General features: G+C 38.5%; 61 protein-coding genes and 1 pseudogene (1 of these 62 running past the window's edge). 53 read left to right on the top strand and 9 right to left on the bottom strand.

Going from position 1 to position 57,383, the window contains the following annotated elements:
- The 6 genes from ltrA to ACVWXS_RS08790 all read left to right on the top strand — a co-directional run.
- Positions 1-966: group II intron reverse transcriptase/maturase (gene ltrA, locus ACVWXS_RS08765; RefSeq protein WP_456957666.1), on the top strand; the 966-nt coding region annotated here is incomplete at its 5' end.
- A 512-nt stretch (positions 967-1,478) separates the two neighbouring features.
- Entirely contained in the window at positions 1,479-1,661 is a 183-nt protein-coding gene (locus tag ACVWXS_RS08770; protein WP_456957668.1) for a hypothetical protein, read from the top strand.
- A gap of 333 nt (positions 1,662-1,994) precedes the next feature.
- A complete protein-coding gene (locus ACVWXS_RS08775; RefSeq protein ID WP_456957670.1) occupies positions 1,995-2,156 on the top strand; it encodes a hypothetical protein in 162 nt (53 codons plus the stop codon).
- 247 nt (positions 2,157-2,403) lie between these two features.
- The gene (locus ACVWXS_RS08780; protein WP_456957901.1) at positions 2,404-2,913 is read left to right on the top strand and encodes an NUDIX domain-containing protein; all 510 of its coding nucleotides are present in this window, start codon (positions 2,404-2,406) and stop codon (positions 2,911-2,913) included.
- A 659-nt stretch (positions 2,914-3,572) separates the two neighbouring features.
- Entirely contained in the window at positions 3,573-3,809 is a 237-nt protein-coding gene (gene tlp, locus ACVWXS_RS08785; RefSeq protein WP_053595505.1) for a small acid-soluble spore protein Tlp, read from the top strand.
- Between the two features lie 508 nt (positions 3,810-4,317).
- Positions 4,318-5,757, top strand: coding sequence for an MDR family MFS transporter (locus tag ACVWXS_RS08790; protein ID WP_456957673.1), 1,440 nt, complete (start codon positions 4,318-4,320; stop codon positions 5,755-5,757).
- 53 nt (positions 5,758-5,810) lie between these two features.
- Here the strand turns inward: ACVWXS_RS08790 and ACVWXS_RS08795 are convergent, their stop codons facing one another.
- Entirely contained in the window at positions 5,811-5,948 is a 138-nt protein-coding gene (locus tag ACVWXS_RS08795) for a hypothetical protein (protein ID WP_456957675.1), read from the bottom strand.
- A gap of 384 nt (positions 5,949-6,332) precedes the next feature.
- Here ACVWXS_RS08795 and ACVWXS_RS08800 point away from each other — a divergent pair, with 384 nt between their 5' ends.
- Positions 6,333-6,743, top strand: coding sequence for an Asp23/Gls24 family envelope stress response protein (locus ACVWXS_RS08800; protein WP_068984769.1), 411 nt, complete (start codon positions 6,333-6,335; stop codon positions 6,741-6,743).
- A gap of 89 nt (positions 6,744-6,832) precedes the next feature.
- Here the strand turns inward: ACVWXS_RS08800 and ACVWXS_RS08805 are convergent, their stop codons facing one another.
- Both ACVWXS_RS08805 and ACVWXS_RS08810 read right to left on the bottom strand, forming a co-directional pair.
- Positions 6,833-8,002 (bottom strand): MFS transporter, encoded by a 1,170-nt coding sequence (locus ACVWXS_RS08805; protein WP_456957677.1) that lies wholly within the window; start codon positions 8,000-8,002, stop codon positions 6,833-6,835.
- Positions 8,003-8,184: 182 nt separating this feature from the next.
- On the bottom strand, positions 8,185-9,024 hold the full coding sequence (locus ACVWXS_RS08810) for a MerR family transcriptional regulator (protein ID WP_456957679.1): 840 nt from the start codon (positions 9,022-9,024) through the stop codon (positions 8,185-8,187).
- A gap of 421 nt (positions 9,025-9,445) precedes the next feature.
- Between ACVWXS_RS08810 and nusB the strand changes: the two genes are divergently transcribed.
- The 12 genes from nusB to ACVWXS_RS08870 all read left to right on the top strand — a co-directional run bounded on the left by nusB (position 9,446) and on the right by ACVWXS_RS08870 (position 22,146).
- Entirely contained in the window at positions 9,446-9,826 is a 381-nt protein-coding gene (gene nusB, locus ACVWXS_RS08815; protein ID WP_068984766.1) for a transcription antitermination factor NusB, read from the top strand.
- A gap of 34 nt (positions 9,827-9,860) precedes the next feature.
- On the top strand, positions 9,861-10,727 hold the full coding sequence (gene folD, locus ACVWXS_RS08820; protein ID WP_456957681.1) for a bifunctional methylenetetrahydrofolate dehydrogenase/methenyltetrahydrofolate cyclohydrolase FolD: 867 nt from the start codon (positions 9,861-9,863) through the stop codon (positions 10,725-10,727).
- Between the two features lie 455 nt (positions 10,728-11,182).
- Positions 11,183-12,535 carry an exodeoxyribonuclease VII large subunit gene (gene xseA, locus ACVWXS_RS08825; RefSeq protein WP_456957683.1) on the top strand — a complete coding sequence of 451 codons (1,353 nt, stop codon included), beginning with the start codon at positions 11,183-11,185 and terminating at the stop codon, positions 12,533-12,535.
- A 2-nt stretch (positions 12,536-12,537) separates the two neighbouring features.
- Entirely contained in the window at positions 12,538-12,771 is a 234-nt protein-coding gene (gene xseB, locus ACVWXS_RS08830) for an exodeoxyribonuclease VII small subunit (RefSeq protein ID WP_053597070.1), read from the top strand.
- Between the two features lie 3 nt (positions 12,772-12,774).
- On the top strand, positions 12,775-13,656 hold the full coding sequence (locus ACVWXS_RS08835) for a polyprenyl synthetase family protein (protein ID WP_374966148.1): 882 nt from the start codon (positions 12,775-12,777) through the stop codon (positions 13,654-13,656).
- A 164-nt stretch (positions 13,657-13,820) separates the two neighbouring features.
- On the top strand, positions 13,821-15,722 hold the full coding sequence (gene dxs, locus ACVWXS_RS08840; RefSeq protein WP_368636662.1) for a 1-deoxy-D-xylulose-5-phosphate synthase: 1,902 nt from the start codon (positions 13,821-13,823) through the stop codon (positions 15,720-15,722).
- Positions 15,722-16,540: a TlyA family RNA methyltransferase gene (locus ACVWXS_RS08845; RefSeq protein ID WP_402988779.1), complete on the top strand. Its 819-nt coding sequence runs from the start codon at positions 15,722-15,724 to the stop codon at positions 16,538-16,540. The genes dxs and ACVWXS_RS08845 overlap by 1 nt, the downstream gene beginning before the upstream one ends.
- A 100-nt stretch (positions 16,541-16,640) precedes the next feature.
- Complete coding sequence (ahrC, locus tag ACVWXS_RS08850) at positions 16,641-17,090, top strand: transcriptional regulator AhrC/ArgR (protein WP_054612951.1); 450 nt, start codon at positions 16,641-16,643, stop codon at positions 17,088-17,090.
- Positions 17,091-17,125: 35 nt separating this feature from the next.
- Positions 17,126-18,817: a DNA repair protein RecN gene (gene recN / locus ACVWXS_RS08855; protein ID WP_456957688.1), complete on the top strand. Its 1,692-nt coding sequence runs from the start codon at positions 17,126-17,128 to the stop codon at positions 18,815-18,817.
- A gap of 122 nt (positions 18,818-18,939) precedes the next feature.
- A complete protein-coding gene (locus tag ACVWXS_RS08860) occupies positions 18,940-19,887 on the top strand; it encodes a SpoIVB peptidase S55 domain-containing protein (protein WP_402988785.1) in 948 nt (315 codons plus the stop codon).
- Positions 19,888-20,243: 356 nt separating this feature from the next.
- Positions 20,244-21,035, top strand: coding sequence for a sporulation transcription factor Spo0A (spo0A, locus tag ACVWXS_RS08865; RefSeq protein WP_068984758.1), 792 nt, complete (start codon positions 20,244-20,246; stop codon positions 21,033-21,035).
- Between the two features lie 139 nt (positions 21,036-21,174).
- Positions 21,175-22,146: a tyrosine-type recombinase/integrase gene (locus tag ACVWXS_RS08870; protein ID WP_456957691.1), complete on the top strand. Its 972-nt coding sequence runs from the start codon at positions 21,175-21,177 to the stop codon at positions 22,144-22,146.
- A 737-nt stretch (positions 22,147-22,883) separates the two neighbouring features.
- Here the strand turns inward: ACVWXS_RS08870 and ACVWXS_RS08875 are convergent.
- Positions 22,884-23,435 carry a hypothetical protein gene (locus tag ACVWXS_RS08875; protein ID WP_456957693.1) on the bottom strand — a complete coding sequence of 184 codons (552 nt, stop codon included), beginning with the start codon at positions 23,433-23,435 and terminating at the stop codon, positions 22,884-22,886.
- Between the two features lie 294 nt (positions 23,436-23,729).
- Positions 23,730-23,975 (bottom strand): helix-turn-helix domain-containing protein, encoded by a 246-nt coding sequence (locus ACVWXS_RS08880; protein ID WP_456957695.1) that lies wholly within the window; start codon positions 23,973-23,975, stop codon positions 23,730-23,732.
- 140 nt (positions 23,976-24,115) lie between these two features.
- Between ACVWXS_RS08880 and ACVWXS_RS08885 the strand changes: the two genes are divergently transcribed.
- From ACVWXS_RS08885 to ACVWXS_RS08980, 20 genes and pseudogenes are all read left to right on the top strand, one after another.
- Complete coding sequence (locus ACVWXS_RS08885; RefSeq protein WP_456957697.1) at positions 24,116-24,364, top strand: hypothetical protein; 249 nt, start codon at positions 24,116-24,118, stop codon at positions 24,362-24,364.
- An 89-nt stretch (positions 24,365-24,453) separates the two neighbouring features.
- Complete coding sequence (locus ACVWXS_RS08890; protein WP_456957699.1) at positions 24,454-24,867, top strand: hypothetical protein; 414 nt, start codon at positions 24,454-24,456, stop codon at positions 24,865-24,867.
- Between the two features lie 323 nt (positions 24,868-25,190).
- Positions 25,191-25,736 (top strand): BclA C-terminal domain-containing protein, encoded by a 546-nt coding sequence (locus ACVWXS_RS08895; protein ID WP_456957701.1) that lies wholly within the window; start codon positions 25,191-25,193, stop codon positions 25,734-25,736.
- A 631-nt stretch (positions 25,737-26,367) separates the two neighbouring features.
- Entirely contained in the window at positions 26,368-27,339 is a 972-nt protein-coding gene (locus ACVWXS_RS08900) for a hypothetical protein (RefSeq protein ID WP_456957703.1), read from the top strand.
- Between the two features lie 196 nt (positions 27,340-27,535).
- Entirely contained in the window at positions 27,536-27,775 is a 240-nt protein-coding gene (locus ACVWXS_RS08905) for a helix-turn-helix transcriptional regulator (RefSeq protein WP_456957705.1), read from the top strand.
- 29 nt (positions 27,776-27,804) lie between these two features.
- Positions 27,805-28,758, top strand: a complete 954-nt coding sequence (locus ACVWXS_RS08910) for a hypothetical protein (protein ID WP_456957707.1) — start codon at positions 27,805-27,807, stop codon at positions 28,756-28,758.
- Between the two features lie 2 nt (positions 28,759-28,760).
- Positions 28,761-29,066 carry a hypothetical protein gene (locus ACVWXS_RS08915; RefSeq protein ID WP_456957709.1) on the top strand — a complete coding sequence of 102 codons (306 nt, stop codon included), beginning with the start codon at positions 28,761-28,763 and terminating at the stop codon, positions 29,064-29,066.
- Positions 29,067-29,187: 121 nt separating this feature from the next.
- Positions 29,188-29,775 carry an HNH endonuclease gene (locus ACVWXS_RS08920; RefSeq protein WP_456957711.1) on the top strand — a complete coding sequence of 196 codons (588 nt, stop codon included), beginning with the start codon at positions 29,188-29,190 and terminating at the stop codon, positions 29,773-29,775.
- Between the two features lie 328 nt (positions 29,776-30,103).
- Positions 30,104-30,529, top strand: coding sequence for a hypothetical protein (locus tag ACVWXS_RS08925; RefSeq protein ID WP_456957713.1), 426 nt, complete (start codon positions 30,104-30,106; stop codon positions 30,527-30,529).
- The gene (locus tag ACVWXS_RS08930; RefSeq protein WP_456957715.1) at positions 30,519-31,196 is read left to right on the top strand and encodes a hypothetical protein; all 678 of its coding nucleotides are present in this window, start codon (positions 30,519-30,521) and stop codon (positions 31,194-31,196) included. The genes ACVWXS_RS08925 and ACVWXS_RS08930 overlap by 11 nt, the downstream gene beginning before the upstream one ends.
- Before the next feature lie 2 nt (positions 31,197-31,198).
- Positions 31,199-31,441 (top strand): hypothetical protein, encoded by a 243-nt coding sequence (locus ACVWXS_RS08935; RefSeq protein WP_456957717.1) that lies wholly within the window; start codon positions 31,199-31,201, stop codon positions 31,439-31,441.
- Positions 31,442-31,510: 69 nt separating this feature from the next.
- Positions 31,511-32,653 (top strand): phage tail protein, encoded by a 1,143-nt coding sequence (locus ACVWXS_RS08940; RefSeq protein WP_456957719.1) that lies wholly within the window; start codon positions 31,511-31,513, stop codon positions 32,651-32,653.
- A gap of 89 nt (positions 32,654-32,742) precedes the next feature.
- Positions 32,743-33,060 (top strand): hypothetical protein, encoded by a 318-nt coding sequence (locus ACVWXS_RS08945; protein WP_456957721.1) that lies wholly within the window; start codon positions 32,743-32,745, stop codon positions 33,058-33,060.
- Positions 33,060-35,222 (top strand): phage tail protein, encoded by a 2,163-nt coding sequence (locus ACVWXS_RS08950; RefSeq protein ID WP_456957723.1) that lies wholly within the window; start codon positions 33,060-33,062, stop codon positions 35,220-35,222. Before ACVWXS_RS08945 ends, ACVWXS_RS08950 begins: the two co-directional genes overlap by 1 nt.
- Positions 35,219-35,563, top strand: a complete 345-nt coding sequence (locus ACVWXS_RS08955) for a DUF2577 family protein (RefSeq protein ID WP_456957725.1) — start codon at positions 35,219-35,221, stop codon at positions 35,561-35,563. Before ACVWXS_RS08950 ends, ACVWXS_RS08955 begins: the two co-directional genes overlap by 4 nt.
- A gap of 72 nt (positions 35,564-35,635) precedes the next feature.
- On the top strand, positions 35,636-36,148 hold the full coding sequence (locus ACVWXS_RS08960; RefSeq protein ID WP_456957727.1) for a hypothetical protein: 513 nt from the start codon (positions 35,636-35,638) through the stop codon (positions 36,146-36,148).
- A complete protein-coding gene (locus tag ACVWXS_RS08965) occupies positions 36,133-36,537 on the top strand; it encodes a phBC6A51 family helix-turn-helix protein (protein WP_456957729.1) in 405 nt (134 codons plus the stop codon). Before ACVWXS_RS08960 ends, ACVWXS_RS08965 begins: the two co-directional genes overlap by 16 nt.
- Positions 36,538-37,265: 728 nt before the next feature.
- Complete coding sequence (locus tag ACVWXS_RS08970; protein ID WP_456957731.1) at positions 37,266-37,610, top strand: hypothetical protein; 345 nt, start codon at positions 37,266-37,268, stop codon at positions 37,608-37,610.
- Positions 37,611-37,730: 120 nt separating this feature from the next.
- Positions 37,731-37,886, top strand: a pseudogene (locus ACVWXS_RS08975) (sporulation initiation factor Spo0A C-terminal domain-containing protein); the annotation flags it as partial.
- Positions 37,887-38,107: 221 nt separating this feature from the next.
- Positions 38,108-38,530, top strand: a complete 423-nt coding sequence (locus ACVWXS_RS08980; RefSeq protein WP_456957733.1) for a hypothetical protein — start codon at positions 38,108-38,110, stop codon at positions 38,528-38,530.
- A gap of 358 nt (positions 38,531-38,888) precedes the next feature.
- Here the strand turns inward: ACVWXS_RS08980 and ACVWXS_RS08985 are convergent, their stop codons facing one another.
- Entirely contained in the window at positions 38,889-39,746 is an 858-nt protein-coding gene (locus tag ACVWXS_RS08985) for a DUF2935 domain-containing protein (protein ID WP_456957735.1), read from the bottom strand.
- A 227-nt stretch (positions 39,747-39,973) separates the two neighbouring features.
- Between ACVWXS_RS08985 and ACVWXS_RS08990 the strand changes: the two genes are divergently transcribed.
- The 4 genes from ACVWXS_RS08990 to ACVWXS_RS09005 all read left to right on the top strand — a co-directional run bounded on the left by ACVWXS_RS08990 (position 39,974) and on the right by ACVWXS_RS09005 (position 43,353).
- Positions 39,974-40,351, top strand: coding sequence for a PH domain-containing protein (locus ACVWXS_RS08990; protein ID WP_368636668.1), 378 nt, complete (start codon positions 39,974-39,976; stop codon positions 40,349-40,351).
- 91 nt (positions 40,352-40,442) lie between these two features.
- Positions 40,443-40,637: a hypothetical protein gene (locus ACVWXS_RS08995; protein WP_368636669.1), complete on the top strand. Its 195-nt coding sequence runs from the start codon at positions 40,443-40,445 to the stop codon at positions 40,635-40,637.
- 426 nt (positions 40,638-41,063) lie between these two features.
- Complete coding sequence (locus tag ACVWXS_RS09000; protein ID WP_456957737.1) at positions 41,064-42,635, top strand: DUF342 domain-containing protein; 1,572 nt, start codon at positions 41,064-41,066, stop codon at positions 42,633-42,635.
- Positions 42,628-43,353 (top strand): glycerophosphodiester phosphodiesterase, encoded by a 726-nt coding sequence (locus tag ACVWXS_RS09005; protein ID WP_456957739.1) that lies wholly within the window; start codon positions 42,628-42,630, stop codon positions 43,351-43,353. Before ACVWXS_RS09000 ends, ACVWXS_RS09005 begins: the two co-directional genes overlap by 8 nt.
- On the opposite strand, the gene ACVWXS_RS09010 is transcribed toward ACVWXS_RS09005, so the two are convergent.
- Together ACVWXS_RS09010 and ACVWXS_RS09015 are read right to left on the bottom strand one after the other, a co-directional pair.
- A complete protein-coding gene (locus tag ACVWXS_RS09010; protein WP_456957741.1) occupies positions 43,310-43,444 on the bottom strand; it encodes a hypothetical protein in 135 nt (44 codons plus the stop codon). The two genes, ACVWXS_RS09005 and ACVWXS_RS09010, sit on opposite strands and share 44 nt — an antisense overlap.
- Before the next feature lie 92 nt (positions 43,445-43,536).
- On the bottom strand, positions 43,537-43,773 hold the full coding sequence (locus ACVWXS_RS09015; RefSeq protein WP_068984752.1) for a DUF2627 domain-containing protein: 237 nt from the start codon (positions 43,771-43,773) through the stop codon (positions 43,537-43,539).
- Positions 43,774-44,083: 310 nt separating this feature from the next.
- Between ACVWXS_RS09015 and ACVWXS_RS09020 the strand changes: the two genes are divergently transcribed.
- From ACVWXS_RS09020 to ACVWXS_RS09065, 10 genes are all read left to right on the top strand, one after another.
- Positions 44,084-45,178 carry a Leu/Phe/Val dehydrogenase gene (locus ACVWXS_RS09020; protein WP_368636672.1) on the top strand — a complete coding sequence of 365 codons (1,095 nt, stop codon included), beginning with the start codon at positions 44,084-44,086 and terminating at the stop codon, positions 45,176-45,178.
- A 167-nt stretch (positions 45,179-45,345) separates the two neighbouring features.
- On the top strand, positions 45,346-46,773 hold the full coding sequence (gene lpdA / locus ACVWXS_RS09025; protein WP_456957744.1) for a dihydrolipoyl dehydrogenase: 1,428 nt from the start codon (positions 45,346-45,348) through the stop codon (positions 46,771-46,773).
- Positions 46,774-46,856: 83 nt separating this feature from the next.
- Positions 46,857-47,873: a thiamine pyrophosphate-dependent dehydrogenase E1 component subunit alpha gene (locus ACVWXS_RS09030; RefSeq protein WP_368636674.1), complete on the top strand. Its 1,017-nt coding sequence runs from the start codon at positions 46,857-46,859 to the stop codon at positions 47,871-47,873.
- On the top strand, positions 47,873-48,856 hold the full coding sequence (locus tag ACVWXS_RS09035; protein WP_368636675.1) for an alpha-ketoacid dehydrogenase subunit beta: 984 nt from the start codon (positions 47,873-47,875) through the stop codon (positions 48,854-48,856). The genes ACVWXS_RS09030 and ACVWXS_RS09035 overlap by 1 nt, the downstream gene beginning before the upstream one ends.
- A gap of 300 nt (positions 48,857-49,156) precedes the next feature.
- Positions 49,157-50,500 (top strand): dihydrolipoamide acetyltransferase family protein, encoded by a 1,344-nt coding sequence (locus tag ACVWXS_RS09040; protein WP_456957747.1) that lies wholly within the window; start codon positions 49,157-49,159, stop codon positions 50,498-50,500.
- Positions 50,501-50,620: 120 nt separating this feature from the next.
- Positions 50,621-52,324: a methylmalonyl-CoA mutase family protein gene (locus tag ACVWXS_RS09045; protein ID WP_427419378.1), complete on the top strand. Its 1,704-nt coding sequence runs from the start codon at positions 50,621-50,623 to the stop codon at positions 52,322-52,324.
- Positions 52,321-54,474 (top strand): methylmalonyl-CoA mutase, encoded by a 2,154-nt coding sequence (gene scpA, locus ACVWXS_RS09050; RefSeq protein WP_374966174.1) that lies wholly within the window; start codon positions 52,321-52,323, stop codon positions 54,472-54,474. Before ACVWXS_RS09045 ends, scpA begins: the two co-directional genes overlap by 4 nt.
- Positions 54,474-55,571: a methylmalonyl Co-A mutase-associated GTPase MeaB gene (meaB, locus tag ACVWXS_RS09055; RefSeq protein ID WP_456957750.1), complete on the top strand. Its 1,098-nt coding sequence runs from the start codon at positions 54,474-54,476 to the stop codon at positions 55,569-55,571. Before scpA ends, meaB begins: the two co-directional genes overlap by 1 nt.
- A 127-nt stretch (positions 55,572-55,698) precedes the next feature.
- Positions 55,699-56,139, top strand: coding sequence for a BrxA/BrxB family bacilliredoxin (locus ACVWXS_RS09060; RefSeq protein WP_049664240.1), 441 nt, complete (start codon positions 55,699-55,701; stop codon positions 56,137-56,139).
- A gap of 228 nt (positions 56,140-56,367) precedes the next feature.
- Positions 56,368-57,345 (top strand): aromatic acid exporter family protein, encoded by a 978-nt coding sequence (locus tag ACVWXS_RS09065; protein WP_374966176.1) that lies wholly within the window; start codon positions 56,368-56,370, stop codon positions 57,343-57,345.
- 20 nt (positions 57,346-57,365) lie between these two features.
- On the opposite strand, the gene prli42 is transcribed toward ACVWXS_RS09065, so the two are convergent.
- Positions 57,366-57,383: the 3' portion of a stressosome-associated protein Prli42 gene (prli42, locus tag ACVWXS_RS09070; protein WP_175401735.1), read on the bottom strand. Its footprint extends 78 nt past the window's final position; only the last 18 of its 96 coding nucleotides appear in the window; the start codon falls outside the window, past its right edge; its stop codon occupies positions 57,366-57,368.

Consider the following 57,383-nt stretch of genomic DNA (forward strand, 5'->3'; position numbering starts at 1 on the left):
AGCACTTTTTCGGACAATAGTTATGGATTCCGACCAAATCGGAGTGCTCATGACGCAGTCCGAAAAGCAAAGGGTTATATGAAGGAAGGATATCGCTGGGTTGTGGATATGGATTTAGAGAAATTCTTTGATAAGGTCAACCATGACCGACTAATGGCAACATTAGCGAAAAGAATTCGCGATAAATCATTATTAAAACTTATCCGTAAATATCTCCAAGCAGGCGTCATGATAAATGGAGTTGTTTCAAGTACAGAAGAAGGAACACCGCAAGGTGGGCCACTAAGTCCACTTCTTTCTAATATCGTGTTAGATGAACTCGATAAAGAATTAGAGATGCGTGGTCATAAATTCGTTCGATACGCAGACGACTGTAACATTTATGTGAAAAGTAAACGTGCAGGGAAACGTACGATGGCAAGTGTGCAGCAATTTATTGAAGGGAAACTGCGACTTAAAGTAAATGAACAAAAGTCAGCAGTAGACCGACCGTGGAATCGGAAGTTTTTAGGGTTTAGTTTTACCCGTCATAAAGAACCAAAGGTCCGTATTGCGAAAACAAGCCTACATCGAATGAAGAAGAAAATACGAGAAATTACCTCAAGAAAGATGCCCTATCCAATGGAATACCGCATTGAAAAACTCAACCAATATCTAATTGGTTGGTGTGGATACTTTGCGCTCGCAGATACCGCGTCCATATTTAAACTACTAGATAGTTGGATTAAGAGAAGATTGCGAATGTGTCTTTGGAAGAATTGGAAGAAACCCCGAACAAGAGTCAGAAATCTCATTCGTTTAAAAGTTCCATATGGAAAGGCATACGAATGGGGAAATACCCGGAAAGGGTACTGGCGCATCTCAAAAAGCCCCATATTACACAGAACCCTCGGCAATTCCTATTGGGAAAGCCAAGGGCTGAAAAGTCTGCAAGTTCGTTACGAAACTTTGCGTTATTCATCTTAATTGAACCGCCGTATACGGAACCGTACGTACGGTGGTGTGAGAGGTCGGGAGTTAATCACTCCCTCCTACTCGATTTGTCTAAAATTAATCAGCGTTCAGGCTTATTTGATTTAAAAGATATGAAAGGTGAAATTACTCTTAATTTTGACGCTCAGCTATCGCAATTAAAGATCCATTGCCAAGAGTTAAACGCTCAACTAGTAGAGTCATATACAATGCTGATCCTTCGCCAACAGAATCGGCAAATATTCGCTAGAGCTTGCGCCAACAAGCGACTAGTATCATAATCGTAGCGCCAACTGCGATTATAAAACGGTTACTTTGCAGAGTAGCCGTTTTTCTTTATCTCCTTATCAAAAGTTCTCGTCGGGTTTCGGATGAGTAAAGCATAGCGCCTTCATTTCACCTCTATAGCCGTTGCTAAAAACGGTTTTAAATCATAAGTTGGTGTAATTACCATCTAAAGCGTTTTGACGCTAAACCAAACGGAATTATAAGGAGGATTGAACGAAGTGAACATCACAATAGGCATCTTAGATATTCAACGGAAGATACTCGAGCAGACTGGACGTAAAACTGATGTATATTACAGCGAAGGTCAAGGCGCTTTGTACGTATTCATGGGAGACGCATTAACGGTGCAGAACGTTATTTATGCAGTGTCTGAAATGGAATTAATAACGAACGCAATTTAATGAGGAGGAATAAATTTTTCCTAAAAGTTGTCCCAAAATCTATCGTTTTAGTGTGCAGTATATAGTAGAACGAAAATTTTATAAAAAGCGATATCGATTTCTAATTTTACTCCCCTATGTATTGTAAAGGAATAAATTTTCCGAAACATGTCCGAAACTGGTTTTTCGTTCGGGTATACAAAGTAGGAGGCAAATTTTTTACTGGAAGTGTTAACGAAATTAAATTTTACTGAGGAGTATGTAGTATGAGGCAATTCCGTCGAGCAATCGGCGTTCACGTATAACAAAATAATAACCCAAAGGAGACGATACTATATTATCGAGGGAGACATTATGAAAGGGAGAGATGTTTTAAAACTACCATTCGATGATGAATTAGAAATGTATTTGAAAAGGTTAATTAAACAAAACGATATTATCCGAAATCACTATAAAAAACGTAATAAATATATTTTTATCAGTAAATTTGGAGACTCGTTAGACGTTGAATCTTAGCCTTGCGCAATTACAAAACGTTTGTCTTATTATTCTAGTAAATATCGACTAAAAGATATTAATCCACATGCTATTAGACGGCTTAAAGTGCGTGATCCCAAAGCCCTCGGTTCTGGCAGGCGCTTTCTGTTGTTCAGGCATTACATACAACTTTTTTATTTAGGGAAATAATGGATGTTTTTGAAGGAAATTGTTACTATTTAACTAACGGTATAGGTTAATAAAATACGTGGAAATTATAGAGGAGATGGAATTATTGGAAGTCCGACAAATGGCAACTGCATTTCTGATTCATCAAGGAAGTGTATTAATGATGAAAAAGGAAAATAGTAAAATCTTTAATTTTGAATTTTGGGGTGGAATTGGAGGTCATATGGAATCCAATGAAATTAATTCACCAATGAAGGCTAGTTATAGGGAGATCGAAGAAGAGACAGGCTTTAAAAAAGACGAAATCAAAAACTTTAGGCTTAAATATATTCTGCTTGAAAAAAATAGCGGAGAAATACGTCAACAATATGTTTACTTCGGAGAAACAAAACATATGAACTTTATTCCATCTGAAGAAGGAGAGTTATTTTGGGTTCCTAAGAATGAATTATCAGATTTATATACCTCGAAAATTATCAATTTAACTATTGAACACTATTTGAATAATAAAAATAGTGATGACATTTTTGTTGGAACGATGATGACTAACAATGAATCTAAATCTGAAATACAATGGTCAGCTATCAAAGAGACTGTTGGTTTTTAGTTATTTATCATCTTAATTGTGATTTGAAACTTCAAACAAAGGGGGGGACTTTAGTTTAATATTTAAGCTATTTTTTGTCCGTTTAATATGTTTAGCAACAACTTTGAGAAAACAACCGAAATAGTAATCTCATTAAAAATCACTTTGACTTCGGAAAATTTCGCTATAATTTTTTAAACGCGGGCGGTCAATCGAAAACTGCGATATTCAACGCTGTCAGAAGCATCGAGAATCGTTGAATCGGTTAGTTGGCCCTCTAAAAGAGAGTGATGTTCTAGGGACAAGCAAGTAATTGTTTTCGGGGACTTAGGGAGTAGAACATCGATCAAAGCAGCTCGTAATTTTATTATCTTCTAACTTTTATTGGTTAGGAGTTTTTTTGTATAAAAATAAGTAGAGAACAGGGGTATTTGATTTAAAGTAAAAAAGCTTTTAAGGGATTACTACCCTCTTTAGGGCTTTTTAGGTAAGAGAGTTATAATTTTCATGATGTATAGGTATTCGCTTCAGCGGCTGGTTACACTAGCGTCTCTTCACGTGGCAAGCACACCGTCCAGTGCTTAAAAGGGCAAAAGCACTTTTCTTAGTAAAAATTAGTGTACATATAAACATAAAAAAAATACAAACTAATTTTAACGTCGAAATTTTAGGAGGTTACCATGGCTAATTCAAGACATTCGAAACCAGATGATAGATCCAATAACGTTGAACGAATTCGTGATATCGTTAAGAACACTGAAGAAAAACTCCATGAAGCGGAAATTAGTTTGGAATTTGCAGACCCTATGCAAAGTGAAATGATTAAAGAAAAAAATAAGCGACGTCAAAAGTCAATTGAAGGATTAAAAGAAGAAATGAAAGATGAAATGGCAGCACGTAAAAAAGGAGAAGTGTAGAACTTGACTTTCAAAAGATGGAGATTTATGCAGAGATAAATATCTATCCTTAAGGTTCAATAAGTATTAGTACAACTGTTAAACCACTAGCTTCTTTTTCGCGAATGTTTTTGCATAACGTAAGAATGCGGGTTTCAAAAAATTGTAGTACCAGACTTTTTGTCACTAAACATTTGTGATGTGGCCTTTGTAAAAAAGATTGATCGTTTATAATAAAGAATGATAATTTGTAATAAAGTTTGATAAAAGCCACCTCTTTAATTATTTTTGAGGTGGTTTTTTAATGGATATTTGTGTTAAAATTTATGTTTGTCTTGTGGAGTACTATATTGAACGCTTATCAAGAGGGTTATTTATGTAAATATGCGGTCGTATCATGGTGAACTTCCAATGGGGGATGGATGGCTTGTTCCTCGTATTAGAAGATACACAGTTAATAGTTGTTAGATAATAAAAAATACATAGTTATAAATTATAATTTTAACTAGATAAACGTGAAGGGGAAAATATGAGAAAAAAAGTTATTTTATCATTAATGTTAATGACATTTCTTTCTGCTGTAGAAGGAACAATTGTTAGTACAGCAATCCCCCGTATAACGAGTGATTTGTCAGGCGTCGAACTTGTTAGTTGGGTATATGCAATTTATATGCTTGCCACAGCTGTTTCGACTCCAATATACGGGAAATTGGCTGATTTATTCGGTCGTAAAAAAGTTTTACTGATCGGAGCTACAATATTTTTAGTCGGTTCTGCACTTTGCGGTTTCGTTACATCGATGGAACAGCTCATTGTCTTTCGTGCCCTTCAAGGTCTAGGTGCTGGCGCTATTATGCCAATAACAATGACAATCATCGGTGACTTATATAGCGAAGTGAAAGACCGTGCAAAAGCACAGGGCTTGATTAGTGCTGTTTGGGGCGTCTCTGGTGTTATCGGACCATTAGTTGGCGGATTTTTAGTTGATTCTCTTTCTTGGCGCTACATCTTCTTCTTAAACATTCCATTTGGAATTATCGCTTGTTTAATGATTGTAATTTATTATAAAGAATCTATTAAGCCTGCTAAGCATCATATCGACTATCTTGGTGCAACAGTATTCTCATTAAGTACAATCGCTTTACTTTATGCGTTATTAACAGGTAGCAGTAAGCACAACTGGGGGGACATTACAATTATAGGCCTCTTCATCTTTGCAGCTGTTTCATTCATTATTTTCTTATTCATTGAGAAAAAATCGCCGGAACCATTAATTCCGCTAGCACTTTTCTCTAACCGTACATTATCTATTATAAATATACTAACTCTTATTTCTGGTGCAATGCTTATTAGTATTACAATGTATCTTCCAATTTGGAGCCAAGGTGTATTAGGAAAAAATGCGACAGACGCCGGACTCATTTTAATGCCACTTCCTGTTATGTGGACATTCGGCACTATTTTTTCTGGTAAATTAGTTGGTAACTTAAATACGAAACAAATCATTCTACTTGGAACTAGTGTTAATTCAGTTGCTGCCTTTTTATTATTTACATTGTCAATAGATTCACCAGCATTCCTTATTTATGTTGCAGTTGGATTATTAGGCTTAGGAATGGGGCTTGTTACACCTATCTACATGGTAACAATTCAAGCAGCTGTTCCTACTCATACGCGCGGGACAGCAATTGGCTTAAACACATTTATCAATACGTTTAGTCAAACATTAGGAGCGGCAGTTTTCGGGGCGATTTTCAACACGATGATTCATGCACATGGTATTAAAAACCTTGATCTTGTATCTTCTGGTGGACATGAAGCAACTACAGCAAACGTAGTAACCGAATCACAAGAGGCATTAGCTTCAAGTGTACATTTCATTTATATGAGTACTTTTATATTAGCATTAGTAACTTTAGTAATTGTTTGGTTCTTATTAAAGCCATCCACACAAACTAGTGAACAATAAAAATAATTAATATAAAAATAAGCTGTGAAGAGATTTTTCTTTATAGCTTATTTTTATTTCAAACATAATTTGATTTCATATGTTGCTTTAGATATTTTATCTTTACCCAAAAGTAAATCATCTGATAAACGATTCGAGCATCTTTTTTTTAGTGTACTAAGATAATAGTTACTCCCCAATTGAACATTCATGCTACTGTCCCTCCTTTGGAATTATTATATTTTTACATTTATATTAGTTGTATATAGTAACTATTTACTCTTTTTTAATTAACTTGTGGATGACATTTGTTAAAACGTATGCCATGTATATAAGTCGGAACGGAAATCAACCACACGTTATGTGATCATCCAATTTTATCTACAATTTTACTTCGCTTTTTATTTGTATCGATAAACTTTGATAATGTAACGAATAAAATTTTGGATTTATCGCCCAACTTTTTATATTTATCGACATAAACCTGTCCTAAATAAATTAAAGCGGCTTTACGAAGCCAAACTTTCCTTTTTATAGTATAATAAGCGTAAGTACAGCATTTGTTTGTGATGTGTAAGGGAAAGGATGATATTTGTATGGCAGAGAAAGTAGGACAATCTTTCGTACAACCAACACCTTCTGGAAAAGAAGAACTTGGGAAAATTGAAGTAGCAGCAGAAGTAATTGAAGTTGTTGCGGGAATCGCAGTGAACGAAGTGGAAGGAATTGCTGCAACTCGTGGTAATATTGCAACGGGCGTAGTAGAACGCTTCGGTAAAAAGGTACACAATAAAGGCATTAAATCTGGTGTCACTGAAACTGGTGAAATTTCGATTGATGTATTTTGCTCTGTGAAATATGGCTTTGCTATTCCAAAAGTAGCGAAGGAAGTGCAAACTCAAATCCGCCAAGCTATTTTTAATATGTCAGCTCTTGAAACAGCAGAGGTGAATGTCCACATTACAGGTATTCACTTTGAAAAAGATGAAGTAGCAGTACAAGAATAAAAAAAGGGGTTGCCTGTATGATGATGTATTCATCGAAAGGCAATCCCTGTTTTTTTATTTTATCAGTAGTGAATAGTATCGCTACTTTATTATATTTCAATATGCTTTGGCTTTTTCCAGAACAAAGCAAGTATCACGCCAAGTGCTAAAACAATTGTCGCAAAGTAGTAAGGATAGTTTAAATTAATATCGAACAATATCCCACCTAAAATAGGCCCAAATATATTACCAAGACTTGTGAACATAGAGTTCATACCACCAACGAATCCTTGTTCATTACCAGCGATTTTTGATAAATAAGAGGTAACGGCTGGACGTATTAAATCGAAGCCGACGAAAATAAAGAATGTGACAAATAATATCGCGAAATAGTGGCTAACGAATGTCATAGCAAAGGTTAGAACAGCAGATAGGACGAGAGATACACGGATCAGATTGATTTCGCCCATTTTCTTAATAAGCCCATCGAATAGCAATAGTTGAGCAAGGGCCCCGACTATTCCACTTCCAGTAATAATAATTGCGATATCTGAAGGCGTAAAGGCAAATTTATGATCTACAAATAGACTAAATAACGATTCAAATGCAGCTAAACCAAACGACAGTACGAAAATAAGTACGAATGGAATAAGGTATAGTGGGCTGAAAATACGCTTCATACTGCCTAACATTGATGGTGCAGACTCTTCATCATCTGAAGCACGTGTCGGTTCTTTTAACAATACAATTGAAAAGATAGCTGCAAAAAATCCAAGTATACCAGCGGAGTAAAATGGTATGCGTGTTCCGAATTCTGCTAAAAATCCACCGATTCCAGGGCCGATAATAAAACCAGTACTAATCGCTGCACTCATATAGCCCAGTGCTTTTGGACGTTGTGACAAAGTAGTAATATCAGCAATATATGCAGTCACTGCTGGCATGATAAAGGCAGCACTCACACCGCCTAGCATACGTGAAATAAAAAGTACTTCAACAGAGCCACCAAAACCAAATAACAGTTCTGAAAGGCCAAAAATAAAAAGACCAACAACAATCATAATTTTGCGGCCGATTTTATCTACGAGCTTACCTGCAATTGGGGATACGATAAGTTGTGTGATGGCAAATGCTGCAACCATATAACCAACAACAGAGCCTGAAATATTTAGCTCATTCATAATAGTTGGTAACACAGGGATCACTAATCCAATACCTAAAAAAGCAATGAAAAGATTAGATAATAAAATAGCTAATGTTAAATTTTGTTTCTTACTCATACATTTCTCCTTCAAACTTCACTTAAATCTACTAGAATATTTCCACGTAATACAATAAACCCTATAGTAACTATAGGGTCAAAAGATTTGTTTTAATTTTATTCGTTTTTTATCAGTTTGGAAGGTTCGATGAACAGTTATACAAGTTAATACAATTAATTTTATGCGAGGGCACGGTTAGATTAGAGAGTTTGTTGTCTAACTTTTAATTCAACAATAAACTTCTTTTCATGCTCAGAAGTTAATGTCGCTGGCATGTAGAGTTCATATACTTTTGACTCAAAGGTTTTTTGTTGTACCTCTACGTGTTTTCTTAGTTTTTCATAAAATGAAAAATATGTATCAGGATGATAGATAAAGGCAATACATGCATATTTGCCTGCCGGTTTAATGGTTTGCTTAACATTTGGAGAAAGCTGAGAAAATGTACGCTCAGTTAGTAGCGGTGTAAAGATAGCATCATAAATAATGTCACTAACATCTGAATACGGGGCTATTGGATAAATACAACCGTAACGACTATTTAAGACACTTCCTTCGTTTTCAATGATTTTTATTAGTGTAGCATAGTGAGTATTCGTGTTAGAAATAGGTGTAAGTTCTGTAGTAGTCACTTGTAGAATGGACATTTCTTCTTCTACTTGAACGTAAACCTCTCCGAAGACAGGGATATCAATCTGCTCTTGTAGTTGATTTTTTGTTTTATGCAAAGTATATTTTGCTTCATTTAAACGTGAAATTTTTTCCTCTATACGTTGTTCCTGTTGCTCTAAAAAACTTAGCAATTCTCCCGAAGTTAATCCGAGTGCCTTTTTTATATCTTCAAGGGCTATCCCAATATACTTAAGAGATTTTATAATATCTAAATAAAAGATTTGGTTATCATGATAATAACGATAATTCGTTAAAGTATCGATATATGCTGGTTTAAATAAATCAATTTGGTCATAGTATCGCAAGGTCTGCACTGATAAATTAGAGAGCTTGGCAACTTCACCAATTGTATAATAATGTTCTTTCATAAATTGCCTCCACTAGTAATGGCTAAAGAAATTTCGTATGGCATCCAAGCGTATTTTATGTTTACGATTCTCGTAATAAAATAGACGGGATTTACGCTCTTTCAATTGCTTGTATTGCTCCTCGCCTTCATATAATTTGAATGCTCTTTTACAGCTTGTGCATTGAACTTCAAAATGCATCATGAACACCTCAGAAGATGAAATTTTATTTCCTCCATTATAACATTTTTGGCATTTAAACAATATTGGTGGAAGATCATTTTCAACATTAAACCTAATAAAGTTGATTGTTGGGTGTTAAAATAAGCACAAAGTTGCTTGAAAAAGGTTTCAGATTATTGAAAACTTGCTTGAATTCGTGTTTCTTGTACGAATTTATGCTATTATAAACCTTAATGCCACTTAAGAAGGAGAGCTTTACATGAAACGACATGAGGCACGCGAAAAAGCGTTGCAAGTTTTGTTTCAGCTAGACAATACCGATCTAACAGTCGAAGAAGCAATGGGGCATATTAAAGGTCAACCGACAAATGTCTTCTACGAAAAGATTGTTACTGGAACAGCTGAACATTTGGAGGAAATCGATGCTACTTTAGAGCAGCATCTTGAAAAGTGGTCACTTGCCCGTCTACCCAAAATTGAAAGAACGGTTTTACGCCTAGCTGTATACGAGCTATTATACATGCCAGAAACACCAAAAAGAGTAGTACTTAATGAAGCAATCGAGTTATGCAAAACATTTGGAGACGAAAGTTCGTCAAAATTTGTTAATGGCGTACTTTCTAAATTTACAGAACAATAAAAATGTGTGGAATTGGAAGGAGTAACTAAGGTTTATGTCAAGTGCAATTATTAATGGTAAAGAAATTGGTCAAGAAATTCGTAATTCAGTAGCAGAGCGAGTATCGCGTTTAAAAGAGCAAGGCTTAACACCAGGCTTAGCGGTTGTTTTAGTAGGAGACAACCAAGCCTCAGCTACATATGTGAGAAATAAACAAAAATCTTGTGAAGCCATTGGTATGTTTTCAGAGCTGATCAAACTAGCAGAAGAAACGACACAGGAAGAATTATTAGCACAAATTGAATTATTAAATAATCGCGAAGATATTCATGGTATTTTAGTACAATTACCACTCCCAAAACATATTGATGAGGATACTGTTATTGCTACAATCGCTGTTGAAAAAGATGTAGATGGCTTCTCACCAGTAAGTGTTGGGAAAATGATGCTTGGTCAAGAAACATTTTTACCTTGTACGCCGTTTGGAGTGATGAAGCTTCTTGAGTATTCAGGGATTGATATCTCGGGAAAACATGCTGTCATTGTAGGACGTAGTCATATCGTTGGCAAACCAATGGGACAACTTCTACTGCAAAAGGATGCAACTGTTACATATACGCATTCGAGAACACCAGATTTACCATCATTCACAAAACAAGCGGATCTATTAATTGTAGCAATTGGACGTGCAAAATTTATTACGAAAGAGCATGTTAAAGAAGGAGCAGTTGTTATTGATGTCGGCATGAATCGCGACGAAAACAACAAGCTTTGCGGTGACGTAAACTATAGTGAGGTTGATGGAATTGCGTCTCATATTACACCTGTACCAGGCGGTGTGGGACCAATGACAATTACTATGTTACTTTTCAACACAGTTCAAGCAGCAGAAAATAAGCTTGCGAGTAAAGTTAAGCAATAATTTGAAAGACTCATAAGTTTGCTAATAGCCATCTCAATTTTTATTGAGATGGTTTTTTTATTTGTCTATTTGTGAATTTTTGCATCATGTCAGAAGATACATGTTAAGTAAAATCAACCCCTCATTTTGCCGGAGATATCTATATTTTATTTAATATGACATCTTAATTTCATTGACATAATAGTATTAATAACAATATGAAGGTCTCATAACTTTGTCCCAGGAAAACGCCCAGTCGGAACGAAAATCAACCACACGTTATGGTGATGAGCCATTTTAAAGAAGTTATATTAAGGCCTCTATTCAATAGATATGTTATAGTAAGATTTTCAATAGTATGAAAGACAGTCGTATTTTCTAGCAAAAACTGCATTTTGGCACGTCAGGTGCAATAAAAAATGTTATGATAGTTGTAGTTTTGTGAAAAACTTGATTTTAGTAAAGGAGCCGAAAAAATGACATCCGCTTCTTATTTAACAGTGAAAGCATTAACGAAATATATTAAAAGAAAATTTGATGCTGATCCACATTTACGTGAAGTCTACGTAAAGGGAGAACTTTCGAATGTCAAGATTCATCAATCAGGGCATATCTACTTTACTCTAAAGGATGATGGAGCGCGAATTGCGGCTACAATGTTTAAAACAGCAGCTACAAAATTAGCGTTTGAACCAAAGGAAGGTATGCAAGTATTTATCCGTGGAGATGTAAACGTTTACGAAGGCTATGGTACATATCAATTATATGTACAGGAAATGCAGCCAGATGGAATTGGTAGCTTGTTCGTTGCCTTTAACCAACTGAAAGAGCAGTTACAAAAAGAAGGGCTTTTTAAACCAGACTGGAAACAACCGATTCCTAGGTTCCCCGAAAAAATTGGTGTGTTAACATCAACAACAGGAGCAGCCATTCGAGATATTTGTACAACGTTAAAGCGTCGCTATCCACTTGCTGAAATAGTAATCTATCCAACACTTGTACAGGGAGCACAAGCAGCGCCAAACATTGTTCGTAATATTGAACGAGCAAATATTGATGCAAATTGTGATGTTCTTATCGTTGGGCGAGGTGGTGGATCGATAGAAGATTTATGGGCTTTTAACGAGGAAATTGTCGCGCGAGCTATTTTTGGTAGTCGAATACCTATTATTAGTGCGGTGGGCCATGAAACCGATACAACTATTGCTGATTACGTAGCTGATTTACGTGCACCGACACCAACAGCCGCCGCTGAAATGGCTGTACCGGATCAACAGGATTTATTTCAGCGTGTACTTACACAAAAATCACAGCTCCATCAAATAGTAAGGGCGCAACTTATGGCTGAACGGCAGCGTCTAAATAAACTCCAACAATCTTATCCGTTGTCGATGCCAGAACGTCTATATCGACCGTTTACGGAAAAGCTAGCACAGCTTGAATCGGGGTTACAAAAAGCGATGCAAGTTGATGTGATGAAGAAAACTGCAAAGCTCCAACAATTACATAGTGCGGTGGAGCAGCATTCACCGAAAAAGGCACTAACTTTCTATCAACGGGAGCTAGAAACACGCATCCAACAATTGACACGTGCTTCAACACATTATGTAACGAAGCAAAAACAACAATTTGAAGCAACTGTCAGAACTTTAGAAGCGTTGAATCCACTTGCTATTTTAACAAGAGGCTTTACGGTAGCTTATAAAGATAATGAAATGTTAAAATCATCCGCTGATGTAAAGCCGCATGATCAATTAACACTTTCCTTCCATGATGGGAAGGTTATTGCTGATGTGGTAAAGATTTTGCCAAATAATGAGGGGGAATAATTGTGGCAGAGAAACAACAAACATTCGCAGAAGCCATGACGGCACTGGAGGAAATTGTCCGCCAGCTAGAGCAAGGTGATGTGCCATTGGAAAACGCGATTGATTTATATAAACAGGGAATGGAGCTATCACAATTTTGCCATAGCAAGCTGCAGCATGCTGAGGAGCAGTTAATTTCAATTGTCCAAGAGACAGGTGAGACTACAGCATTTGATCCACTAAAGGGAGAGAACTAAGAAATGAACGAGCAATTAAAACATTTTATTGAAAGCAACATACCACAAGTTGAAGCTGAAATGTTTGCACTTGTTGAGAAAATTGATGCACCAGCCGATTTAAAAGAATCGATGCTGTATTCATTAAAAGCTGGAGGAAAACGTATTCGTCCTCTTTTCGTATTGGCTGTACTTGAGCTATATAATAAGAATTTGAAGGAAGGGTTAACGGTAGGATCAGTTATTGAAATGATTCATACGTATTCGTTAATTCATGATGATCTACCTAGCATGGATAATGATGATTTCCGTAGAGGTAAGCCGACAAATCATAAAGTATATGGTGAAGCACTAGCGACACTTGCAGGGGATGCATTGAATACACTTGCATTTGGCATTTTAGCACGCATGGATGTATCAGCTGAAAAACGTATTGAGCTTGTCAATCTTTTAAGTGTAGCAGCGGGTGCAGAAGGTATGGTTGGTGGTCAAGTACTCGATATGGAAGGTGAAAAGCGTCAGCTAAACTTAGCTGAACTAGAGCATGTCCATGTTAATAAAACGGGTGCTTTATTACGATTTAGTATTGAAGCTGGAGCTGTATTAGCCGATGTAACGCAAGAAGAGCGCACAATTTTAAAGGAATATGCGCATCATATTGGCCTGGCCTTCCAAATTCAAGACGATATTTTAGATATTGAGGGAACTACAGAAGAACTAGGTAAAACTGCAGGTAAGGATGTAGCAAGTGATAAAAGCACATACCCCGCACTGTTATCTTTAGATGGAGCAAAAGAAAAGCTTGCTGAGCATTATCAGCACGCCATTAACGCGTTAGAGAAATTACAAGTAGATGTCAGCTTATTACGTGAGTTTGCAGCCTATATTGTTCATCGTAAAAACTAGGAGAAAATCAAGGCGTTTAGGGCAAAGAATATGCTAGAATAGGTGAGGGCGTTTGCCGATTTGCAAACAGTAAAGTGTTCGTACTTTTAGCATATTGATAACACTGTTATAATGGTGGAAACACAATTACGGTGAATAATTTATTGAAAAGGTGTGTGAGAAAGGTGGATTTAAATAAAATTACTAGTCCATCCTTTTTAAAAAACTTAGATAAGAAGGGTCTTGAGCAACTTGCACAAGAAATTCGTACTTTCTTAATCGAAAAATGTTCTGTCACAGGAGGTCATATCGGGCCGAACCTAGGTGTTGTGGAGTTAACGATTATGCTCCATAAAATGTTTGACAGTCCGCAAGATAAGTTTTTATGGGATGTAGGCCACCAAGCTTACGTGCACAAAATTTTGACAGGTCGTGCGAGTCAATTTGACACATTACGTCAGTTTAAAGGGCTTTGTGGTTTTCCAAAGCTTGTGGAGAGTGAACATGATGAGTGGGAAACAGGTCATAGCTCGACATCTTTGTCAGGAGCCATGGGTATGGCTGCAGCACGTGATATTAAAAATGAAAAGAATTTCGTGATACCAATTATTGGAGATGGAGCGTTAACTGGCGGTATGGCGCTTGAGGCATTAAACCATATTGGCCATGCCAAAACAAATATGATTGTCATTTTAAATGATAATGAAATGTCAATCGCTCCAAACGTCGGAGCGTTACACGGTGTACTAGGACGACTTCGTACAGCCAAGGAATATTCAAAAGCAAAAGAAGAACTGGAATCTCTAATTAATAAGATTCCTTTACTTGGTGGGAAGCTTGCTTCAACTGCTGAGCGCTTAAAAGATAGCTTAAAATATTTAGTGGTATCAGGTGTGTTCTTTGAGGAGTTAGGTTTTAAATATCTAGGACCGATTGACGGACATGATTTCGATGCTCTTGAGGCATCATTATCACAAGCTAAAAAAGTAAAAGGCCCAGTGCTCGTTCATGTTATTACGAAAAAAGGCAAAGGTTATAAACCTGCTGAAGAAGATACAATTGGTAATTGGCATGGTACAGGCCCTTATAAAATTGACAATGGTGCCTTTGTAAAGTCAGAAGCAAAAGGTCCTGCATGGAGTAGTTTGATTGCTGAGACTGTCCGCAAAATTGCACATGAGGATAAACGAGTAGTTACAATAACTCCTGCAATGCCAGTAGGCTCGAAATTACAAGGAATTCAAAAGGATTTCCCAGAACGTTTCTTTGATGTAGGGATTGCTGAACAACATGCAGCTACGATGGCGGCCGGTCTAGCAACACAAAAAATGAAGCCGTTTTTAGCTATTTATTCAACATTCCTTCAACGTGCCTATGATCAAGTACTGCATGATATCGCTCGTCCAAACATGAATGTCTTTATCGGGATTGATCGCGCTGGCTTAGTTGGCGCAGATGGTGAAACGCATCAAGGTGTATTTGATATTGCTTTCCTTCGTCATATCCCAAATATGACAATTATGATGCCAAAGGATGAAAATGAAGGTCAGCATATGGTAAAAACAGCTATTGACTATGATGGCGGTCCAATTGCGTTACGTTATCCACGAGGTAATGGGGTAGGTGTTCCGTTAGATGATGAGCTAATAACTTTACCGATTGGCAGCTGGGAAGTATTACGTGAAGGTAAAGATGCAACGATTTTAACCTTTGGTACAACGATTCCAATGGCAATGGAAGCGGCCAATATGCTAGCACAGCAAGGTGTGGAGATAGAAGTAGTTAATGCTCGTTTCATTAAACCGATGGATGAGGATATGCTCCATCGTTTATTATCTAGTCGTAAACCAATATTAACGATTGAAGAAGCAGTTCTACAAGGTGGCTTTGGTAGCGGAGTATTAGAATTCGCCCATGACCATGGCTATTTAGGTGCACTGATCGATCGTATGGGTATCCCAGATCAATTTATTGAGCATGGCAATGTAGATCAGCTACTCGCTGAGATTCATATGACGGCTGAAGATACAGTGGCACGTATGCAAGTGTTACTTCAACAAAAACAGCAAGTAGGTTTGAATAAATAATGACAAAACATCCGAAAGAACGTGTAGACATTTTACTTGTAGAGCGTGGGCTATGTGAAACACGTGAAAAAGCAAAGCGCTCTATTATGGCAGGGCTTGTTTTTTCTAATGAAACTCGCATCGATAAAGCGGGGGAGAAAATAGCAATAGATGCACCACTGCAAGTAAAAGGTTCCGATATAAAATATGTTAGTCGTGGTGGCTTAAAGCTAGAAAAGGCACTACAAATTTTTGATATGTCTGTAGAAGGGAAGCTAATGCTCGATATTGGCTCCTCTACAGGCGGTTTTACAGACTGTGCTTTACAGCATGGCGCAAGACACTGCTATGCATTAGATGTTGGTTCCAACCAATTGGCTTGGAAAATTCGCTCTGATGAACGTGTAACCGTAATGGAAAAAACAAATTTCCGTTATACGACAGCGCCAGATTTAACAGAAGGCTTACCAGACTTTGCAACAATTGATGTCAGCTTTATTTCATTATCGCTGATTTTACCTGTCTTAAAAACGCTGTTAATGCCAGGTGGCGATGTAATGGCACTAGTAAAGCCTCAGTTTGAAGCTGGAAAAGAGAATGTCGGTAAAAAAGGTATTGTTCGCGATAAAAAAGTACATCTAGAAGTTTTAGAAAAAACAGCTGCAATGGCAACGGAGGTTGGCTTTGTCGTTAAGGATGCTTCGTTTTCTCCAATTACAGGAGGAGAGGGGAATATTGAATTTTTATTCCATTTAGTGAATCCTATTGATCATGAAGAAATTTCTGCATATACAGCTTTTAATGCACTCGTTGAAGAAGCGCATAGTGCACTAAAATAACACGTGCTCGTCTACAGAGCCGTGTTTTTTCTTGTGCTTTACTGTATAAAATGGTAGTGTGAATATACAAATAACTAACTATTTATAAGAGGTGACCAACATGAATAAAGGACAAAGACATATACGAATTCGGGATATTATTGCCAATCATGAAATTGAAACACAAGATGACTTAGTCGATTTTTTAAAGGATGCAGGATATAATGTGACACAAGCAACGGTATCACGAGATATAAAAGAACTTCATCTTGTGAAAGTACCATTACAAGATGGACGCTATAAATATAGTTTGCCGGCAGATCAACGTTTCAATCCTGTACAAAAATTACATCGTGCGTTGGCTGATGCTTTTGTCAGTATTGATGGTGCATCTCACTTTTTAGTAATGAAGGCTCTTCCTGGTAATGCCAATGCTATTGCGTCACTGCTTGACCATTTAGATTGGCCAGAAATTTTAGGTACTATTTCTGGAGATGATACTATTTTAATTATTTGTCGTGATGAAAATGAGCGTGAAAATACAAAAAATCGCTTATTAGACATGCTATAAAATAGCAAGGTAATTTGATACAGAGGTGACATTTTGTGTTAAGAGAGCTTAGTATTCGAAACTTTGCCATTATTGAGGATTTAACAGTTAGCTTCTCAGGTGGTTTAACTGTTTTAACAGGTGAAACAGGTGCAGGAAAATCAATTATTATAGATGCAGTGCATTTACTTGCTGGCGGTCGAGGGAATTCTGAATTTATTCGTCATGGAGCTAAAAAGGCTGAATTAGGTGGTTTATTTCAAATTTCGAGTTCTGGGCATCCTGTTTATAAGAAACTTGAAGATGCAGGCATTGAAATTGAAGAAGATACCATTATTTTGCGCCGTGATTTAAATGATTCTGGAAAAAGTGTTTGTCGTGTAAACGGTAAGCTTGTGCCATTGTCTGTACTACGTGATATTGGAGCTAGCCTCATCGATATTCATGGACAACATGAAAATCAAGAACTAATGGATGAGAAACAGCATATCTATTTGCTTGACCACTTTGCCGAGGAACAACTTACACCAATTCAAGACTTGTACGGTTCCCAGTATGATGAATATCGTTCACTAAAAAAAGAATTAGCTTCGATTTCGATTGATGAACAGTTAATGGCGCAGCGTATTGATTTGTACCAATTCCAAATGAAAGAGCTAGAGGATGCCAAATTAAAGCTTGGCGAGGAAGATGAGCTTCTTGATGAACGTCGCCGTCTTATGAATTTCAATAAGATTTTCGAACGTTCAAATGCAGCATACGAAGCTATTCAAGGTGATTCAAAAGGCCTTGATTGGATTGGCAATGCAATGGGTGCCTTAGAAGATGCTGCAAACGTTGATGAGCAATTTAAAGAGGCTTCAGAATCTGTCACCACTGCATTTTATGCGTTACAGGATGCAGCTTACCAGGTTAAAAATGTGTTAGACGAATTAGAATTTGATCCTGCACGTTTAAATGAGGTGGAGCAACGTTTAGCCTTATTACAAAATTTGAAGCGCAAATATGGTTCAACAATCGAAGAGATATTAGCGTATTACGATAAAATTAAAACAGAGCTAAATGAGCTCTTAAATCGCGATGAAATTTTGCAAGTAAAAGAACAAAAATTACTAAAAATGGAAGCGGTGCTAAATGAGCTTGCTGCAGAACTTTCGACTGTACGAAAAGCTGCTGCACATAATTTAAGTGAAGCTATTATGGCTGAACTACGTGAATTACATATGGAAAAAGCAAAATTTATTGTTAATTTTGATGAATTGCCTTATTTTGATGCGAATGGTAAAGACCAAGTAATTTTCTATATTTCAACGAATGTAGGAGAGCCACCAAAATCTTTACCGAAAATTGCTTCTGGTGGAGAGTTATCGCGTATGATGCTTGCACTAAAGACGATTTTCTCTTCCTCTAATGGCATAACGTCTATTATTTTTGATGAGGTAGATACAGGTGTAAGCGGTCGTGTAGCGCAAGCAATTGCAGAAAAAATTGCAGCAATATCCATCAACTCTCAAGTTTTGTGTATTTCGCATTTACCACAAGTGGCTGCGATGGCAGATCATCATTATTTTATTAAAAAAGAAGTCGAACATGATCGAACATTTACGTCATTGCTGGAAATAGATACGGATGCACGTATTGAAGAAGTAAGCCGGATGATATCTGGAGCAGAAATTACAGAGCTAACATTGCAGCACGCTACAGAGCTGTTAAATATGGCTAATGAACGAAAAAAACAAATGAGATAGCGAAGAAAATCAGAGACAGCTCCGTTGTTTCTGGTTTTTTTCTTTTTGCACAAATATTTACCGCTTATAAGAATGCCACAACAACACATAGTAACAAGACAAAAATGAAAAGGAGGTGTCGTATGTATCGTCGTTGGCGTCAATTTGTCATTTTGCCTATGCTCATCGTTTTATTGTTCATGCCCGTACAGGCTTTTGCCGCCAAAAAGCTAATTCCGATGGGCGAAGCAATTGGAATTCAACTTCAGTTATCACATGTTTTCGTAGCGCATGATGTGCTATTAGCTTCCAATCAATGGATGAAGGGAGGCGCTGTTATTGAAAAAATAAATGATATTTCTGTAAAAACACTTGCAGATGCCAAAAAAGCTGTTGCTCAGCAGGGACAACAGAAGTGGACGATAAAAAGTGAAGGAAAAGAAATAACGCTGGATTTACAGGAGAAAGAAGCAAAACATGTTATTTCATTTTTAAAAGATGAAACAGATGGAGTAGGAACATTGACATACATTGATCCAGAGACAAAAAATTACGGTGCATTAGGTCATCAAATTGTGGATTCAACCTTACAAGAAGCCCCTGTTTTTCATGCTGGTTCCATTTTCTTAGCTTCGATTCAACAAATTCGTAAAAGCATACCTGGTCAACCCGGCTATAAAATATCCTCCATTCAAAAACATCAGGAACGATTAGGGAGTATAGATAAAAATACAGTTTATGGAATTTTTGGCCGTTGGGAAGACGGTTATCAACAAAGTTTGCCTAAAGCAATTGAAATTATGCATGAAAAGGATATAAAGAAAGGGAAAGCTGAAATTTACACAGCGATAGAGGGCAGTAAGGTGGAAACTTTTACAATTGAAATAACAAAGGTCGAAAATGAACGCCTTGAATTCATAGTATCTGATGAAAAGCTCATTAAAAAAACAGGTGGTATTTTGCAGGGAATGAGTGGCAGTCCTATCATTCAAGACGGCCGTTTTGTAGGTGCAGTTACACATATGTTTGTGGAGGAACCTAAAAAAGGCGCAGCAATCACAGTAGCGGAAATGTTAAAAAAATCATCATGAAAGAATGGAGCTACCATATTATATGGCAGCTCCATTCTTTCATGAAAGTGCTATTTATTATTTCGTTCTCCATGTATTTCGTTTATTTATGAAGGGATTAGCGATTCTTTAAAAAAACTGTAGTTATATCTCAATTTTTTCACTAAAATAATTAGTAGTAGCAATCAACGATTTGTTAATATTTATCATAACTTGTCGATAAAAAAAGAAATTATCGGACTACATACTCATTTTTGGAAATCGAAAAGGTTTTTAAAACAAAAATGTCGAAACTTCCACAGTGTGCTAAAAAATGCATAAGGGGTAGTGTGACGCTTTGTGGTGATTCAAAGCAAAGTTCAGGAGGAGGAATTGAAATGACAAAAGTAAAAGTAGCGATTGCAGATGATAATCGTGAGTTATTAAAAACGATGGAGCAGTATTTTCAAGGACATCCCGAAATTGAAATAATTGCAACTGCTTCAAATGGTAAAGTTTGTTTGCAAATGTTGGAGGAATTTAAACCGGATATTTTGCTACTAGATATTATAATGCCGCATCTTGACGGGTTAGCTGTATTGGAGTCAATGTATCAAAATGAACAAATGTCATCTGTTCAAGTGATCATGTTAACTGCTTTTGGTCAAGAAGATGTCATGAAACAAGCTGTAGACTTAGGTGCGTCCTATTTTATGCTTAAGCCATTTGAATTTGATCAATTGGTTCAAAAGATTTTAAACTGTGCAGGACAGAAGGCAACACTTCCGAAAAAGACAAGTGTTTTACAACCGGCAGCACCTCAAAAATTAAATCAACATCAATTGGATAGCACGATCACAGCTATTATTAAGGAAATCGGCGTTCCTGCGCATATTAAAGGATACTCTTATTTGCGAGAGGCTATTCAGATGGTGTTCGAAGATATCGAGTTATTAGGCTCTGTGACGAAAATTTTATATCCAGAAATCGCTAAAAAATTCAATACAACTCCATCACGAGTTGAACGCGCGATTCGTCATGCCATTGAGGTCGCATGGAATCGTGGCAATTATGAATCGATTTCGTCGATGTTTGGTTATACAGTACATCATTTAAAGTCGAAGCCGACAAATAGTGAATTTATTGCCATGATTGCGGACAAGATTCGCATCGACATGATGGCTAGTTAAACCCGTTATATCAAGGTTTGTAGCGTGTGGCTTAGCGGAGAATGACCGATAAATCTAAATTAGATAACGCTTATATAGCGATAATTATAACGCCTTTTTAGACAGTTTGCACCGACTGTTTGAGGGGGCGTATTTTTTTATGTCTATAAGTCCGTTTTTAATCGAAATTGACCGTTATATGCTGGATTGTTCCGCAAAAGGTCTTTCATCTAAAACGCTAAAATCGTATGAACAAACGCTTAGACTCTTCGCGAGGTATCTCTTAGATAACTTCGAAATAGATGACGTTAAAAGCGTCAAGGCAGAGCATGTACGAGCCTATATCCGTTCAATCGAAGAAAGAGGAAAGTTCGAGGTAAGCGCTGGTGAAACGCCTGTAAACTACCCAGAACGACGTGGCGATTTTGGTAAGCCTGTGAGTAAAACGACAATAGCGAATTATGTACGTAACATAAAAGCATTTTATTCGCATTTATATTCAGAACAACTTATTCGCAGCAATCCTTTGAAGGATTTAAAGAATGTTAAGCCTGAGCGAAAAGCCAAAGTTATGCTCGAAGATAATGAATTAAAACAGTTTTTCCGATCTTTCGACGTTACGAAATTCGATCAATACCGCGATTGGGTAATTGCGCGATTAATCTTTGATACTGGTGCTAGAATAGGAGAATTGTTGGAAGTTGTAGTATCTGATATTGACTTGCGAGGCAATGCGTTGTTATTGCGAAAGACGAAAAACAGTAAGCAACGTTTCGTTTACTACTCAGAAAAGACGCGCAAACATCTTAGGTCATGGCTAGCGTACAAGGATCGATATTCAGATAGCACATATGTCTTTCCGACGAATAGAGGAACTAAATTACGGATCGAGGGAGTCGAGCGATCATTTAGACTCCGCAGTAAAGATGTAGGGTTACAGGTGACTCCACACTTACTTAGAAATAATTTTGCCAAAAGATATTTGGTTAATGGCGGTGATTTAGCAACGTTATCTCGATTGTTGGGACATGCCCACGTTGATATTACTGCTCAAATCTATCTTGATTTCGCGGATAAGGAAGTAATGAAGAAGTACAGACAGCATAGTCCACTTGAAAACTTGAACATTTAAACAGGAAAAGTCGCTAGTGAGACAACACTAACGACTTCTAACTTAATATCTACGCTAAAAATTGCCTGCCAGCAATAGCGTTTACTTAGGGTTCATTATATCGAAAAAAATTCGATGATGCAACTTCTATTAAGTGCACCCTTTTTTAGCAGTAGCGTCGTGGGTTGCCGAATAATACGACGATAATCTAACCTCGATAGGTTACGACTTAACCGATGCAATAACTAAGTCTAGGACACGCTATAAGCGTCGCCGTATGTGCGCTTTGTGTCTGAATGCCGCTGACGGGCATTGTACGGTCAGGAGTGGAAGGTCTGAACGCTTACGGGCGTTGTAGGACGTGTCACTCGTTAAATATGTCGCAGAGTTCCGCAGTTAGTCGGATATGTGTTCGCGGTAAGTGTAAGGCACTTATACGGGATTTAACGGCTATCGGGGGCAGAAGTAGATAGTAGACACGTTGAGTAGAAATACTCGCGAATACATACGGCGATACAATACGGATACCATAGTTAAACTGATCCATGTAAATTGCGTTCGTCTGTCTTACATGACTGATAACTACGTCTACTATTTCGTACTATCAGCGTGTAGGCAGACGAACTGCGTCCAAGCCGTTGTCCATGTTGCCGGCTCCATGATGGCGGAAAGCCTAAAATACTGTCAAGCGTAAAACTACTAAAATATCAAAATAAATACATAGAGCGTCGAGGACAAGTCAATATGAAATTCATTGTTTAATCTAATTCGAATGGATACCTTTCAATATTCTGCGACCAATACATCGGGATTAGTGCGACTTCGTATGCTCCGGCATATCCACTTAGTTTACGTGGTTCCTCAGTAATGCCAAACTCTTCGAAAAGTTTGCCGACGTCTTGATTTTCAGCAGGTATAAGTTTAACCTTCGCAATTTGACCATCCTTAAATATAACGCTTGCATTGCGATATTTATCAGTGTCAGCTAGAGCATAATAATCAGCTGTATCCGACCGATTACCGTCAAACGTAAATTGTCCGTCAATGTACGGTTTAATATCGCTATCAACCTCGAATTTACTTAATACTTCATCTTTTGTTAACGGTTTAATTTCGACTGGTTCCGGCTTAGTTTCGGGCGTATTCGTCTGAGTCTTTTCTTCGGAAGCATCCTTAACGACTTCTTCTTTAGCTTGGCTATCTACTACTTTCTTATTTTCTGGTGGCTCAGGTAATATTGCGCCTAGTAGTCCTAATGCGACAACCACTCCTAACCATACTTGCCAGCGTTTATACCACGGTTTTTCCATATAATCTATCTCCTTATTAATATACTGTTATTCCAATATTTTAAATTAAATACAATTTTAGGTCAAACCACTAAAAATGCATGGCTATCCTACTAGACCTGAAGCATATTTAAGTGAAAGACTACATATCAGTAAAAAAAGTGGAAAAAGGACGGTGATTTACCGATGTACAACAAAGAAAAGCTGGACAAGTTTGCGGAGGGCGTTCGTAAACAGACGGAGAAGTACGGATGGCCTACTACTCCGAAAAAGAAGAAGAAAAAGAAAAGCAAATAAAAAGAAAGACGATTGCCACTATTCGGCGTCGTCTTTTTTGTTTCCATCTATTGTTAAAACCTCGTTGAAGTCGGTTGTACCTAACGCTTGCATTATAGTCTCTAAATGATCTCGGTTTATTTGAGTCTTGTTGTTTCGATACATATCACTTATCGTTGCAGGACGTAAGTCGACCCCTGTTTTCTCTAACACAACAGCGCGTAACTCCTTTTGTGATTGGATGCCACGAGCAGTCGCAGCTTGTTCTATTGTTAACTTTATCATACTGTGCACCTCGGTTTTTATTATAAGTATAAACTGCGCTAAAAACTTTTACAACGTTTTGTGTAATTACGTATTTACAGCTTTCTGTAATTATGTTATTCTGTATTTAGGAGTTAAAACAACAAAAGGAGGTTTTACAGATGAATCAAACAATTGAACACGTAACTTTAGACGACAACTACTCAGTGACAATGGTAACAACGCAATTAATGGAAGGTGTGCAGCTAATTACTTGCGCAGATGAATGTGAGGCTACGTTAATGATTAATGACCAGGACATCAATCTAGTTTATACAGCAGAATTAGCTAATATCATAGGTAACCTCAACGACTACACGGCAGAGCAACTGCTCCTGGCATTGGGGCAAGTTGATCGATTAGTTTCATAGGTTCGCTACGGAGTTTAATGTGTAAAAGTCCGGTGCAATCGGTAAATTTCGATGTTATACGGAGTTTACTACAGGTGTTCCACCGTAGTTTGCTCCGGATGACGTCATTTGTACCTGAATTAACGATTGGAGGAGTTAATATGTGCGAGTACCATTCAAAATTTAACGGATTATTGTCGGAATTAAACAACCAGCGAGGCATATTAACTAAAGAGTTGTCTCGTCTAGATAAGTATATTAGTAGTATGTATCACGACTTAGAAGGAATCGATCCTTCGGAAGAATTCTCGTTAAGCTTTGTTACGCAATTACATGAAACGCTTAAAAAGCGCAGGGTAGTGAAGGATGAAATGGCTCGCTTGGATGCGGTTTTAAACCCACTACGTAATGTAACAGGGGAGATTGAAACGTCAGTAAACACTCGTAAGAAAGTTAGCAGACGCTGGAAAAGAGATTTTAAAATGACGTTAACGTTAGAGGAAGTAATAACGACTTCTAATTGACCTTGGACGATATATTAGGTGAAATGTTATTAGTAAACTCACTCGCGCCAACGAGTTGAGTCGTCCGTTTTGCGCCAACATTACGGGCAATAAATACGCTAGAGTCAGCGCCAACAGATTTTAGGGAAAGGCTATCGCGCCAACGGTAGCCAAATAAGCTAGGCAAAATGTTCAGTAACCTTTATATAAATTATTTAAACTGTATTACCAATTTATGTGAAATATAATATCGGTAATGATGTCTAAATTATTAATTGAATATAGCCTATTGCCCTTTGCTCTATTTATCACACGAATAAAATACTACAAATGGAGGTGAAAAAATGGATAACTGTAGTAACTGTAATAAACGTTCCTGTTTATGTGGAAGCCAAATAGGACCATTCACAGCAGTCGATCTCTGTGGAATTACGGGCTCTATTCCTCCTGTAATACCAACAGCATGTAGCGGTCTTTGCGAATATGGTTATATATATAATCTAGGTCCTGAAACTGTAGCTGTAGAGGCAGATATTATTTTTGATTCAACAGGTATAGTTACACCGGGTATTACGCATGTACCAGGAACCTCTCAAATTTTTGTTACCACACCGGGAATCTACGAGGTTACTTTCATCGTATCAGGTGTTGAAGATTGCCAATTCACACTATATTTAAATGGTAATCCGGTTACACAAGCAGTCTATGGTTCAGGAGCTGGTACTCAACAAAACACAGGTCAGGTAATAATTTCTATACCATCCGGCGGTATTCTTACACTTAAGAATCACTCTTCTGCCGCTGCAGTAATTCTTCAAACTTTAGCAGGAGGCACACAAATAAACGTAAATGCTTCTATTCTCCTTAAAATGTTAAGTCCTATTGTCTAGAGATATAAAAACACTCTTCATTTCAAAACTTCAATAGATTTCATAGTTAGGAGTGATTAACCTTTTGCGTAGGAATTACTCCTTTTTTTCTTTAAACAATATGTTTCAGATATTCATTCAATATAGCGATGAAATTTAAAATTCCACTTTGGTATAATTGTTTAAAGTAACCTTGACGAAACAAACGTTTAAGAAGATAAAAGATATTACGAGTCTTTGCTAACGCAAATCCTCTACGTCAGCTAAAGCCTCCGTCTCATTACATTATTGATGATATCTAGCGATTGTAATAATATCAATGTAATAGATAGACGCGGACTTATTTTGCGTTCTTTGCAAAATAAGGACGCAAAGGTTTTAAATGGTTGTTCCAACCAAACGGAACCTTTATCGTTACTGTTGATATTGGGCGAAATCCTTTCGTAATACTACTGATAAGATAGACAAGATGTTCATTCTAAGTGGCTAAACATACAATATATATGCCTTTTACAGCATTTTAACAACATAGATAACTACATATTGTGTTATTGCGACGGTATTCATCGGGACGTAAAAGGCAGGTAATTCTACGATTTTGGGACGTAAAAGGCAGGTAATTTTTGAGGAGAAGAAAAGGAGCAGATATGACATGACAACAGATTTCAGAGAACGAGTTATTAACTACCAAAAGACTGGCGACAGATTAATAATTGATGAAATTATCTACGGAACTACTTTCGATTTTATGAATGATCCAACACGTCAGCATATGCAAGTTGGAGATAAGTTGAAGGTAACAATTAAGTTGCCGCGCCATGAGTATTATATTTCATACCATATTAGGGTTCTAAATGACTTTGCTTTGTCTAAATATCGAGGTGAGCGCCAAAATCTCATAACAAAAGAATTTAGCCGAATACTATCCGTATTAGCGATTGATTATGGAATTGATTTCAAAGGCGAAATCATTCAGCAGGACGAATGGCAGTATTACTATAGACTGACGCCAGAACTAATCGAAAACTTGCGCGAACTGCTACCACGTATCGATTCGGAGGTTTTTGGCAGCGATTACGCCACGTTCATTCAGTATTTTAGAAAGTACGAGGCTATCATATTGGAGCAATCCGATAAATTAGCGGAGATGGAGCGCAAGGTAGAAGCAAATACACTAGAAGCGTTAGAGCGAGCATTAAAATACGTAGATGCTTCACGAACAGAGCGCGAGATTGTTAAATATGTAAATACTGCGTTCTCTACTAGATTCGGTGAGTTAGAATTGGAACGGAATGGAAAAAGACGTATTTACCGTAAAGATAGGTACGACACGCTAAAGCCGATGCATGTTACGTTAAAATTCCCAGAGGATACATACAGAGCGATTTTACCGCAACTTACGGAGTGCAATGTTCATAAACTTACTAAATCGCAACGTGTAGCCATAGACAAGCTGTATGAAGTAATAGAACAGGATAAAGCTGTAATTGATTTTACTAACTATAGTTGTACTAGGTCCGGCAGTGTAGTAATCACACGCAATTATGCTGCTGAAAAAATAGATATAACTTATGAAAATTTAAGGAAAATGTTATCTCGTATTAAAAAAAGAGTCACAAAATAGCGTATTACTATCATGTGCCGAGAAGGATAAAACAAGTAAAAAGTTTTTGTTGGGCATGCACACAACTACCATGTTTTGCGCCTTACCTTATAGAGGAAGTAAATAACATAAATTCAAGCGGTCCATTCGGGCGGCTTTTTTTTATTTTGCAAAGCAGTTGAGGAATTTACACAACAATTTTAGAGGTGGTGAGGAAATGTCAAAATTAAACGCAGATCAAATCAAGTATTATCGTGAGGCACTAGGATTAACACAGAGCGAATTGTCGAAGGAACTAGGTATTTCAACGACGATGCTAAGCTCGATTGAACGCGGCGACCGTCGCCTCACACCAATGGTCGCAAGCAAAGCGCTTCAAAAATTCAATGAATCACGGCAGCATTTGGCGAAGGTTATAGCTGAACTAGGCGAACTAGCCGACGCTTTACAAAAATAAAACGGAATCAGAAAAGGAGAAGATATGACATGACAGCATTATCAACAGGCAAACAATTAGTACAATTAAACCCAACGACACGACGTAAGGCTATCGCACAAAAACAAAACTACGTAGTAAAAGACGGCAAGCCTTACAGCTTAGAAACCGGAGAATACTTAGGCGATCTTTTCACTCATGACTTAGTACCAAAAATGACAGAAACCAAGTATCGTGCTATTGAATCAATTCAGGCATTAGGCTCCCACGAAGAAGAAAACGGAGGTTTTGTATTCGCCTTCTTTCAGCAGTCACGAACAATAATTGAACGTTTCCCTTCATTAAATAACGCTGACATCGCTCGATTAATGTACCTGGGAACATATATCGCATGGAACACCGGGCGATTGCAATACGATAACGGCAAGGTAATCAGTCGTGAAGGCTTTGAAAAGTTGACGGGGCTTAGTAGAAAACGTGCTCGTGAACTATTCAGTCGTTATTGCCAGGAAGGTATCATTTCAGAGTCGGGAGGAGCGCTATACATGAATCCTACCGTCTTTTTCAGAGGAAACATTAAGTCAATTCAATCACACACAACGGATTTACAACATACACGAATGTTTAAGAAAACAGTACGTGATTTATACGATTTATCAAACGGCAGAACGGTTGGACAGCTTGCGCTAGTCTACTCGGTATTGCCGTTTTTAAATTTCGAGACAAATATCGTTTGCCACAATCCAGATGAAACGGATTCAGAGCGATTACAACCGATGAATATTGAAAGTTTAGCAGAGTTACTAGGATATGCGAACGCTGCAAAGCTGAAAATGACGATGAATCGCGTGAAAATTGACGGCAAAGTAGTGTTTGGATTCTTCGAAAACACGAATGACCGTCGTCAAAAAGGAATCACAGTAAACCCACGCGTAGTATTTGGCGGAAATGGTGAGCAGTTACAAGCAATAAGAACACAATTTAATCAATTTGGAGGAGATTAGAAATGAAGCTAAAGCAAACTATTACACAAATTGACGTCGCAGAGTATGACGTACAGATTGAAATCTCAGAAGGGAGCATTTATGCCGAAACTTTTACTCAGAGCAATGCAGTTTATCCAGCATTTAAATCGCTCATTCGTGTGCTGCAACCGTTAAAGGACGTAGCTTTACACATTCAAACGAACAGCAGACCACTTGTTGACGAATACAATGCAACTCAGCAGAATCCGAACGCAGCTTTATTGAACCACTTGAAGATGGTAATTGCGCGACAAAATCTCGATGTCACGATCGAGTACGTAGCGTAAATATAAACATTTGAAATGAAAAGGAGCAGATAAGAAATGGCATTAGAATACCTTCAATTAATCGCAAAAATAGCTTACATCGAAACAAGACTTGCGCTTGCTATGGAAGTAGGTGAGCGCCATGTGTAAAGAACTTACTTGCCGCATCTGTAATGAGACAAAAGCAATTGAGCTATTCCGCCGTGATGCAAAGAGTAAAACAGGGCGTCAGAATATCTGTAACGAGTGCAGGAAGCAACATAGAAGGAAGAACGGTGAATACGCTCGACAGCGTGCTTACGCATACTCCATTAAAGCCGGACAAACTAAACCGATGGTAAGTGCTGCATATATTGAAACCATTTTGACGGAAGCATGTGTATATTGTGGTTGTGACTTTACTGATGGTAGTGTAGTTGCCACTTGCGACCACGTATACCCGCAATCGAGCAGTTATGGTGGGGTTAATATCGAGGTAAATGTCTTGCCTGCGTGTAGGTCTTGCAATAGTACAAAGCATGATTTATTTGCAATAGAAGCATTCGATAAATATCCTGAGCGATTCAAACCGGAACTATTACGACCGTTCGTTCAGCGTTTTATCGGCGGTCTTATTGGCCGGAAACTGACCGACATTGAAGTTGAGCAGATGATAGGACACCTACGCGATGAGGCTGCAGAGGTGCGACGCAATGAGGCGAAACAAAAGGCGGTGCAATCCGCTGTCTAATAACCGAGATTTCGAAGCCTGGCGCATACCGGGCTTTTTCATTTTATACGTTGGCGCGGGACATAACGAGGCTATTCGACGATTAAAACAACGAAAAGGCTATAAAGTTATGGCTACGTACACAGACCGTAAAGGAAAGTTGCAGGCGGTGCAATTCAAGATTCCCGATAATTTACATCGGGGTCTTAAAAATGTACTAAAACGGCTCAAAAACGGCGATTATGAGCGTTCCTAATAGATAAGTCGAGGATATATTTTAAAACGCTAGTATCGAAAGAATTGACTAAATCTATTACCCTACACGGTCATGCGGAAAGGAGTGACGCTAATGCGCTTTGCCTTACTATCAATCGTCAATTTGCGAGATATTCCGTTCATTTCACTATTAATTTATCAAACGGATGAACGCGGCATATCCAATTTAATTGGCGAAATCTCAAAGCCTTATGACGATTTTATCGACTTGCTAGATGATTTGTATGCGTATGAAATAAACGAGCTGCAGACGGATAGCCAAGAGTTGTATCGAGAATTAATGAGCGCTCAGTGTCCGGTGATTTATCGGCGTGAAGTCGAAGGGACGCGTGAGCAGATTACTCATAACGAGGAAATGTTAGTCGAATTATTCGAGTTGGACAAGCAAAACGAGCAGCCAACGCCTGTTATTCCGACATGGCGATTGTGGTGCATCAACAAGCTAGAAAAGATTATCCAAAAACTAAAAACAAAGGGGCTAAAACTAGATGACAATTAAGGCACACGAATTTAAATTATTACAAGATTACAAAGAAGAAGGCGCTGAACGAGCAGCGAAACACCAGCAGTTTCAAACAGACTTAGAAAGTGCTCGCGCACGTTTAAGAGAATTACAGACACAGTACGAATATACGTTTACAGAAAGCATTAAACAAGGCACGGATGCAACTGAGCAACTCGCTAAAATTGACGATGATATTGCACTACAGAAAGAGGTTGTTGTACGTCGGGAGCGTGATGCGCGTTTAGCACATGCGGCTATGCCTGAAGGTAAGATTTCGTCTGTAGACGTAGTAGATGAGTATCGAAATGTATTTGTACCAAAAGTTAGGGCGGAGTATGAACCAATTGTCGATGCAAAATTAAAAATGGCGAGGGATTTGTTGATTAGCTGTATTATCGATCACCGCGATGGTGAAGATGCTTACGGATATTTACGTGAGGAAATAGCTGAAATCTCTAGAGCAAATCGTTCACAAGGTAAAACGAGCGAGATTTCGCAGGCAGAACATCCTACAAGCTCGGCGAAAGTTATGGGTAGACAAGGGGCTATAGGTGGAGTGCGTGAAGTAATCAATCAGATTAGTTTATTTACAAACGGCCATAAACCCAACGATTTTGTATATATCGCAGAAGTATCAACAAAAACTAAAGGAGCGAAATAATTATGAGTAAATATAACGAACAAGTAGAAGCATTGCAAGCACAGCAAGCGAAGGGTAAAGGCACTAATTTCCGAGCTTTAGAATTTGGCTTAAAGCAGAAATTGCAAGACGGTACAATTCAACAACAGGACGTAGCAATAGCATTACAAGTCGCAAGTGCAATTGGTTCGCTGAGTTCGCGTGTTTTATACGCAAACGTTAAACGAGCTGCGCAACAAGAACATGAAACAGAACAAGCAGAATAAAACGTAATCATGGCGGACTTAGTTCCGCCTTTTCTATGTTCAAAAACTAAACAATCGGAGGCTATAAAAATGAATGTATTTTACACACTACTAACGCCTGTAGGACTGGCGAAGGTAGCTAACGCACAATTAACGCAAAGCAAGGTTGCAATATCGCACATTGCGGTAGGTGACTCGAATGGAACGAATTATCCGCCTACAGGGAACGAAACAGCGCTCAAAAAGGAGAAATGGCGAGGCAGCATCTCAGGTATCGCTATTGACACGGCTAATCCGAATTGGATTGTCGTTGAGGCGATATTGCCCGCGACAGTTGGCGGATTTACTTTGCGAGAAGTGGCGTTATACGACGAAGTAGGCGATATGATTGCGATTGGTAACTATCCTGATACGTACAAGCCGGTAGCTAGCGACGGTTCAACGATGGATTTAGTAATGCGCACGATTATCGAAGTTAGTAATGCCGATAGTGTTACGTTGAAGATTGATCCGAATGTTATCGTTGCTAGTCGTAAATATGTGGACGATAAGGTTGCGGAAATTCAAACAACAGTTAATGAGCATTTGTCCGAAGCCGTTACGAAAACTAAAGCTAGTAAATCTTATTATGTAAATGCGTCAGCGGGCAGTGATTCAAATGATGGGTTGACAGTTAATACAGCTTTTAAAACTACGGCAAAAGCAATTAGCTTAATTCCTCAAGTGGTGAATCATAATATAATTATAAATATCGCAGAAGGCTCGTATAATGAGACAATTACTTTAGACGGTTATATAGGGTCGGGAACTATTACTGTAAGTGGTAATACTACTTCTACCAATACGCACATTGTTAATAATATCGTTGTCAATCGTGTTCAAGTTCCTGTTGTATTGAGAGGTCTCAAATGCGTATCAGTTAACGCTCACACTGTATTAGCGACTTATTCTAATAATGTGCATGTGCAGTATATTAAAGACGATACTCCATCTACGTTTAATGGTATACATTACTTGAGCACTAAAGGTCGTATTTATTCTTCTGAATTCTCAAATAAGAATGCCGCTATTTATTCTGAGTTATGCTCTACTATTTATAGTGAGATAAATTCAGGAGTATCTAACTCATTCGGATTATCTGCTTATAAAGCTGGCGTAATCGGAAAAACAGGTACACAACCAACAGGAGTTGTTGCCGAAGCATCCGCTGACGGGGGTGTAATTCGCCAATAATCGATGAATAATTAACAAATTTAACTAGCCTTTGACCGCCGTGTGCGGTTGAGGGCTTTTTATATGCAAAGAGGAAGGGGACGCGAGAAATGAATAACGCAGATAGTGAAGTAGAAATTTTAACAAATGCCACAGTATTAGCCGGTTCTTTATTAACCGCAGATGCAAGTAAGCGTGAGGCGATGTTGCCGAAGTTAAAAGCGCTTGAAACAGAAGTAAAAGCGACTCAGTTAGATGTCCACAGAAATTTAAGGCGATTAGTAATTATGACGGTAAGTGCTGCGATTAGATACGGCACCAGCGGAAAGCAATCAGACGCAAAACGGACGCGTAAGCACGGTAATGAAGTCGCTAAAGAGTTAGGACGATTAAAAAGACTTGCGCAGCGTAGGGAACGTGATTATTAATGGCCGTTAATTTAACAGCCGTATTCCAGGTTCGCGACCGTGGCTCGAATAAACTACGCCGTATTATACAGATGATGGACAGTATGAACCGTGTAAGTCGAACAACTAGCGAAAGTATAAGCGAGATGGGATCATCCATCGCTAACGTGGCAAAGAAAACATCACTATTGACGACCGGAATCTCGAGTTTAGGAGCTGCTACGGGACCTGCTGTTGCCGGAATAGGTGCGCTGTCAGCGTCGTTTACTGCAGCTGCTCTTGGCGCCGCGGCATTCGGGGCAGTTGCCGTTTCGTCGCTAGGCGACATATTCGAGGCATCTAAGGAAGTAGAGAAAATCGAAGAAAAACTCGCGAAGGCAGATAGCGCCAAGGAGAAAATCGCTGCGCAGAAAGAGTTGGCCGCGCTATATGCTGATATGAGCAAAGCGCAACAAGGCGCGCTAAAGGATTTGCAGAAGTTCAAAGAGTTCTGGGGCGGATTTACAAAGAAATTCGAGGAACCTGTATTTGCAGCCTTCAGCTCAGGATTACAAATTACGCAGAAGATATTAAACGGATTAGAACCGACCATCAAAAAAGTATCTGGCGTAGTTGTTGAACTGATGCAAGGCTTTAATAAATCCATTGATGGCGGTGGATTGAAAGAGTTCTTTGATTGGCTAAACATCTACGCAGCAAAAAGTCTCAAAAACTTTTTAACTATCACCGGAAATACATTCTCCGGCATCTTTAATTTGTTCAAATCTTTTGCACCGCTTGGAGCCAGCGTTGAAAACGGACTCGTCGGCATGACACAGAAATTTAAGCAGTGGTCAGCGAGTTTAAGTGGGTCAAAAGGATTCCAAAGTTTCATAGAGTATGCGAAAACAAACGGATCAGCAATCCTAGACATTCTAAGTAACGTTTGGTCAGTAGTTGTGGATGTTGTGAAGGCGCTAGCACCGCTTGGAACAGTCTTGCTTAATGTATTTAATAAGCTTTCTAGCGTATTAGCTGAGCTTACACCTTGGTTTGGAGTACTAACGGACAAGGTTGCTGAATTTGCCTCTAACATCCTAGGTAAGTTAGGTCCTGCACAAGAAGTCATAGGCGGTATTGTATCGAAGGTAAAAACGCTGTGGTCTGCGTTTAAAAACGGCGGTTCGAATGGCTTAGTAAGTGCACTGTTTCCTCCGGATATCGCTACTAAAGTAAATGCGGTTATTGACGGAATTAAAACGAAAATATCGGAACTGATGAATGCATTTAAGAATGGCGGATTTGGTGGTGTATTCAACGAAATTTTTGGCGAGGGTTCGTTTGAAACGCTCAAGTCTAAATTCGAGGAAGTAAAGTCGTTCATTACCGAAAAGATAACGCAATTTGCTCCGATTTTTGAGCAACTGAAAACTGCGTTTACTACGGCATGGACCACAATATCCGACATACTATCAAATGCATGGCTGATAATTGAGCCAATTCTGAGCAGTCTATGGAATTATATTCAAATTGTCGGAGATGTAGCGATGATCGTTTTTAACAACGTAATTGCACCGGCAATTTCGTTCTTAGCGCAATTATTTTCGACTTTATGGTCGATAGCACAACCGATTCTTACTGCACTTTCTTTAGGGTTCGAAGCGTTATCCGCAGTGATGAAATGGATGTGGGACAATATCTTAGCGCCACTTGTCGACTTCATTTTAACCGGCGTCAAAAATGCGTTTGAAACGTTTTCCGGAGTATTATCGACTGTACAAGGTTGGTTCGAAACGCTGAGTGGATGGATAAACACGGCTTACGGATACGTAAAAGACTTTATTGGTTATATCGGCAAAGTCAAATTACCGAGCTGGATTACAAAAGGCGTTAGCTCTACAGTCTCGTTCATAGGAAACGCTATTGGCGCTGGCAGCGGTAAGGGATCGTCCGCAAAATCGAACTATCATGGCTTGGACAACGTGCCATATGACGGGTATTATGCGAGACTCCATAAAGGTGAACGCGTTATGACTGCGAGAGAGAACAAGGAATTTTCGCAAGGCGGCGATGGTGGAAACGGTGGTTTCGGAGATATCAATATTACGATGAATGGAGTAACAATCCGCGAAGAAGCTGACATCCGTAAAATTGCTGACCAATTAGTATCGGGTATTTTACAGAAACGAGGTGGGTCCTGGTGAGTGTATTTAAACCGGAAATAGTCAGAGAAGGTGATGGTGTTACCCGCTTATTAAATGTCATTCAATTTATGGGCTATAATCCTGGAGGCACTATCCACCAAGCAACGGTCGTTAGCGAACACCCTAACTTTAAAGTCCGTATTGATGCCTATACCATCGACATTGGTGACGAAATTATCATATGCAATCCGCAACTAAAGCCATACAGTGAAACCGTTACAATAAACGGTCAGCGTGTGACAATCGAGCATGACAATAAGCTGAAAGTAGGCGCTCGGGTGCTAATCTACGAGGTAGAAAGTCAACAGCTGCTCTTTTTATTATCTTTATCAGACGAATAAACAAACGAAGGCAGGCAGTCGGCTTATACAGCATGCTTGCCTTTTCTAATAAAACGAACGAGGAGTGATGGAATGAAACGATCACCAACTATGGAAGAATTAAAAGCGGACATTGAGCGCTTACAAGGTGAGATTGATGGGGCAGATATGGAGCGAGGTTATTGTAAAATACCGTTCCCGCCGGTCAGTGACGTTTGGGCAGAACAGGCATATAAACGTAATTTAGTAGATATAAAGCAGTTTTTATCAGACTACGTAGAATTAGTTTTAACAGCGAAGGAAATCGTACCATTGGGCGAACTAGAACAAGTTAATAATTGGTTAGATATTTTAAAAGTAGCGAGAGAAGCGAATGATATTGTCTTAGGCGCTACATGTACGAGCATAGCCGTTTTATTACGTATCGCGACTAATGGTGACAGTAGAATGCACTACGCTAACCTTGCGGATATGATCGTAAGTACCATCGAGGAAGTACCATATTCTGTTTTTTACGAAGATGTTTATAAAGGCGACTATGACGGAAATTATGATAAATACTACGCTGACAAACGAAAGGAGCTAATTAAATGGCACGAAAACTAGACGAAATTTTGAAGGAACTGACGGTTGACCAAGCGAAGGCTGCTGAGTTGATTTATGAAAACGACCTATTGCCGAAAGGTAAGCGTCGTTCTTACGTTGAAATTGCAAAGGAAGTTGGTGTATCTGACCGGACATTACGTAAATGGAGACAGTTGCCTGCGATGTTAGAATATAAGACAGCGGTAACAGATACGTATTTAGCAGATAATCGTACACGCGTTATGCAGGCGCTTGTTAACGAATGTGAGGCGGGCAATGCCTCGATGATGAAACTATACATGCAAACGATGGGTATGCTGGTTGACAAGGCGGAAGTCGAGATTAAAGCGCCTAATGCGGATCCAGACGCAGTTGCAGCTCGATTAGCGAATATTAAAAATCGATATTAAAAGGCGATATATCAACGTTTTAGTGCGTTAAAGTATTATAAATGCGGAGTTGGCTACGTGCTGGCTTCGCTCTTTTTTTATGCGTTGAAAGAGCGTTATGATTCCGTTTGATTCCGAAATACGAGAAAACATCGGGCAGAAGGCGCTGGCGGACGCGCTACCTTGAAAACAAATAGTTATCTGATAATAGAACGGATGTTCCTGTATTTAGGTACATTTACGACGTTGGATTATGCAGTATTTTATGCAGCGAATGACGAACGCACTGTTCGATTACTAAACGTAAGTATGTGTAAACATTGAATCTATATCGTATGTATAAGATATTGCATACACTTATTTTGCGTGAAGTTACAAAACGTTGTTATATCAATGCTTTAACACTTATCTAGTTACCATAATGTAGCTTATGGGAAGTTGAAAACGGATATTTATACACTTCTTATTCATCAATAATTAGAACGTTCGTTCGTTTAATCATTAAAATTTGTCGGAAGTCTCGCGCCCCCAAGCCACCCGTTTTTCATATGCCGTTTTCTGGTGTTCGCTATTTACGGATATCATTTTTAAAACAAGCCGACTTTTTACGCTGTCAGACGCATTGAGAATCGTTTAAGCGGATGGTTGGTTGAATCGAATCGTCTGAGTGACGTTTAAAATCTAATATTTACGGCAATCCTTTGAATGAACGTATAATTGACGTTTATAAATAGTTCTTCGGAGGTTTTATGATGCGGACAGGAGAATTTGAAAAAAAATATGGTATAGCTGCTGCAGTAATTCGAGGTTATGCTAGAGATATTCGTGAGGAATTACCAGAATTCGCTCCTAAAGATACGAGTGGGGCGCTTTATGAGGGTTACGATAAGATTCAAATGGATTGGCTATTAAGCGAGATTGCGAGCGGAAAGCAACCGAGAGATGTTATACCAATTGTAATTAATCGTTTAAAACAAGGTGATGCAGTGCAAATACAGCCAGTTAGCGCGGAAGTTATTCCGACATCGACAACTATTCAAACAACGGATAAAGAACAACGTATTATAATAGAAGTAATTGTGAAGTTGGCGTAATTTATCTTTACTTCTGTGTTTGTCTAGCGTAAAATAATCGGTAAATATAAGTCGTGTAAAACTGCGAAGGCTTCCGGTAGAATGACCGGTAAATTTTCGCTATATAAGAGTTATCTAAAACGTCATGCCATTGAGGTCGCATGGAATCGTGGCAATTATGAATCGATTTCGTCGATGTTTGGTTATACAGTACATCATTTAAAGTCGAAGCCGACAAATAGTGAATTTATTGCCATGATTGCGGACAAGATTCGCATCGACATGATGGCTAGTTAAACGTTAGAGCCACAAGGGATTACAGGACTTATTTAGAGAGAATTCATTGAATTTATACCAACTAACTACTGAATTTATATAATAATGTTAATTAATTGAATTAAACTATGAAACACATTCATTTATGGGGAAAATCCCGTTCATGGAGGTGTTTTTTTTTATGACTGATTTCGATATTGAAATAGACTGCTTTATGCTTGATTGTGCGGCAAAAGGGCACAATGAAGTCATATGAACAAACCTTAAAGTTATATGCAAAATGGATGTTTGATGAATTTGAAATTGATTCACCTACGGATGTAAAGGCAGAGCATTTGAGAAGTTATATGCGAAGTTTATCAGAGCGTAGCAAATATGAAATGACGGTCAATGACAAAGCAAATAACAATCCAAAGGCTAGAGAAGATTTTGATAAGAAAATATCGAATAGTACGATTTCGAATTATACTCGAAATATCAAAGTGTTTTTTTCTTACTTGTATCAAGAGCAAGTGATTCGTACTAATCCAAGGAAGAACGTTAAGAATGTGAAGCCTGAGCGGAAAATGAAAGTCATACTAGAGGATAACCAGCTAAAGCAATTCTTTAAATCGTTGGATGTGACAAAGTTTGAGATACGGGTTCTCGGATTAGTGAGTTGTTAGACATTGTCCCGTCAGAGCTGGTGTACTTTGTTAAGTCCCACAGATCAGCGCTCAGATGATTCGAGTATGGGATTGATGGATTCTTGATAGCAGGACTGCTCTCGGGCCAATGTGAGAGCATAACTATAGGACTTGTGTGAAATTTTATGCACAAGTCCTATAGTTGGTGAGATGGATTATTGTCAGATTGTCGAAAAGGTGAAAATAGATCCTTTAACTAACATCCTATACCAAGAAAAAAAGAATAGAAAGGAGGATAACACTAAAAACAACACGCCTGTTAATCTATATGAAGTTTTGTCACCAACCACCTGTCACTAAATTTATTGACAATATTAGTGACAGTTATATAGTATTCTTAATTACTATTACCGGATTGTGGGGAACTGCTAGTAAGATGAGCATCAAACATATCAATTATTTCAAGGAATCTATCAGCTTCTCTAAAAACATGGTCTGCTAATAGGGGATGTATGATACTTTTTATTCTACATTGTTCAATTAAATCACGTGCTGTCTTCTTAAAGTCTCTAAGAGATGAGACCGATACACGATTTTGATCCAGAAATTGATCCAAAAGAGGAACGGTTTGAGATTGTGGTCTCATAGATTCTAAATCTTTAGCTTGAAACAATAATTGATCAAAATCATTACTAAAATTTCGAGCTATATCAACTAATTTTCTTTCGGATGGATCCAGCAAATGACCAATAAATTTAGCATGGTCAGCCATAATCCTTAAGAAGAATACATTTTCTTTAATAATAGCGTCTGGCAGTGCGTTCAATTTACCTTCATTTAATTCGAGTAATCGTTTTCTAAAATAATTAGCTTCCCTACTTACATGATCAACTAGTAGCGGGAAATTATTTGCTCCTGGCATTTTACAAGTCAAAATTAGACCTAGCACTTTTCGTTTAAACATATAAATACTAGTTGCAGCTTGTTGGACTTCGGTGTTAAATCTTCTAATTCGTTCAGGATCAGTTTGATTGGTGAATACATGTGCAGTTTGCTCAATTTGTTCAAATAATTTATAAAATTGATTAGCTTCTTGAATTAGTTGAGTATCTTCAGCTCTAAATCCTAATTTTAGAAAAAGTGAATGCTCTTTCATAATTCTAGACCAAAAACGAATTTCATTTAAAGATCGCTCAACAAACAATTCGGAAGTAACACCAGTATCAGCATGTAAAAAGGATTCATCTCCTCTCATTCCAATACCCCCTCGTAAATAATACAATCCTTTTAAACTTATTATCACACCGATTTAAATATACTTAGAGGAATAAGCGTATCAAGGGATTTTCAATTTTCCTGATCGATGTTTCCTGCTTATGATCAAGTTTTAAACATTTGGAGATTATCCTGTAGCGTATTGAATTTATGGGAAATTAATCTCATATTTTAAATAAAGAATGAACATTTGAAGGGGGAATTGAAATGGGGTTATTTGATGGATTAATAGGTAATGCAAGCGAAGTAAATTTTGAAAAATTACAGGAAGAAGTGAAAGATTTATTAATACCGAATGAGACAATTAAAAATGCATATAAAATTATAAGGGATACCTTTATTTTTACGGATAAAAGACTTATTTTAATCGATAAACAAGGAGTAACAGGTAAGAAAACAGAATATCATTCAATTCCATATAAGAATATTCTTCATTTTTCAGTGGAAACTGCGGGAACATTCGATTTAGATGCTGAATTAAAAATTTGGGTTTCAAGTAGTCAGATACCAATACAGAAACACTTTAATAAATCGACTAACATCTATAAAGTTCAAAGTGTATTAGCAGAATATGTATTAGGTTAGTTCTAAATTTTAACGGTCAACAGTTTACATATAAGCTGTTGATCCTTTTTATTGATTAGTAATCCGTTATAATTGAACGAGGTGATAATATATGAAAAGCGTAAACTTTCAACTTGACGAAAACAATTCGTTAGAGATAACGCAGGTAGAGAATAATTTATTTGAAGTTCGACTAGGAATTAACGGAAGCATGAGCATTTACTATATGACGCGAGATCAACTTCTAGATGTGGAACAACTAGGCGGTCATATTCGAATTGAGACTTTTTTTCCTCCAGGTTTATAATGAATCATCGAGTACTGATGGTGAAAACTTACTACATCTATGACAAGAGGGAATAACCCGTAGCTTTCATGTTTTTTCATTTAAAACGTCTGTTTATAATGTGTATTTCTAGTATTGAAGACGTATGCAGGGTTATAAAAATTATGATAGAAAGATTATATATCGTATGAATTAATGTGTGATTTAGTAAATATCCCTATTATTCACAATGATTCCCTGTGGTGATAAAGGTGTATTTTTGATAACGAGTAAAAATATACCTTTATTATAGTGCATATTGACTAATAATGTTAGGGAAAATGGAATGGGTATGTAGGTGTTTTATTGATAAAGTAGGTATATTTTCTTTGTCAGTAGTGACAATTGTCTCTCAACAAATGTAAATAGATTGTATATACTTACAGTTAGAAGGAAGGAGGAGGTAGCTTGATACTAGTTCGAAATGATAACTTCGAATTATCTGAAGAAAATGGCAAGGTATTTATACTTACATACAGTGCTGGTTTCCCATTAAAAGAATTTGATAGTGTTTTAAGAAGTCATCCCCGACTTAAATTGTCTAATTTTTCAATATTAAAGAATGTTTTAGCAACAGCAAATACATGCGCTGTTGAAATTGGACGCTGGCTTCCGAATGTAGAAGCAGAAATTGCACGAGATAAAATGTCTGCCTCTATATTTATAAATGAAACACATGATTTTATTTTAAAGAATAAAGAAAATTTGACTCAACAAATTTTGGAAACTCTCGAAAACGAAGGAATTGTCCACGAAATTTTAGATTTCGATATTTCAAAGGTTGAGCCAGGGAAAGCATTTTTAATTGCTCAAGGAACACATCCTGTAACAGGAACCGATGCACAAATTACATATTTACCTAAACCCGAGAGAAAGCCGGTAATTAGCGAAGATGGGAAAGCTGATTATTATGACATGAACTTTATTTCTGAAATTTCCGAGGGTTCATGGCTAGGTGAGAAAATCCCTGCGACATTAGGTAAACCAGGACAAAATGTACTAGGTGAAATTATAGCTGCTGTACCAGGTCGAGATTTTCCTATACGGTACGATAATAAATCAGCTTATGAAGTGGAAGAGGATGGAAAAGTTGTCATCCGTTCGAAAATAGCTGGTGTATTAGATGATGTTAAGGGCATGATTGGTGTTAATAGACATTTGCCAATTCATGGAGATGTTGGCGTTGAAACAGGGAATCTCGAATTTAATGGCTCTCTTAGCATAAAAGGAACAGTTATATCAGGCTATACAGTCATTGCTACTGGAGATATTTCCATTGAGGGTGCTGAAGGTGTAAGCGGTGCCAAACTAATTAAATCCATTGAAGGTGATGTCTACATTCGAGGAGGAATTTTTGGCCTAGGATCAACTCTTGTAGAGGCAGGCGGCAATATTTTCGTCAAGCATGTTAATGAGGCGAATTTAGTTGCGGCTGACAGTATTCATATAGGATCTTATGCATTGGGATCACAGCTCTCTGCACATTCTATCTATGTGGACGAACGAAAAGGGAAAATAATTGGTGGTCGTGCAGTAGCCAAGAATACAATCGTCACTGCCATCTCTGGGAATCGTTTAGAGCGTCGAACTGAATTAATCATCGAAAGCGTCAATAAACAGGAAAGCTATTCCGTTATACAAGGGAAGGCAACGCATCTGAAGCAACTGCAATTAGAAATTTCAGAGCACGAGGCGAAAATTAAAAGCTTACTACCATTCCTTAACCAAATGTCTAAGGAACAGATAGCTACATTTGAGGAAACAAAACAAGGCTTAGCCAAACTGAAGGCGGAAGCAGCGACAAATGATCGTGAGATTAAACTAGCGATGGATGAAATGCGTCATGCTGGGAAAGAGGAAATTATTGTGAAAAAGGAAGCTCATCCTGGTACCTATATTCAAATTGGTAAAAAATCATCCTTCTTAAGTAAAATGACAAATGGTAAATTCTTAATTGAATTTGGTGAGTTGAATGTCTAAGGAATCGTTCATTCCAGTATTTGCACACCGTGGGGCTTCAGCGTATGCACTTGAAAATAGCTTTAAGGCATTTGAAAAGGCGTTAGAGCTAGGGGCAGATGGCATTGAATTAGATATCCAGCTTTCAAAAGAAGGCATTCCGGTTGTGTATCATGATCCACAGCTGTCAAGATTGGTTGGCATCAATAAGCTTGTAAATGAATGTACGATAGAGGAGCTACTTAGCTTTAAACTTGGGAAACCGTGGAGACGATTATTTTCAACGCATAAAATTCCAACGTTTGAAGTAGTTTTAGCATGGGCAAATTCACAACAGCTATCCCTAAATATCGAATTAAAATCGACAGTCCTTGATAATAAAAGCGCACTCATTCAAATACTTCATGATCTTACTTTGCCTGTAGGTAGCCATTTTTCATCGTTTCACTACGAGCTACTGGAGATTGTAAAGCAATATAAGCCAGAATATGAAACAGCACTTATCGCAACAAAGAAATTAAAATGGGATTTGCTCAGTGATTATAAAGCTATTGACAGCGTGCATATGCATAAAAGATATTATAAACCTAGGTTTCTAGAAGCCTGTGTAGCAAGTAATAAAGCATGTCGTTTTTATGCGATTGATGGTAATGAAACATTTTTAACGAATCCGCATCCAGCGGTAATAGGTTGGATTACTGATTATCCTGATAAAGTAATTGCGAAACAGCAACGTTAATCCATTTCACCTTGACGTAATTGTTGCTGACGCTACGCTTTCGCACAGAAAACATTTGTAGCTGCCGCTGTGCTTTCGCTACAGAAAACATTTGTGTTAACGCTGTGCTTTCGTTACAAAAAAATATGTAAGAAAAAAATAGCTATCCAGTAAGTCTGTCGTGACTTATTTGGATAGCTATTTTTATTTTTTTTGGAAGCGCGGTGCCACTTTTCCATTTTTTCGATCGCGATGAAGTAAAAATCCTGCGAAAAAGCCAAAGCCAATAACAAAGAAAATAATGCCAACGACGAATTGCAGCCATAAAAATGGGAAAGGTGAGATGAGCTTACCAAATAATGTATCACGCATGAATTTAATGCCACCTGCAGCCATAAGGCCTGGAATAAGCATTACAATAAATGCAGCAAAACGAGCCATGCATGTCCCTCCTTATACCTACCTTTAATTGTACCTGTGGATATTGGAATGTCAAGGAAGCTAGTAAATCTATGTAATGGATGAACCTTACTGCAAGTAAAATATAAACCTAGTAACTGTAACTGAATGTTTAGAAAATTCTCACTTAAACAAGAAAGTGTAATAATAGTTGCGAAATTGTGAAATTGTCAGTATTGTAAAATTAAATGGAGCAATATTATCCATTGTTAAACAATTTTGATTATTAATAATTACTTAAATGGAATGGGCATTTGGGGATGCACTTTCCAAAGCAAAGGGGCGAGTTTTCATGGAAATCTTCAAGTATATGGAAAAGTATGATTATGAACAATTGGTATTTTGCCAAGATGAAGCATCAGGGTTAAAAGCGATTATCGCGATCCATGACACAACACTTGGACCAGCACTAGGCGGGGCACGTATGTGGACATATGCATCAGAAGAAAATGCAATTGAGGATGCATTGCGTTTAGCACGAGGGATGACCTATAAAAATGCTGCAGCTGGTTTAAACCTTGGCGGTGGAAAAACGGTCATTATCGGTGACCCATTTAAAGATAAAAATGAAGAAATGTTCCGTGCACTAGGACGTTTCATTCAAGGACTTAATGGTCGCTATATTACAGCAGAAGACGTTGGTACAACAGTGACAGATATGGATTTAATTCATGAGGAAACAAATTATGTAACGGGAATTTCTCCGGCATTTGGTTCATCAGGAAACCCATCTCCAGTAACTGCTTACGGGGTATACCGTGGTATGAAAGCAGCGGCAAAAGAAGCATTTGGATTTGATTCACTAGAGGGACGTACAATTTCTGTACAAGGGCTAGGAAATGTTGCTTACAAGCTTTGCGAGTATTTACATAATGAGGGGGCAAAACTTGTTGTTACAGATATTAATCAAGCGGCAATTGATCGAGTTGTGAATGATTTTGGTGCGACTGCTGTGGCACCAGAAGAAATCTATTCACAGGAAGTTGATATTTTCTCACCTTGTGCATTAGGTGCAATTTTAAATGATGAAACGATTCCGCAACTAAAAGCAAAGGTTGTCGCTGGTTCTGCCAATAACCAATTGCAAGATTCTCGTCATGGCGATTATTTACATGAATTAGGAATAGTTTATGCACCTGATTATGTGATCAATGCAGGTGGTGTAATTAATGTAGCTGATGAATTATATGGATATAATAGTGAGCGTGCGATGAAGCGTGTTGAAGGCATTTATGATAGTATCGAAAAAATCTTCACTATTTCTAAACGTGACGGCATCCCGACATATGTAGCGGCTAATCGTTTAGCAGAAGAACGTATTGCTCGAGTATCAAAGTCTCGTAGCCAATTCCTAAAAAATGAAAAAAATATTTTAAACGGTCGTTAAGAACCGCATATCAGTTGAAAGAAGTCGCATTGTCGACTTCTTCTACCTTTAAAATGGTAAATGAATAGCTTCACTGAAGATAAGCTAAAGCTCGACCACATCTGGAAGTCCAATGTGATTGAAGCGAATAGGATGCTTTAGCATTTTTCTCATAAGGGGGAATCAATATGGCTCAAAATTATGATGTTGTCATTTTAGGCGGAGGTACAGGAGGCTATGTTGCAGCGATTCGAGCTGCACAGTTAGGCTTGAAAACAGCCATTGTTGAACGTGAACGTCTAGGTGGAACATGCTTGCATAAAGGTTGTATACCGAGTAAGGCCTTACTTCGAAGTGCAGAAGTGTATCGAACGGCAACTAAAACAGCCGCTGAATATGGCGTAAATATTGAAGGGGTTACATTGCAATTCGACAAAGTGCAGGCTAGGAAACAAGCTATTGTTGAGCAATTGAGCCAAGGTGTGAATACACTGATGAAAAAAGGCAAGATAGACGTTTATCAGGGAACAGGGCGAATTTTAGGACCGTCCATTTTCTCACCGATGCCTGGTACTATTTCAGTTGAAATGGCGAATGGTGATGAAAATGAAATGCTTGTACCAACAAATGTTGTCGTTGCAACAGGTTCTAAACCAAGAGGAATGGCAGGGCTAACAGTTGACGGTCAATATGTGATGAACTCTGATCATGCACTGCAAATGGAAGAACTGCCAAAGTCACTGTTAATTGTGGGCGGAGGAGTTATTGGAATTGAGTGGGCTTCGATGCTTTGTGATTTTGGGGTTTACGTAACGGTCATAGAATATGGACCATCCATTTTACCTGCGGAGGATACAGATATTGTAAAAGAAGTGACGAAGCAGCTGGAAAAAAGAGGGGTTCGTATCGTGACCAATGCTCGCTTAGATACGAGTACCTTGAAAATCGAAAATGATAACGTTTTCATTTCTGCAAAAGTCAATGATAAGGAAGAATTATTTGAAGCAGACAAATTATTGCTTTGTGTAGGGCGTGAAGCAAATACACAAGGTATTGGATTAGAAAATACAGAGATAGAAGTTGAAAATGGGTTTATTAAAGTCAAAGATTCGTATCAAACAAAGGAATCACATATGTATGCCATAGGGGATGTGATCGGTGGCTTACAATTAGCACATGTTGCTTCACACGAAGGGTTATCTGCAATTGAGCATATTGCAACGGGTAAAACAGAGCCACTTGATGTTCTAAAGGTACCAAAATGCGTTTATTCGTACCCTGAGGTTGCAAGTATTGGCTTAACAGAAAGTGCTGCACGAGCGCAAGGTTATTCATTGAAGGTTGGTAAGGTTCCATTCAAGGCGATTGGAAAAGCGTTAGTTAATGGAGAGACAGATGGCTTTGTAAAAATTGTTGCTGATGAAGAAACGAATGATATTTTGGGTATTCATATGGTAGGACCACATGTGACAGAGTTAATTGGAGAAGCATCACTTGCCAAATTACTTGATGCAACGCCGTGGGAAGTTAGTCAGGCCATTCATCCGCATCCGTCACTTAATGAGGTGTTAGGAGAATCAGCTTTAGCAGTTGATCATCGTGCCATTCATTTTTAAAATTCTACATTTCATCACTAAAGTATTATCATGAGGAATCTTAAATGCATTAGGTATTTTTTTAATACGAAAGGGGTGTTCGTATGCAAGATGTTCAAATCAAGCATGAGGATCTAGGTTTATCAAATGAAGATGTACTTGCAATGTTCGAAACGATGTTAATGGCAAGAAGACTAGATGAACGTATGTGGCTATTAAACCGTTCGGGAAAAATTCCGTTTGTTATTTCTTGTCAGGGACAGGAGGCAGCACAAGTAGGAGCAGCGTTTGCACTCGATAATAACAAAGATTATATTGCACCGTACTATCGTGATATGGGTGTTGTGTTACATTTTGGAATGACTCCAAGAGAATTGATGTTATCAGCGTTTGCCAAAGCAGAGGATCCTAACTCCGGTGGCCGTCAAATGCCAGGACATTTCGGACAAAAGAAAAATCGTATTTTAACAGGCTCTTCGCCAGTTACTACACAAGTTCCACACGCGGTGGGGGTAGCTCTTGCGGGACGTCTACAAAAAGAAGATTTTATTACTTTTGTTACACTAGGTGAAGGTTCTTCTAACCAAGGTGATTTTCATGAAGGTGCGAATTTCGCAGGGGTTCATAAGCTTCCAGTAATTATCATGGTAGAAAATAACCAATACGCAATTTCTGTGCCAGTTGAACGTCAATTAGGCTGTGCGAAAGTGTCAGATCGTGGTATTGGCTATGGGATGCCAGGTGTTACTGTTGATGGAAAATGTCCGTTACAAGTGTATAAGGTTGTCAAAGAAGCGGCAGATCGTGCACGTAACGGTGAAGGGCCAAGTCTAATAGAAACAGTGACTTATCGTTTGACGGCACATTCTTCGGATGATGATGATCGTCAATACCGAACTGCGGAGGATATAGCAGAAGGAAAGGCAAAGGATCCCGTGCTGTTATTTGAAAAGTATCTAATGGATGCTGGAGTTATGACAGAAAAAATACGTGCTGAAATAGAAGAGCGGATCATGGCAGAGGTGAATGAAGCTACAGATTATGCAGAAGCTGCTCCGTATGCAATGCCAGAGCACACTTTGAAATACGTATATGCACCAGTGGACGGAGGTGACGTGTAATGGCAGTGATGTCTTATATTGATGCGATTACATTAGCGATGAAGGAAGAGATGGAACGTGATGAGCGTGTTTTCATTTTAGGAGAGGACGTTGGACGCAAAGGCGGGGTTTTCAAAGCAACAACAGGCCTTTACGAGCAATTTGGTGAATATCGTGTGCTTGACACGCCTCTTGCAGAGAGTGCCATTGCAGGTGTTGGTATTGGTGCTGCGATGTATGGTATGCGCCCGATTGCCGAGATGCAATTCGCTGATTTCATCATGCCTGCCGTTAACCAAATCGTTTCTGAGGCAGCAAAAATCCGCTATCGTTCGAATAATGATTGGTCTTGCCCAATGGTTATTCGTGCACCATTTGGCGGAGGTATTCACGGAGCACTCTATCATTCGCAATCTGTAGAAGCACTTTTTGCAGGAACACCTGGATTGAAAATTGTTATTCCGTCCACACCGTATGATGCAAAAGGCTTGTTAAAAGCAGCAATCCGTGATGAGGATCCAGTACTATTTTTCGAACATAAACGTGCTTATCGACTCATAAAAGGTGAAGTGCCAGTGGATGATTACACATTACCGATTGGTAAGGCAGATGTTAAGCGTGAAGGGGAAGATGTTACTGTCATTACGTATGGTTTAGCTGTCCATTTTGCATTACAAGCAGCGGAGCGTCTAGCAGCAGACGGGATTTCCGCGCATATTCTTGACCTACGTACGGTATATCCACTCGATAAAGAAGCAATCATTGAGGCGGCAAGTAAAACAGGTAAAGTTTTACTAGTTACGGAGGATAATAAAGAGGGCAGTATTATGAGTGAGGTTGCAGCAATCATTGCAGAGCATTGTTTATTTGAGCTTGATGCACCAATTCAACGCCTAGCAGGACCAGATGTTCCGGCGATGCCGTATGCACCAACAATGGAAAAGTATTTTATGATCAACCCTGAAAAAGTAGAACGCGCGATGCGAGAACTAGCTGCTTTTTAATACAGAGGGCAAACTTCTGTATATAGGTACTTTTATTCACTAAGTGGCAGGGATACTTAGTGAAACAGTTAAAGCCTCGGACGGATAAATAGATTTTGACTGGAATGAAAGTTGCTCACTAGTTTCTGCGATGACCTACCTAAGCAATTGCGATAGGAGATGAAACTAGAAGCTGTTTATGATAAGTCATAATCTGCACAATTGTTTATCTACGCGTAAGTGAAACAGTGTCGTTGTCAATGCTATAGCGGTGCGTCGGGTGCAATTACGCCTAGGCATAATTGATGGGAGGAATAGATGATGGCGATTCAAAATATTACAATGCCTCAGCTTGGCGAAAGCGTAACAGAAGGTACGATTGAAAAATGGCTTGTAAAGCCAGGTGATATAGTAAAAAAATATGATCCACTAGCAGAAGTTGTAACTGATAAAGTAAATGCTGAAATTCCGTCTTCTTTTGAAGGAGTTATTACAGAACTACTTGCAGAGGAAGGGCAAACATTACCCGTTGGAGCAGTCGTTTGTTGCGTTGAAATAGCAGGTGACAGCGAACTACCTCCTCCGCCTCCACCGAAAAAATCAGCAGTAAGCACAGCAATTTTAAATGCTGGTGTACAAAAGAAACAAGAGGTTCAGCCACCAACAACAGCTACGGTAGTATCGCAAAAAACAGTTCGACAGGATAAAGTTCGCTATTCACCAGCGGTTCTTCGACTTGCACAAGAGCATGATATTGCACTTGATCAAGTCACAGGAACAGGTGAAGGAGGTCGTATTACAAGAAAAGACCTCATGAAACTGATTGAAGCAGGAAATATACCAACTTCCCAAGTTGAAACATTGACTACGGTCCATACAGCTGTTGAACAGCCTACACCAGTTGCAGTACCTGCATCACTGGAGAATACTAAACCGGCCACACCGGCACAGCCTCTTCACGCAGGTGATATTGAAATTCCAGTAACAAAGGTGCGCCGTGCCATTGCGAATAATATGGTGCGAAGTGTTCATGAAGTGCCGCATGCATGGATGATGATGGAAGTAGATGTTACTGATTTAGTAGCATATCGCGATAGCATGAAGACGGAGTTTAAGCAAAGAGAAGGCTTTAATATTACGTATTTTGCTTTCTTTGTAAAAGCTGTCGCGCAAGCTCTAAAGGAATTCCCAATGATGAATTCTATGTGGGCAGAGGACAAAATTATTCAAAAGCATGACATAAATATTTCCATTGCAGTCGCGACAGATGATGCATTATTTGTTCCTGTTATAAAACACGCTGATGAAAAATCGATTAAAGGTATTGCGAAGGAAATTCATGAGCTTGCAGCGAAAGTGCGTGCTGGAAAACTGACGATGGATGATATACAAGGTGGTACATTTACGGTAAATAATACGGGTGCATTCGGCTCTGTTCAGTCGATGGGCATCATTAATTATCCACAAGCAGCAATTCTTCAGGTGGAAAGTATTGTAAAAAAACCAGTTGTTTTACCTGGTGGCATGTTCGCTGCACGAGATATTGTGAATTTATGTTTATCTTTAGATCATCGAGTTCTCGATGGACTTGTTTGTGGTAAATTCCTAAATAGAGTGAAAGAAATACTCGAAAATACAAATAAATCTTCAACGTCAGTCTACTGATGACTTGTCGGAAACCTGTTGTATAACGGTTTCCGAATTTTTTTTGCTTTTCCAGTCGCAATTTGTCATGTAGAATAACAAATAGAAACTACTAAGGGGGGAAGCTGATTAAGCGTCCGCATGTCAAACAACATGAAAAATATTGAATTTGAAAAGCCGTCCTATTCAGAATGGCAAGATGCAGCAATCAAGGCTTTAAAAGGGAAACCATTCGAGTCTCTTTTAACGAAAACAAGTGAAGGTGTTACATTAGAACCACTTTACACTCAAGAAAGTTTAGTAGCAAAACTTGGTGAAGAACTAGATAAACAAGTTTCCACAATCCGTTCCCTACAAAATAATCAAGCATTTCGAGTGGCTCAACAAATATATGCTGATTCAAGCGAGGCATTTTTTGCAAAGCTTGATGATAGTTTAGCTCGAGGCAATGAAGTAGTAACAATTGATAGCCGTGTGAATTTTGAATGGACTGAAGAAGTATTGGCACAATTAGCGAATTATTTCTCAGAATATTCGTTTAAAATTTCGGTTGAGAATTCAAATGACCCATTATTAGCAGTATTCGACAAAATAACAGTTGATCAGCGAGAAACTGTAAAAGGTTTCATCGTATCGAAAAACCCTATCACTTTAAATGATTTCCCGAGCGTGCGCTCGATCGGCGCGGACACAACGGTTTATCATAATGAAGGAGCTAACGCTGTGCAGGAATTAGCATATGCACTTGCATTAGCGGCAAAATACGCAAATCAAGAAGAAAGCTTTGAAGCATTCGCGAAGAAATTTTATGTATCCTTTGCTGTTGATACGCAATTCTTTACAGAAATTGCTAAACTTCGTGCTTTTAAAGTACTTTGGAAAGCGTTCTCATCGGCATACGGTGTAACAGAAAACGTAAAAATCCCTACTGTTGCAGAAACATCTTTAAGAAGCTTCTCTAAGCTGGATGTTTATGTAAACTTATTACGTGCAGCAAATGAAGCGCTTTCTGGCTTAATTGGTGGTGCGGATGTCTTTACAGTTCACCCTCACGATGCATTAACGAAACCAACAGATCAATCTATTCGTATTGCACGAAATGTATCATTAATTTTAAAAGAAGAAACAAACGTTTTAAAAGTTACAGACCCAGCTGGTGGCTCATACTTTATTGAGTCATTAACGGCAGATTTTGTTAAAGAAGCTTGGGCTTTATTTATAGAAATAGAAGCAGCTGGAGGCATTGACGCTTACACTGCATCAGGAAAGCTTACGGAGGAACTAGAAAAATCTTATCTAGCTCGTATCAAGGCGGCACAAACGCGTAAGCAATCATTAATCGGTACAAATATATATGCTAACCCAGCAGATGTGCTTGAAAGCGAAACAAATCCTCAATTTGCAGAAGTTAAACGAGTTGCTGTACCTTTCGAGCAATTACGTATGGAAATGACAGCTGCAAATGTGAAAACAGGAATTTTAGCATTAGGTACACTGAAAAGTTCAAAACCACGTGCTGATTTTGTGTCAGGTTTCTTAAACACTGTAGGTCTAGTACCAGAAAAAAGTGAACCAGTAGCAACAGCTGAAGAAGCATTAGCTTGGCTAAACGCAACAGAAGCAACGTATGTGGTGATTACTGGTAACGATGATGATACTAAAGAGTTAGTACCAGCAATTTTAGCAGGTAAACCCGCTAACGTAATTGTTGACGTTGCAGGTAAATTTAGAGACGAAGAAGAAGCTTGGTTAGCAAATGGCTTAAACGGCTTTATTTTCGCAGGACAGAACATCATTGAAAAATTAAATTCAGTGTTCGCTAGCATGAAGGAGGTCCAACGATGAGCAAGCCAAATTTTAGTGCAGTTGAAATCGAAAAAGTTTTAGTAGCTGAAGCACCTCAAGCATCAGATGAAAAATTCATGACAAATGAAGGTATTGAAATTAAAGATATCTATTCAAAAGAAGATGTTAAAGATGCAAAACATTTAAATGATGTTGCAGGTATTGCACCAAATACACGTGGCCCATACCCTACGATGTATGTAGCTCGTCCTTGGACTGTTCGCCAATATGCTGGTTTCTCAACAGCTGAAGAATCAAATGCATTCTACAAGCGTAACTTAGCAATGGGTCAAAAAGGTCTTTCCGTTGCCTTTGACTTAGCAACCCACCGTGGTTATGACTCAGATCATCCACGTGTAACAGGGGATGTTGGTAAAGCTGGGGTAGCGATTGACTCTGTAGAAGATATGAAAATCCTATTCGATCAAATTCCTTTAGATCAAATGTCGGTTTCTATGACGATGAATGGAGCGGTATTACCAGTTCTTGCATTCTATATCGTTGCTGCTGAAGAACAGGGAGTTACACCAGACAAGTTAGCTGGTACGATTCAAAACGATATATTAAAAGAATATATGGTTCGTAACACATATATTTATCCACCAGCAATGTCTATGAAGATTATTGCAGATATTTTTGAGTTTACAGCGAAGTATATGCCAAAATTTAACTCAATTTCGATCTCTGGTTACCATATTCAAGAAGCGGGAGCAACAAATGACATCGAGCTGGCTTATACATTAGCTGATGGTCTTGAGTATGTTCGTACGGGGCTACAAGCTGGAATCGACATCGATGCCTTTGCGCCACGTCTATCATTCTTCTGGGCAATTGGTATGAACTATTACATGGAAGTTGCAAAAATGCGTGCAGCTCGTCGCATTTGGGCACAAATGATGTCAACATTTAATCCGAAAAATCCTAAGACATTAGCACTTCGTACACACTCACAAACGTCTGGCTGGTCTTTAACAGAGCAAGATCCATTTAACAATGTGACACGTACATTAATCGAAGCTAATGCGTCATCAATGGGGCATACGCAATCTCTTCATACCAATGCACTTGATGAAGCGATTGCGCTACCAACGGATTTCTCCGCACGTATTGCACGTAATACACAGCTATTCTTACAAGAAGAAACAGCCATGACAAAAGTTATTGATCCATGGGGTGGTTCGTACTATGTGGAAAAATTAACAGACGAAATTACAAAATCTGCATGGGCATTAATTGAAGAAATCGAAGAACTTGGCGGTATGGCGAAAGCGATTGAAACAGGTCTTCCAAAAATGAAAGTCGAGGAAGCTGCAGCAAAACGTCAAGCGAAAATCGACTCTAAAACAGAAACGATTGTTGGTGTCAACAAATATCGTTTAGAAAAAGAAGAACCTATCGACATTCTAGACATTGATAATACACTAGTTCGTCAAAAGCAAATCGAACGTCTAGAAGCAATGAAGGCAGCTCGTAATGAAGAAGAAGTACAAAAACATCTAGCACGATTAACGAAAGCAGCACAAGATGGTGGAGAAAACTTATTAGCAATAGCAGTAGATGCAGCGCGTGCTCGTGCTTCATTAGGTGAAATTTCTGATGCAATTGAAGTTGTTTCTGGTCGTCATAAAGCAGTAATCCGTTCAATCTCTGGCGTGTACTCTGCGAACTTCTCAGATGAAGAGCAAATTTCTGAAGTGAAACAAATGACAGAGGAGTTCCTTGAAAATGAAGGTCGTCGTCCACGTATTTTAGTAGCGAAAATGGGACAAGATGGACATGACCGTGGTGCGAAGGTTGTGGCAACGGGTTATGCGGACTTAGGCTTCGACGTTGATATTTCTCCGTTATTCATGACACCTGCTGAGGCAGCTCAAATGGCGGTAGAAAACGATGTGCATGTCATTGGTGTATCTTCATTAGCAGCCGGTCATAAAACACTAGTTCCTGAATTAGTAGCAGAGCTAGAAAAACTAGGTCGTGAAGATATCATCATCATTGTTGGAGGTGTTATTCCAGCACAAGATTATGAGTTCCTCTATAACGCTGGGGCAGTAGCAATCTTTGGTCCTGGTACAGTTATTCCTGTATCGGCACAAAAAATTATTGAAGAAATCTACAAACGTCTAGGTTATGAGGAAGTGTCTGAATAATGGACAAAAACAAAGGAATGCCAGAAAGTGCGCTATTTGTTATGGACGGAGTAGAGGCAACTCACGACGGAATGCAATATGGTACACCGAAAAAATTCCGAAAGAAAAAAGCAGACAATCTAAACATACAGGAGCTTGCACGAGAAGTACGTGCAGGCTCTCGTCCACACTTGTCAAAAGCTATTACACTCATTGAAAGTTCAAACGTAACGCATAAAGTGCAAGCACAAGAACTTCTACAAGAGCTTCTACCACATACAGGAAACAGTGTCCGTATTGGGATTACTGGCGTTCCTGGTGCAGGAAAAAGTTCGTTCATTGAGGCTTTCGGAACGATGCTTTGTGAGATGGGAAAAAAAGTGGCAGTCCTTGCGATTGATCCAAGCTCCTCTTTATCAGGAGGAAGCATTTTAGGCGATAAAACTCGAATGGAAGAGCTCGTGAAAAAGCCTAATGCCTTTGTTCGTCCCTCTCCATCAGCTGGTACCCTTGGGGGTGTTCATAAAAAGACACGTGAAACAATGCTTGTTTGTGAAGCAGCAGGCTATGATGTCATTTTAATAGAAACAGTCGGTGTTGGACAAAGTGAAACGTATGTCCGTGGTATGGTTGATTTCTTCTTACTGTTAGTATTAACAGGTGCAGGAGACGAGCTCCAAGGTATGAAAAAGGGCATTATGGAATTAGCTGATGCTATCGTTGTCCATAAGGCTGATGGCGATAATGTTCGTCTGGCGAAAAAAACCGTATCCGAGTACAAGCAAATCTTACATTTCTTACAGCCTGCAACTCCAGGATGGATGTCGACAGCAATGCCGGTAAGTTCGTGGGAAAAACGTGGCCTCGACAAAGTATGGAGTACAATAGGGGAATTCAGACAAATTGTTGAAGAAAATAATTACTGGTCGATCAGACGCCAAAATCAGACGAAAGATTGGTTCCAATCGATGATTATTGACCAGTTAATTGATTCGTTTTATGGGAATCCGGAGCGTAAAGCACAAGTACAACTTCTCGAACGTCAAATTTTAAATGGACAGCTGACAGTAACACAAGGTGTGGATCGTTTGTTTAGCGATGAACAATCACAGAAATAATATCATCTTTTATGTGAGCAAGTAGGTGCACAAATTCGTCACTAACTGCTATGATAGGAGATGATGAGCGTCGAATATCTAAAGCTAGAGTTTAGGGTGACGCGAACTTGAAAGGAGCTATCGCTATATGAATATGGATTACGATTTATTTATGCAAGAAATTTTAAAAACAGCACGTGCAGAAATTGAGGGGGCTGGTTATGAGCAGCTTCGCACACCAGAAGCTGTTGAAGAGGCGTTTGCTCGTCCAGGTATAACATTAGTCATGGTAAACTCAGTATGTGGCTGTGCAGGCGGTATCGCACGTCCAGCAGCAGCACAATGCGTACATTACGATAAACGTCCAGACCATCTTGTAACAGTATTTGCTGGTCAAGATAAAGAAGCTACTGCAGCTGCTCGTTATCACTTCGGTGAAGATCATTTACCATCATCCCCATCATTTGTGTTATTAAAGGATGGACAAGTAGTAGCAGAAGTTGGGCGCTATGAAATTGAGGGGCATGACCCAATGTCAGTAGTAACAAACCTACAAGCAAACTTTGAGGAATACTGCGACGAACTTTAATTTCAATCATTAAATTAAAAGAGAAGCTATTTTTTAGTAGAAAGCTCCGCAGTCTATAAAGCGTCTGCGGAGACTTCTTACTAACCACATTCCCCGTGGGTAGCTTTGATTCTTAAGACGTAATTATAGTGCGATTGGAATTTTTGTAATATTGGCTAAATGATTGGCTGATAGTTTTCTTAAAAAAATAAAATTAAGTAGAATACTGAAAGATAGGAGGCAGTCGACTTGAAGAAATTTTCAATCGGCTATCGTACTTTAAAAACGGCATTTGGTGCAGCAATCGCTATTGCCATTGCCCAATATTTTGATTTAGCTTCTTATGCATCTGCTGGTATTCTAACAATATTATGTGTACAGCCAACGAAGAAAAAATCCATTCATGCTGCTTATACACGATTCGTCGCAAGTATGATCGGTATGCTTTATGCATTTTTGAGCTTTGAGCTATTTACCTATCATCCGCTTACATTAGCAGGTATGCTTATCATTTTTATACCAACAATCGTGTCATTAAAGGTAGCAGATGGTTTTGTTTCGAGTGCGGTTATTATTATGCATATTTATGCTGCTAAAAGTTTTTCATTGGCACTTGTTTATAATGAATTTGCATTAATGGCGATTGGCTATGGGACGGGAATAGCTATAAATATGTATATGCCAGACATTCAAAAGGAATTAAATTACTATCGAGTTAAAATTGAGGAACTTTACAGTAAGATTTTTTTAGAAATTGCCAACTATTTAAGAGAAGGCGATACAATGTGGGATGGACAGGAAATCATTGAAGCAATCACAGCATTAAATAATGCGAAATCCTTAGCATTTAAAGATGTTGAAAATCATTTTACGAGACGGAAAAATGACTACTATGTTTATTTTGATATGCGTGAAAAACAGCTAGAAATTATAGACAGGGTCCTTCCAAAAATAACGGCACTTCCTGTTATAGTACAAGAGGCAATTATCGTTGCCGACTTTCTGCAAGACCTCGGTGAGCACGTTCATTCAGGAAATACGGCTCGCCATTTTAGAGAAAAACTAGAGCAGGTAAAGCGAGATTTCGCCCAATTACCTTTACCGAAAAACCATGAGCAATTTCTAGCACAAGCGGCACTCTATCAATTTATAGAGGAAATGGATCGCTATTTAGAAATTAAGCAGACTTTTAAAGGTTTAAATGTAAAGAAAGAGCGTCCGCAGTAATGCAGACGCCTCGCCTTTCTTTATACTATCATTGATAA

It is taken from the genome of Lysinibacillus sp. TE18511, from assembly GCF_054062295.1.

Excerpts from the sequence above, each read along its gene's own strand:
- ACVWXS_RS08790 (WP_456957673.1), top strand. The coding sequence starts at position 4,318 with ATGAGAAAAAAAGTTATTTTATCATTAATGTTAATGACATTTCTTTCT.
- ACVWXS_RS08985 (WP_456957735.1), bottom strand. The coding sequence starts at position 39,746 with ATGAGAGGAGATGAATCCTTTTTACATGCTGATACTGGTGTTACTTCC.
- meaB (WP_456957750.1), top strand. The coding sequence starts at position 54,474 with ATGGACAAAAACAAAGGAATGCCAGAAAGTGCGCTATTTGTTATGGAC.
- ACVWXS_RS08950 (WP_456957723.1), top strand. The coding sequence starts at position 33,060 with ATGGCCGTTAATTTAACAGCCGTATTCCAGGTTCGCGACCGTGGCTCG.
- ACVWXS_RS08930 (WP_456957715.1), top strand. The coding sequence starts at position 30,519 with ATGACAATTAAGGCACACGAATTTAAATTATTACAAGATTACAAAGAA.
- ACVWXS_RS09040 (WP_456957747.1), top strand. The coding sequence starts at position 49,157 with ATGGCGATTCAAAATATTACAATGCCTCAGCTTGGCGAAAGCGTAACA.
- spo0A (WP_068984758.1), top strand. The coding sequence starts at position 20,244 with ATGACAAAAGTAAAAGTAGCGATTGCAGATGATAATCGTGAGTTATTA.
- ACVWXS_RS08860 (WP_402988785.1), top strand. The coding sequence starts at position 18,940 with ATGTATCGTCGTTGGCGTCAATTTGTCATTTTGCCTATGCTCATCGTT.
- ACVWXS_RS08960 (WP_456957727.1), top strand. The coding sequence starts at position 35,636 with ATGAAACGATCACCAACTATGGAAGAATTAAAAGCGGACATTGAGCGC.
- ACVWXS_RS08945 (WP_456957721.1), top strand. The coding sequence starts at position 32,743 with ATGAATAACGCAGATAGTGAAGTAGAAATTTTAACAAATGCCACAGTA.
- ACVWXS_RS08940 (WP_456957719.1), top strand. The coding sequence starts at position 31,511 with ATGAATGTATTTTACACACTACTAACGCCTGTAGGACTGGCGAAGGTA.
- ACVWXS_RS08935 (WP_456957717.1), top strand. The coding sequence starts at position 31,199 with ATGAGTAAATATAACGAACAAGTAGAAGCATTGCAAGCACAGCAAGCG.
- scpA (WP_374966174.1), top strand. The coding sequence starts at position 52,321 with ATGAGCAAGCCAAATTTTAGTGCAGTTGAAATCGAAAAAGTTTTAGTA.
- ACVWXS_RS08835 (WP_374966148.1), top strand. The coding sequence starts at position 12,775 with ATGAACGAGCAATTAAAACATTTTATTGAAAGCAACATACCACAAGTT.
- ACVWXS_RS08800 (WP_068984769.1), top strand. The coding sequence starts at position 6,333 with ATGGCAGAGAAAGTAGGACAATCTTTCGTACAACCAACACCTTCTGGA.
- ACVWXS_RS08980 (WP_456957733.1), top strand. The coding sequence starts at position 38,108 with ATGAAGTCATATGAACAAACCTTAAAGTTATATGCAAAATGGATGTTT.
- ACVWXS_RS09015 (WP_068984752.1), bottom strand. The coding sequence starts at position 43,773 with ATGGCTCGTTTTGCTGCATTTATTGTAATGCTTATTCCAGGCCTTATG.
- ACVWXS_RS09010 (WP_456957741.1), bottom strand. The coding sequence starts at position 43,444 with ATGTTTTCTGTAGCGAAAGCACAGCGGCAGCTACAAATGTTTTCTGTG.
- ACVWXS_RS08885 (WP_456957697.1), top strand. The coding sequence starts at position 24,116 with ATGAATCAAACAATTGAACACGTAACTTTAGACGACAACTACTCAGTG.
- ACVWXS_RS08925 (WP_456957713.1), top strand. The coding sequence starts at position 30,104 with ATGCGCTTTGCCTTACTATCAATCGTCAATTTGCGAGATATTCCGTTC.
- ACVWXS_RS08905 (WP_456957705.1), top strand. The coding sequence starts at position 27,536 with ATGTCAAAATTAAACGCAGATCAAATCAAGTATTATCGTGAGGCACTA.
- ACVWXS_RS08845 (WP_402988779.1), top strand. The coding sequence starts at position 15,722 with ATGACAAAACATCCGAAAGAACGTGTAGACATTTTACTTGTAGAGCGT.
- ACVWXS_RS08895 (WP_456957701.1), top strand. The coding sequence starts at position 25,191 with ATGGATAACTGTAGTAACTGTAATAAACGTTCCTGTTTATGTGGAAGC.
- ACVWXS_RS09005 (WP_456957739.1), top strand. The coding sequence starts at position 42,628 with ATGTCTAAGGAATCGTTCATTCCAGTATTTGCACACCGTGGGGCTTCA.
- ACVWXS_RS08795 (WP_456957675.1), bottom strand. The coding sequence starts at position 5,948 with ATGAATGTTCAATTGGGGAGTAACTATTATCTTAGTACACTAAAAAAA.
- ACVWXS_RS08810 (WP_456957679.1), bottom strand. The coding sequence starts at position 9,024 with ATGAAAGAACATTATTATACAATTGGTGAAGTTGCCAAGCTCTCTAAT.
- ACVWXS_RS08995 (WP_368636669.1), top strand. The coding sequence starts at position 40,443 with ATGAAAAGCGTAAACTTTCAACTTGACGAAAACAATTCGTTAGAGATA.
- folD (WP_456957681.1), top strand. The coding sequence starts at position 9,861 with ATGTCAAGTGCAATTATTAATGGTAAAGAAATTGGTCAAGAAATTCGT.
- ACVWXS_RS08870 (WP_456957691.1), top strand. The coding sequence starts at position 21,175 with ATGTCTATAAGTCCGTTTTTAATCGAAATTGACCGTTATATGCTGGAT.
- nusB (WP_068984766.1), top strand. The coding sequence starts at position 9,446 with ATGAAACGACATGAGGCACGCGAAAAAGCGTTGCAAGTTTTGTTTCAG.
- ACVWXS_RS08775 (WP_456957670.1), top strand. The coding sequence starts at position 1,995 with ATGAAAGGGAGAGATGTTTTAAAACTACCATTCGATGATGAATTAGAA.
- ACVWXS_RS09035 (WP_368636675.1), top strand. The coding sequence starts at position 47,873 with ATGGCAGTGATGTCTTATATTGATGCGATTACATTAGCGATGAAGGAA.
- ACVWXS_RS08900 (WP_456957703.1), top strand. The coding sequence starts at position 26,368 with ATGACAACAGATTTCAGAGAACGAGTTATTAACTACCAAAAGACTGGC.
- ACVWXS_RS08990 (WP_368636668.1), top strand. The coding sequence starts at position 39,974 with ATGGGGTTATTTGATGGATTAATAGGTAATGCAAGCGAAGTAAATTTT.
- ACVWXS_RS08880 (WP_456957695.1), bottom strand. The coding sequence starts at position 23,975 with ATGATAAAGTTAACAATAGAACAAGCTGCGACTGCTCGTGGCATCCAA.
- ACVWXS_RS09060 (WP_049664240.1), top strand. The coding sequence starts at position 55,699 with ATGAATATGGATTACGATTTATTTATGCAAGAAATTTTAAAAACAGCA.
- ACVWXS_RS08910 (WP_456957707.1), top strand. The coding sequence starts at position 27,805 with ATGACAGCATTATCAACAGGCAAACAATTAGTACAATTAAACCCAACG.
- lpdA (WP_456957744.1), top strand. The coding sequence starts at position 45,346 with ATGGCTCAAAATTATGATGTTGTCATTTTAGGCGGAGGTACAGGAGGC.
- xseA (WP_456957683.1), top strand. The coding sequence starts at position 11,183 with ATGACATCCGCTTCTTATTTAACAGTGAAAGCATTAACGAAATATATT.
- ACVWXS_RS09020 (WP_368636672.1), top strand. The coding sequence starts at position 44,084 with ATGGAAATCTTCAAGTATATGGAAAAGTATGATTATGAACAATTGGTA.
- ACVWXS_RS08970 (WP_456957731.1), top strand. The coding sequence starts at position 37,266 with ATGATGCGGACAGGAGAATTTGAAAAAAAATATGGTATAGCTGCTGCA.
- ACVWXS_RS08780 (WP_456957901.1), top strand. The coding sequence starts at position 2,404 with ATGGAATTATTGGAAGTCCGACAAATGGCAACTGCATTTCTGATTCAT.
- ACVWXS_RS09045 (WP_427419378.1), top strand. The coding sequence starts at position 50,621 with ATGTCAAACAACATGAAAAATATTGAATTTGAAAAGCCGTCCTATTCA.
- tlp (WP_053595505.1), top strand. The coding sequence starts at position 3,573 with ATGGCTAATTCAAGACATTCGAAACCAGATGATAGATCCAATAACGTT.
- ACVWXS_RS08875 (WP_456957693.1), bottom strand. The coding sequence starts at position 23,435 with ATGGAAAAACCGTGGTATAAACGCTGGCAAGTATGGTTAGGAGTGGTT.
- ACVWXS_RS08915 (WP_456957709.1), top strand. The coding sequence starts at position 28,761 with ATGAAGCTAAAGCAAACTATTACACAAATTGACGTCGCAGAGTATGAC.
- ACVWXS_RS08805 (WP_456957677.1), bottom strand. The coding sequence starts at position 8,002 with ATGAGTAAGAAACAAAATTTAACATTAGCTATTTTATTATCTAATCTT.
- ACVWXS_RS08965 (WP_456957729.1), top strand. The coding sequence starts at position 36,133 with ATGGCACGAAAACTAGACGAAATTTTGAAGGAACTGACGGTTGACCAA.
- ACVWXS_RS08920 (WP_456957711.1), top strand. The coding sequence starts at position 29,188 with ATGTGTAAAGAACTTACTTGCCGCATCTGTAATGAGACAAAAGCAATT.
- ahrC (WP_054612951.1), top strand. The coding sequence starts at position 16,641 with ATGAATAAAGGACAAAGACATATACGAATTCGGGATATTATTGCCAAT.
- ACVWXS_RS09030 (WP_368636674.1), top strand. The coding sequence starts at position 46,857 with ATGCAAGATGTTCAAATCAAGCATGAGGATCTAGGTTTATCAAATGAA.